This window comes from Alkalibacillus salilacus (assembly GCF_030812915.1).
Classification (GTDB): Bacteria; Bacillota; Bacilli; order Bacillales; family Alkalibacillaceae; genus Alkalibacillus; species Alkalibacillus salilacus.
The window spans coordinates 230,686-288,356 of record NZ_JAUSTQ010000003.1 but is presented as its reverse complement, the minus strand read 5'-3'; the positions used below and the strand labels follow the sequence as shown (position 1 = coordinate 288,356).

Annotated in this window: 54 protein-coding genes and 1 other annotated feature (2 of these 55 only partly in view); of the genes, 52 read left to right on the top strand and 2 right to left on the bottom strand. The window is 38.4% G+C overall.

Features of this window, described 5'->3' with window-relative positions:
* Window positions 1-97, bottom strand: the 5' portion of a protein-coding gene (locus J2S77_RS05700) for an N-acetyltransferase (protein ID WP_306975466.1). Its footprint begins 380 nt before the window's first position; only the first 97 of its 477 coding nucleotides appear in the window; its start codon is at window positions 95-97; the stop codon falls past the left edge of the window.
* Window positions 98-244: 147 nt separating this feature from the next.
* Between J2S77_RS05700 and J2S77_RS05695 the strand changes: the two genes are divergently transcribed.
* The 41 genes from J2S77_RS05695 to J2S77_RS05495 all read left to right on the top strand — a co-directional run bounded on the left by J2S77_RS05695 (window position 245) and on the right by J2S77_RS05495 (window position 43,929).
* Window positions 245-1,114: a ketopantoate reductase family protein gene (locus tag J2S77_RS05695; RefSeq protein WP_306975465.1), complete on the top strand. Its 870-nt coding sequence runs from the start codon at window positions 245-247 to the stop codon at window positions 1,112-1,114.
* Window positions 1,115-1,489 carry a DUF3397 domain-containing protein gene (locus J2S77_RS05690; protein ID WP_306975463.1) on the top strand — a complete coding sequence of 125 codons (375 nt, stop codon included), beginning with the start codon at window positions 1,115-1,117 and terminating at the stop codon, window positions 1,487-1,489. It abuts the gene before it with no gap.
* 40 nt (window positions 1,490-1,529) lie between these two features.
* The gene (bshC, locus tag J2S77_RS05685) at window positions 1,530-3,158 is read left to right on the top strand and encodes a bacillithiol biosynthesis cysteine-adding enzyme BshC (RefSeq protein WP_306975461.1); all 1,629 of its coding nucleotides are present in this window, start codon (window positions 1,530-1,532) and stop codon (window positions 3,156-3,158) included.
* Window positions 3,159-3,330: 172 nt separating this feature from the next.
* Window positions 3,331-3,762, top strand: coding sequence for a division/cell wall cluster transcriptional repressor MraZ (mraZ, locus tag J2S77_RS05680; RefSeq protein WP_306975459.1), 432 nt, complete (start codon window positions 3,331-3,333; stop codon window positions 3,760-3,762).
* A gap of 23 nt (window positions 3,763-3,785) precedes the next feature.
* Window positions 3,786-4,760 carry a 16S rRNA (cytosine(1402)-N(4))-methyltransferase RsmH gene (gene rsmH, locus J2S77_RS05675; RefSeq protein ID WP_306975456.1) on the top strand — a complete coding sequence of 325 codons (975 nt, stop codon included), beginning with the start codon at window positions 3,786-3,788 and terminating at the stop codon, window positions 4,758-4,760.
* Window positions 4,761-4,762: 2 nt separating this feature from the next.
* Window positions 4,763-5,143: a cell division protein FtsL gene (gene ftsL, locus J2S77_RS05670; RefSeq protein ID WP_306975454.1), complete on the top strand. Its 381-nt coding sequence runs from the start codon at window positions 4,763-4,765 to the stop codon at window positions 5,141-5,143.
* Between the two features lie 3 nt (window positions 5,144-5,146).
* Window positions 5,147-7,351 (top strand): penicillin-binding protein, encoded by a 2,205-nt coding sequence (locus J2S77_RS05665; protein WP_370871785.1) that lies wholly within the window; start codon window positions 5,147-5,149, stop codon window positions 7,349-7,351.
* Between the two features lie 207 nt (window positions 7,352-7,558).
* On the top strand, window positions 7,559-9,499 hold the full coding sequence (locus tag J2S77_RS05660; protein WP_306975451.1) for a stage V sporulation protein D: 1,941 nt from the start codon (window positions 7,559-7,561) through the stop codon (window positions 9,497-9,499).
* A gap of 65 nt (window positions 9,500-9,564) precedes the next feature.
* Window positions 9,565-11,046, top strand: coding sequence for a UDP-N-acetylmuramoyl-L-alanyl-D-glutamate--2,6-diaminopimelate ligase (locus J2S77_RS05655; protein ID WP_306975449.1), 1,482 nt, complete (start codon window positions 9,565-9,567; stop codon window positions 11,044-11,046).
* Window positions 11,047-11,058: 12 nt separating this feature from the next.
* Complete coding sequence (locus J2S77_RS05650; RefSeq protein ID WP_306975447.1) at window positions 11,059-12,411, top strand: UDP-N-acetylmuramoyl-tripeptide--D-alanyl-D-alanine ligase; 1,353 nt, start codon at window positions 11,059-11,061, stop codon at window positions 12,409-12,411.
* Window positions 12,412-12,471: 60 nt separating this feature from the next.
* Window positions 12,472-13,428 carry a phospho-N-acetylmuramoyl-pentapeptide-transferase gene (mraY, locus tag J2S77_RS05645; protein ID WP_370871788.1) on the top strand — a complete coding sequence of 319 codons (957 nt, stop codon included), beginning with the start codon at window positions 12,472-12,474 and terminating at the stop codon, window positions 13,426-13,428.
* Window positions 13,428-14,774, top strand: a complete 1,347-nt coding sequence (murD, locus tag J2S77_RS05640; protein WP_306975443.1) for a UDP-N-acetylmuramoyl-L-alanine--D-glutamate ligase — start codon at window positions 13,428-13,430, stop codon at window positions 14,772-14,774. The genes mraY and murD overlap by 1 nt, the downstream gene beginning before the upstream one ends.
* A 58-nt stretch (window positions 14,775-14,832) precedes the next feature.
* Complete coding sequence (gene spoVE / locus J2S77_RS05635; RefSeq protein WP_306975441.1) at window positions 14,833-15,939, top strand: stage V sporulation protein E; 1,107 nt, start codon at window positions 14,833-14,835, stop codon at window positions 15,937-15,939.
* A 228-nt stretch (window positions 15,940-16,167) separates the two neighbouring features.
* On the top strand, window positions 16,168-16,962 hold the full coding sequence (locus J2S77_RS05630) for a cell division protein FtsQ/DivIB (RefSeq protein ID WP_306975439.1): 795 nt from the start codon (window positions 16,168-16,170) through the stop codon (window positions 16,960-16,962).
* A gap of 131 nt (window positions 16,963-17,093) precedes the next feature.
* Window positions 17,094-18,392 carry a cell division protein FtsA gene (ftsA, locus tag J2S77_RS05625; protein WP_306975437.1) on the top strand — a complete coding sequence of 433 codons (1,299 nt, stop codon included), beginning with the start codon at window positions 17,094-17,096 and terminating at the stop codon, window positions 18,390-18,392.
* A gap of 60 nt (window positions 18,393-18,452) precedes the next feature.
* Window positions 18,453-19,580 carry a cell division protein FtsZ gene (gene ftsZ, locus J2S77_RS05620; RefSeq protein WP_306975436.1) on the top strand — a complete coding sequence of 376 codons (1,128 nt, stop codon included), beginning with the start codon at window positions 18,453-18,455 and terminating at the stop codon, window positions 19,578-19,580.
* Window positions 19,581-19,721: 141 nt separating this feature from the next.
* Complete coding sequence (gene spoIIGA, locus J2S77_RS05615; protein WP_306975434.1) at window positions 19,722-20,630, top strand: sigma-E processing peptidase SpoIIGA; 909 nt, start codon at window positions 19,722-19,724, stop codon at window positions 20,628-20,630.
* Between the two features lies 1 nt (window position 20,631).
* Window positions 20,632-21,351 carry an RNA polymerase sporulation sigma factor SigE gene (gene sigE, locus J2S77_RS05610; protein ID WP_306975432.1) on the top strand — a complete coding sequence of 240 codons (720 nt, stop codon included), beginning with the start codon at window positions 20,632-20,634 and terminating at the stop codon, window positions 21,349-21,351.
* A gap of 96 nt (window positions 21,352-21,447) precedes the next feature.
* Window positions 21,448-22,230, top strand: a complete 783-nt coding sequence (sigG, locus tag J2S77_RS05605; protein ID WP_167259897.1) for an RNA polymerase sporulation sigma factor SigG — start codon at window positions 21,448-21,450, stop codon at window positions 22,228-22,230.
* A 419-nt stretch (window positions 22,231-22,649) separates the two neighbouring features.
* A complete protein-coding gene (locus J2S77_RS05600; protein WP_306975430.1) occupies window positions 22,650-22,889 on the top strand; it encodes a YlmC/YmxH family sporulation protein in 240 nt (79 codons plus the stop codon).
* A gap of 67 nt (window positions 22,890-22,956) precedes the next feature.
* A complete protein-coding gene (pgeF, locus tag J2S77_RS05595) occupies window positions 22,957-23,748 on the top strand; it encodes a peptidoglycan editing factor PgeF (RefSeq protein ID WP_306975428.1) in 792 nt (263 codons plus the stop codon).
* 14 nt (window positions 23,749-23,762) lie between these two features.
* Window positions 23,763-24,437, top strand: a complete 675-nt coding sequence (locus tag J2S77_RS05590) for a YggS family pyridoxal phosphate-dependent enzyme (RefSeq protein ID WP_306975426.1) — start codon at window positions 23,763-23,765, stop codon at window positions 24,435-24,437.
* Between the two features lie 15 nt (window positions 24,438-24,452).
* Window positions 24,453-24,890 (top strand): cell division protein SepF, encoded by a 438-nt coding sequence (locus J2S77_RS05585; RefSeq protein ID WP_306975424.1) that lies wholly within the window; start codon window positions 24,453-24,455, stop codon window positions 24,888-24,890.
* A 21-nt stretch (window positions 24,891-24,911) separates the two neighbouring features.
* On the top strand, window positions 24,912-25,178 hold the full coding sequence (locus J2S77_RS05580; protein WP_306975423.1) for a YggT family protein: 267 nt from the start codon (window positions 24,912-24,914) through the stop codon (window positions 25,176-25,178).
* Window positions 25,179-25,204: 26 nt separating this feature from the next.
* A complete protein-coding gene (locus J2S77_RS05575) occupies window positions 25,205-25,978 on the top strand; it encodes a YlmH family RNA-binding protein (RefSeq protein ID WP_306975421.1) in 774 nt (257 codons plus the stop codon).
* An 89-nt stretch (window positions 25,979-26,067) separates the two neighbouring features.
* Window positions 26,068-26,625 (top strand): DivIVA domain-containing protein, encoded by a 558-nt coding sequence (locus J2S77_RS05570; protein WP_306975419.1) that lies wholly within the window; start codon window positions 26,068-26,070, stop codon window positions 26,623-26,625.
* 83 nt (window positions 26,626-26,708) lie between these two features.
* Window positions 26,709-26,921 (top strand) — a binding site (T-box leader).
* A 60-nt stretch (window positions 26,922-26,981) separates the two neighbouring features.
* The gene (ileS, locus tag J2S77_RS05565) at window positions 26,982-29,726 is read left to right on the top strand and encodes an isoleucine--tRNA ligase (RefSeq protein WP_306975417.1); all 2,745 of its coding nucleotides are present in this window, start codon (window positions 26,982-26,984) and stop codon (window positions 29,724-29,726) included.
* Window positions 29,727-30,071: 345 nt separating this feature from the next.
* Window positions 30,072-30,560, top strand: coding sequence for a signal peptidase II (gene lspA / locus J2S77_RS05560; protein ID WP_306975414.1), 489 nt, complete (start codon window positions 30,072-30,074; stop codon window positions 30,558-30,560).
* Window positions 30,538-31,452: an RluA family pseudouridine synthase gene (locus J2S77_RS05555; RefSeq protein WP_306975413.1), complete on the top strand. Its 915-nt coding sequence runs from the start codon at window positions 30,538-30,540 to the stop codon at window positions 31,450-31,452. Before lspA ends, J2S77_RS05555 begins: the two co-directional genes overlap by 23 nt.
* A 183-nt stretch (window positions 31,453-31,635) precedes the next feature.
* Window positions 31,636-32,175, top strand: a complete 540-nt coding sequence (gene pyrR, locus J2S77_RS05550) for a bifunctional pyr operon transcriptional regulator/uracil phosphoribosyltransferase PyrR (protein WP_306975412.1) — start codon at window positions 31,636-31,638, stop codon at window positions 32,173-32,175.
* A gap of 140 nt (window positions 32,176-32,315) precedes the next feature.
* A complete protein-coding gene (locus J2S77_RS05545; RefSeq protein WP_306975410.1) occupies window positions 32,316-33,662 on the top strand; it encodes a uracil-xanthine permease family protein in 1,347 nt (448 codons plus the stop codon).
* A 14-nt stretch (window positions 33,663-33,676) separates the two neighbouring features.
* Entirely contained in the window at window positions 33,677-34,570 is an 894-nt protein-coding gene (locus J2S77_RS05540) for an aspartate carbamoyltransferase catalytic subunit (RefSeq protein ID WP_306975408.1), read from the top strand.
* A complete protein-coding gene (gene pyrC, locus J2S77_RS05535) occupies window positions 34,554-35,825 on the top strand; it encodes a dihydroorotase (RefSeq protein WP_306975407.1) in 1,272 nt (423 codons plus the stop codon). Before J2S77_RS05540 ends, pyrC begins: the two co-directional genes overlap by 17 nt.
* The gene (locus tag J2S77_RS05530; RefSeq protein WP_306975405.1) at window positions 35,818-36,942 is read left to right on the top strand and encodes a carbamoyl phosphate synthase small subunit; all 1,125 of its coding nucleotides are present in this window, start codon (window positions 35,818-35,820) and stop codon (window positions 36,940-36,942) included. The genes pyrC and J2S77_RS05530 overlap by 8 nt, the downstream gene beginning before the upstream one ends.
* Window positions 36,909-40,109 (top strand): carbamoyl-phosphate synthase large subunit, encoded by a 3,201-nt coding sequence (gene carB, locus J2S77_RS05525; protein WP_306975403.1) that lies wholly within the window; start codon window positions 36,909-36,911, stop codon window positions 40,107-40,109. Before J2S77_RS05530 ends, carB begins: the two co-directional genes overlap by 34 nt.
* Window positions 40,106-40,867, top strand: a complete 762-nt coding sequence (locus tag J2S77_RS05520) for a dihydroorotate dehydrogenase electron transfer subunit (protein WP_306975400.1) — start codon at window positions 40,106-40,108, stop codon at window positions 40,865-40,867. Before carB ends, J2S77_RS05520 begins: the two co-directional genes overlap by 4 nt.
* Window positions 40,864-41,790, top strand: a complete 927-nt coding sequence (locus tag J2S77_RS05515) for a dihydroorotate dehydrogenase (protein ID WP_306975399.1) — start codon at window positions 40,864-40,866, stop codon at window positions 41,788-41,790. Before J2S77_RS05520 ends, J2S77_RS05515 begins: the two co-directional genes overlap by 4 nt.
* On the top strand, window positions 41,763-42,476 hold the full coding sequence (gene pyrF, locus J2S77_RS05510) for an orotidine-5'-phosphate decarboxylase (protein ID WP_306975397.1): 714 nt from the start codon (window positions 41,763-41,765) through the stop codon (window positions 42,474-42,476). Before J2S77_RS05515 ends, pyrF begins: the two co-directional genes overlap by 28 nt.
* Window positions 42,454-43,080, top strand: a complete 627-nt coding sequence (gene pyrE, locus J2S77_RS05505; protein WP_306975396.1) for an orotate phosphoribosyltransferase — start codon at window positions 42,454-42,456, stop codon at window positions 43,078-43,080. The genes pyrF and pyrE overlap by 23 nt, the downstream gene beginning before the upstream one ends.
* Window positions 43,081-43,241: 161 nt before the next feature.
* Complete coding sequence (locus tag J2S77_RS05500; RefSeq protein WP_306975395.1) at window positions 43,242-43,499, top strand: hypothetical protein; 258 nt, start codon at window positions 43,242-43,244, stop codon at window positions 43,497-43,499.
* Window positions 43,500-43,662: 163 nt separating this feature from the next.
* Window positions 43,663-43,929: a hypothetical protein gene (locus J2S77_RS05495; protein WP_306975393.1), complete on the top strand. Its 267-nt coding sequence runs from the start codon at window positions 43,663-43,665 to the stop codon at window positions 43,927-43,929.
* Window positions 43,930-44,077: 148 nt separating this feature from the next.
* Here J2S77_RS05495 and J2S77_RS05490 read toward each other — a convergent pair whose 3' ends face one another.
* Window positions 44,078-45,796, bottom strand: coding sequence for an Rqc2 family fibronectin-binding protein (locus J2S77_RS05490; RefSeq protein ID WP_306975391.1), 1,719 nt, complete (start codon window positions 45,794-45,796; stop codon window positions 44,078-44,080).
* A gap of 137 nt (window positions 45,797-45,933) precedes the next feature.
* Between J2S77_RS05490 and J2S77_RS05485 the strand changes: the two genes are divergently transcribed.
* The 11 genes from J2S77_RS05485 to rsgA form a co-directional block, all read left to right on the top strand.
* A complete protein-coding gene (locus J2S77_RS05485; protein WP_306975389.1) occupies window positions 45,934-46,800 on the top strand; it encodes a YicC/YloC family endoribonuclease in 867 nt (288 codons plus the stop codon).
* A gap of 72 nt (window positions 46,801-46,872) precedes the next feature.
* Complete coding sequence (gene remA / locus J2S77_RS05480) at window positions 46,873-47,133, top strand: extracellular matrix/biofilm regulator RemA (protein WP_167259949.1); 261 nt, start codon at window positions 46,873-46,875, stop codon at window positions 47,131-47,133.
* Between the two features lie 11 nt (window positions 47,134-47,144).
* The gene (gene gmk, locus J2S77_RS05475) at window positions 47,145-47,765 is read left to right on the top strand and encodes a guanylate kinase (RefSeq protein WP_306975387.1); all 621 of its coding nucleotides are present in this window, start codon (window positions 47,145-47,147) and stop codon (window positions 47,763-47,765) included.
* Window positions 47,762-47,962: a DNA-directed RNA polymerase subunit omega gene (gene rpoZ, locus J2S77_RS05470; protein WP_167259953.1), complete on the top strand. Its 201-nt coding sequence runs from the start codon at window positions 47,762-47,764 to the stop codon at window positions 47,960-47,962. The genes gmk and rpoZ overlap by 4 nt, the downstream gene beginning before the upstream one ends.
* Before the next feature lie 383 nt (window positions 47,963-48,345).
* Window positions 48,346-49,542, top strand: a complete 1,197-nt coding sequence (coaBC, locus tag J2S77_RS05465; RefSeq protein ID WP_306975384.1) for a bifunctional phosphopantothenoylcysteine decarboxylase/phosphopantothenate--cysteine ligase CoaBC — start codon at window positions 48,346-48,348, stop codon at window positions 49,540-49,542.
* Between the two features lie 9 nt (window positions 49,543-49,551).
* On the top strand, window positions 49,552-51,960 hold the full coding sequence (gene priA, locus J2S77_RS05460) for a primosomal protein N' (protein WP_306975382.1): 2,409 nt from the start codon (window positions 49,552-49,554) through the stop codon (window positions 51,958-51,960).
* A 27-nt stretch (window positions 51,961-51,987) separates the two neighbouring features.
* Window positions 51,988-52,929 (top strand): methionyl-tRNA formyltransferase, encoded by a 942-nt coding sequence (fmt, locus tag J2S77_RS05455; RefSeq protein ID WP_306975380.1) that lies wholly within the window; start codon window positions 51,988-51,990, stop codon window positions 52,927-52,929.
* A gap of 4 nt (window positions 52,930-52,933) precedes the next feature.
* Window positions 52,934-54,289, top strand: a complete 1,356-nt coding sequence (gene rsmB, locus J2S77_RS05450) for a 16S rRNA (cytosine(967)-C(5))-methyltransferase RsmB (protein WP_306975378.1) — start codon at window positions 52,934-52,936, stop codon at window positions 54,287-54,289.
* 19 nt (window positions 54,290-54,308) lie between these two features.
* Window positions 54,309-55,070, top strand: coding sequence for a Stp1/IreP family PP2C-type Ser/Thr phosphatase (locus tag J2S77_RS05445; RefSeq protein WP_306975377.1), 762 nt, complete (start codon window positions 54,309-54,311; stop codon window positions 55,068-55,070).
* Window positions 55,061-57,091: a Stk1 family PASTA domain-containing Ser/Thr kinase gene (gene pknB, locus J2S77_RS05440; protein ID WP_306975376.1), complete on the top strand. Its 2,031-nt coding sequence runs from the start codon at window positions 55,061-55,063 to the stop codon at window positions 57,089-57,091. The genes J2S77_RS05445 and pknB overlap by 10 nt, the downstream gene beginning before the upstream one ends.
* On the top strand, window positions 57,092-57,671 hold the 5' portion of the coding sequence (rsgA, locus tag J2S77_RS05435) for a ribosome small subunit-dependent GTPase A (RefSeq protein WP_306975375.1). Its footprint extends 302 nt past the window's final position; 580 of the gene's 882 nt are visible here — the first part of the coding sequence; the start codon lies at window positions 57,092-57,094; its stop codon lies off the right edge, out of view.

The window sequence follows — 57,671 nt, the reverse complement described above, 5'->3', positions numbered from 1 at the left end:
CTAGCATCGATAATTCTTGAATACCGTATGCTTTGAATTTTTTAAACTCTTCTAACGTTCTAAAATTTATTAATAAGGGTTCTACTTTCGTTGGCATGATTCGGACCTCCTTACGTTTTCTGATACTTATTATAGTACAATCACACACTAATGAAAACGATTGTCCTCAGAAATTCCATCCCTAATCGTTATATTTTTTGCTAAAATAAGAACTAAAGGTATGATAGGGAATAGGTGAATAGTGATGTCAGTTGGTGTAATTGGTATTGGTGCAGTAGGTTTATTTGTCGCACATGAATTAAGTCAAATGCGATATTCGGTCACTTGTTATGTGAAGCGTGAGGACCAAAAGGCTACGTTAGAACGTGAAGGTATACAGAAAGATGATCAAACACCAGTTTATCCGAATGTTCAAATGATTCATTCACTACAAGCACATGATTGGCTATTTGTATGTACGAAACAAACAGATTTAGACAATGTTGTTAAACAGATTGATCAAACGAATGATAAAATCAACCGTGTTGTGTTTTTACAGAATGGCCTTGGACATGTTGAGAAAATCAAAGATTTAAAGGGCTTGCAAAAGTTTATCGGTGTTTTGGAGCATGGTGTTAAGCGTGTGAATGATCACCATGTATTACATACAGGAAGAGGTCTTATAAGACTGGCTCCTCTTAATCATACGAAAACGTCTAGTTTAAATCACCTTAATCATGATCATTTCCCTATCATTATAGAGGATTCATTACAAAAAACATTAGAAGAGAAACTTGTCATCAATAGCGTCATAAACCCATTAACTGCTATTTACGGTGTTAAAAATGGTACAATATTAGAAGTGGATCGTTTACGACGATTAGCCCATCAATTGCTATTAGAAGCAACTGAGATATTAGAGTTAGATGATCGGGTTATGTGGGGTCGAGTTGAGTCAGTATGCCGTAACACAAGTGAAAATACGTCTTCGATGTTAGCCGACATTAATCGTGGCAGACAAACAGAAATAGATTATATGAATGGTTACCTTGTTCGGATAGCTCTTGAAAAATGCCCGACTCATGAATTGATATATCAAATGATAAAGGTGAAAGAATGTTTAAGTGAGGTGTAGATGGTGGCGTATTTTGGAACGATCATTGCAGTGTTGTCTACCGTTCCATTCTTAACCTTTTTTATTCTATTTCTTCTGTTTAGGAAATGGACAGGACAAGCAACACGGTCGACAAAACGAGCTGCCGATTATTCTACTGTGTTATTCCTTATTGCTGTCATTGCTTTATTAGATTACATATTTAATATGATTCCTTTTTGGGAAACATTGTTAGCTTATATCATTACTTTTGCTATTGTCTTAACCATTCAATGGCGGCGAGAAGAGGAAATAGTGATTATTCGAGCGGTTCGTTTTGTTTGGCGCTTAAGTTTTGTTATGTTAACAGTAGCTTATCTTTTGTTAGTGCCTATGGCTATCTTAATAAAATTATAATTGAATCGAAAATATAGATGTGTAATTAAAGGAAGGTATCATGATGGATGTACAATCAATAAATTTAGATCAATCTAAATTAATGCAAGATTATCGAGACAGAAAAGAATCAATTTATCAGCATTTTTACTATGATCCGTTTCAAATTAATCACTTCAAACGTCGTCAAGACTATATAACGAAACAAAAGTATCAGCGTGAGAATTTAGTCGAAATATTAAAGACACAGAACCGAAAATGGGGGATGACGGATCAAGTTGAAAAACACATTGATACCTTATTAAATCCTAATGCTTCTGTTGTGATTGGTGGTCAACAAACAGGGTTGCTATCAGGTCCTTTATATACAATTCACAAGATTGTATCGATTATTATTCAAGCTAAAGAACAACAAGATTATTTAAAACAACCTGTCATTCCTGTTTTTTGGATGGCTGGGGAAGACCATGATTTCTTAGAGGTCGACCATGTTTATACGCTTGCTGAACATGAGTTACATAAAACAAGAATCAATGACCAGACTCCATTCGATGTGAAACTACCACTTTCAAAACGCGAATTACCGAAAGATACACAAGCGTTTGTAGATCGTATCTTTGCATCATTCCAAGAAACTGAGCATACGAAGTCAGTTTATGATTTAGTAAAACAAGCTCTATTATCAAGTGATACCTATGTAGACTTTTTTGCCTGTTTTATTCAGCAGTTATTCCAAGAGGATGGGTTGATCCTGGTTGATGCAGCAGATGACAATTTACGTCGGATGGAAAAAGATTATTTCATCGAAATTGTCGATCATCAACAAGAAATCGCGACTTCTGTTGTTAGTCGTTTGCAAGAATTGTCAAAAGATGATTATCACGTTTCCTTAGATGTAACGGCGTCTGATGCTCATCTATTCTATCATCATGAAGGTGAACGTTTATTGTTAGAAGTTGATAATTCTGGCGATTTCGTGACGAAGGGAGGAGAAATTCGTTTCACCAAAGAATCTCTGAAGGAAATGATCGAATCGTCTCCTGAGAAATTCAGCAACAACGTGGTAACCCGACCACTGATGCAAGAATTTGTATTTCCTGTATTATCATTTGTTGGTGGTCCGGGTGAAATTGCTTATTGGGCAGCTTTAAAAGATGCCTTTGTAGCACTAGATTTGCGGTTGCCAATAGTAACACCACGTTTGTCTTTAACATTAATGAAACGGAATCACCAAACACTTTTAAATGATTATCAAATTGATGTGAAAGATTTGATTAATTATGGGACTTATCAAGACAAGATGAATTGGTTAAAACGTCAAACTCAGTCGCCTATTGACGAAACAGTGAATGAAGTAAAAAAACAGTTCACCCAGGATCATGAGCCACTACAAGATTTGGCGGCATCGATTGGCTCTGATTTACATGATTTAACTAAAACGAATTTAGACCAAATTCAAGAACAAATCAGTTATATAGAAAAACGGTTAGTGCAGGCAGTTAAGGAAAAAAATCAAGTCACGGTTAATCATTTTGATACACTAGATCTATTCTATAGACCAGAGGGTGGTTTGCAAGAGCGAATTTGGAATATAACTTATTGGTTGAATGAAATTGGGTTATCATTACCCCAAGAATTAACCAAGTTGCCAGCTCGTTGGGAACAAGACCATCAACTTGTTTACCTGTAACCACTGAGTCACCACCTGCTACCACTTTTCCACCACACTTAAAAATCCCTGTATAATAAGGATTGAACACGTATAGTTTGAACTATACGTGTATTTTTTTGATAAATTTTTAATATAAGGTGGTGAAAAGTGGAGCGATGTGGTAAACTTGTTGAAAAGGTGGGCGAAGTCTATGTTCATGGGAGAATACCAACACAATATAGACGCAAAGGGACGTATGATTGTTCCGTCCAAGTTTCGTGAAGGACTTGGTCAAACTTTTGTCGTCACGCGCGGGTTAGACAAGTGTTTATTTGCATATCCTATGGACGAGTGGAAGCAATTAGAAGAGAAATTAAAGCAGCTTCCACTAACAAAAAAAGATGCCCGAGCATTCACGCGCTTCTTCTTTTCAGGTGCGGTGGAATGTGAAATTGATAAACAAGGTAGAATTAACATCCCTTCATCACTTCGGTCATATGCCAATTTGGATAAGGAATGTACTGTCATTGGTGTTTCAAACCGGGTTGAGTTATGGGCGAAAGATTCTTGGGATGAATACGTAGAAGGCTCTGAAGATTCATTTAGTGAAATTGCAGAGAATCTACTTGATTTTGATATTTAATGTGACGAAAAGAGGCTAACCCCATGTTTGATCATTATAGTGTGCTAAACGAAGAAACAATCAAAGGACTTAATATTCGTCCTGATGGAATTTATGTGGATTGTACGCTAGGTGGCGCTGGTCATGCCCAACGTATTTGTGAACTTTTAAATAGGGACGGGCGTTTTATAGCTTTTGATCAAGATCAAACTGCTCTAGAGTATGCCCAATCATTATTACAAGGTTATGAAGCTCAAGTGGACTTTATGAATCGAAATTTTGTCACATTAACAGAGACTTTAAATGAATTAGGAATTTCTGAAGTTGATGGTATTTTATTCGATTTAGGCGTATCTTCACCCCAATTGGATGAAGGTGAACGAGGATTTAGTTTTCATAAAGATGCACCATTAGATATGAGAATGGACCAGTCAGAAGACTTAACAGCTTATGAAGTTGTTAATGAGTGGTCTTATGAAAGTCTGGTAAGTATCTTTTTTAAATACGGGGAAGAAAAATTTTCTAAACAAATTGCTAGGCAGATTGAGCGAAAAAGAGAAGAAAAGCCAATCGAAACGACATTAGAATTAGTTGATGTTATCAAAGAAGCAATACCAGCCTTTGCTAGACGTAAAGGTGGTCATCCTGGTAAACGGATATTCCAAGCTATTCGAATTGCTGTGAATGACGAACTAAATGTCTTTCAGGATGCATTGCATCAAGCAGCAAGAAAATTAGCTGTTGGTGGACGTTTAGCTGTTATAACATTTCATTCATTAGAAGATCGGATCTGCAAACAAGCGATGAAGAAATGGAGCTCAGAACCACCGATTCCTAAAGATATTCCGTTGTTACCCGAAGAAGTGCAACCACCGTTTGAAATGGTAACACGTAAACCGATCGTTCCTTCTGAAAGTGAATTGGATGAGAACAGACGCTCTCGATCAGCTAAATTACGTATCGTTGAAAAAGTGACTGAATGGGACGAAAAATATGCACTAGAAGAAAGGAGAAGTTAATCATGGCGCTTGAGGAAGTTAGGTCCTATCACGTTCAAGAACCTGTTCAACCCACAAGAAGACAAGATGATCAACACACCCCACAACAACCACCTGTTAAAAAACCTTGGTTTACAAAAGGTGAGAAAGTCATTTATATTTGTGGCATATTAATAATTGCAGTCATGGCAACGTTTGTTGTGAACTTTTCTTCTTCAGTTGATTCATTGAATCGTGATGTCGAACAATTAGATTCTCAATTAACTGAGGTAAGAACTCAAAATGATTCATTACATGCTGATGTCCAAGAACTTAGTAACCCTAATCGGATCTTAACAATTGCTGAAGAGAATGGATTGAACATTCGTCATGCAGAAGTGAAACAAGCGTCGAGTATGCCATAAGGTGTGATCATCTTGAAGAAGAAACAAATGAATTTAATGTTACTCGGTGTTGTTGTTATTTTTTCATTTTTATTTCTCGTTATTATAGGTCGCTTTTTATACATACAAGCGACGGGAGAAGTTCATAATGTTGATTTGGTTAAATACGGAGAGAATATGCGTGAAACGGAAGAAGTTGTGCCGGCAGAACGTGGTTTGATTTATGATCGTTCGGGCATGGTTTTGGCCGACAATCAACCAGTCTATAATATGTATGCGATCTTAGATGAGTCCTATACCGGGGATTCTTCATCGCCTCTCCATGTTAAAGATGTAGATCGTACGGCTTCTGAACTAGCATCTGTATTAGAAGCAAAAGAGGCTGAAATAAAAGAAATCCTTTCAAAAGGTGTAGAGGAAGACCGGTATCAAATGGAATTCGGTCAAATAGGGAAAGGATTGTCAGAAGATACGTATGAAGAAATAAAATCACTTGATTTACCAGGGATTTATTTCAATGAATCACTCGATCGTTACTATCCAAATGGATTATATGCATCTCAGGTGATTGGCTATACAGGGTATGGCGGAGAAAGTGATGACCAAATTACCGGTGTGTATGGCATTGAAAGGCGATATAATGAAGAATTGACAGGTCAAAACGGTTATGTCAATTATCAACAAGATAGTTATGGTGACCCTATTCGAAATGCTGAGAAAAATGTTCAGGCGCCAGAAGATGGTAATGATTTGCATTTAACAATTGATCAAAAAATCCAGTCCTTTTTAGAAGATGCGATGACAACTGTTGAATCTGAATATAACCCTGAGCGAATTATGGCAGGAGTAATGGATCCTGATACAGGTGAAGTTTTAGCCATGTCAAATCGACCGACTTTTAATCCTAATAATCGAGAAAATATAGAGAATTGGTATAATGATATGATATCTTCTCCATTTGAACCAGGTTCAACAATGAAGATTTTTACAGTTGCATCTGCAATTGAAGAAGGTGTATATAATGGACAAGAAACATATGAGTCTGGTGAATTTAAAATTAATGAACACGGTCGATCTATCCACGATCATGACGTAGATGGTTGGGGGACGATTACTTTTGACGAGGGTGTCCTAAGATCCTCCAACGTGGCTATGGCTGAGCTATTGTGGAATTATATGGGACCAGACGCTTATATGGATTATCTAGAAGCGTTTCACTTCGATCGTAAGACAGGAATCGATATTAATGGTGAACGTATTGGTCGGATTTCATATGGTGGCCCTTGGGAACAAATCACAACAGCATATGGTCAGGGTTCAACCTTTACGCCAATGCAGATTATGAAAGCTGCTACGTCACTGGCCAATGGTGGGGAAATGGTGAAGCCTTATGTTGTTTCCCATATCACAGATTCTGAAACTGGCAAAATGGTTGAGGAGACAGAACGTGAAGTTGTGGGTCAACCGATTAGTCAAGACACAACCGAACAAATGAAAGACTTATTAGGTCGAGTTGTGACAGCAGAAGAAGGAACTGCTGGTGCATTTGAACTTGACCAGTACTCATCATTCGGTAAGACAGGAACTGCTTCTATACCTGACCCGGAAACAGGTCTATATATGAATGGAGGAGGCGATTATGTCTTTTCCTATGTAGGAATGGCTCCTAAGGATGACCCTGAACTGTTAATGTATGTAGCGGTTAAACAACCAGATGTTGAATATCGTTACCAAGGCAGTGAAACGACGTCTTTTATCTATAATACTGTCATGGAAAATAGTTTGAATTACCTTGATGTAACACCTGATCAAAAGAATGTTGATCAAACTAAAAAACAAAGCCTTAACGATGTAATAGGCCAATCAACGGATGAAGCTGTTACAACATTAGAAGAAAAAGGTTTGAATGTTGAAGTTATAGGATCAGGTGAACAAATCGAATCCATGTGGCCAACAGGTAATACAGAGGTCGTAGCTAGTCAAAGAGTGCTGCTTCAAACAAATGGTGAATTAACAATGCCTGATATGACTGGCTGGACTTTACGTGATGCATTAGCCTTCGGAAGGTTAAATGATTTAGAGTTAGATTATTTAGGGACAGGTTTTGTTCAAAAACAAAATATTAAACCAGGAGCATCCTTTGAATCTAATCAAAAATTAGTATTAGAACTATCTGAATCAAACGAGGAAACCGATCAAGGTAATCAAGGTAGTGAAGAAGAAGAATAGATGGTAATCGTAATTCTATACGTTTTGAAATTTTCATTCTAAAACCCAGATGATTTCTATAATAGAAATCATCTGGGTTTTTTAGTAGTAATAAATTAAACTTTTAATTCACAACAGAATTAAGATGATAACAGGAATAAGTGATATATTAATCGTTTCATACATATCATGAGTACAAGCTCATTATTAGATAAAAGGGGTATGAAGATGAAACGAATTTCTTTTGTGACTGTTCGTAAACGACTCGTCATATTGCTGTGTTTGTTAGCTGTCTATTTTTTGATTATGATTGTTAAATTAGCTTATGTTCAATTGGTTTCTAGCCCTGAAATACTAGCAAAGGCAGAAGATTTGTGGAGTCGAGATATACCTTTTCAAGCAGAACGGGGACAGATTATTGACCGTGAGGGTGATGTTCTTGTCGAAAATGAAGTAGCGCCCAGTCTAGTTATTGTACCCCGACAAGTGGAAAATGTGGATGAAGTGGTAAATGAAATATCTCAGATTATTGATATTGAACAAGATAAATTAAGAGACCATGTGACGAAAGATGTATCAGTTGAAGCAATTCACCCTGAAGGCCGTCAATTATCGGATGATCAAGCCGATAAAATTCGTTCTTTAAACTTACCAGGTTTATATTTAGCTGAGGATTCAATTCGCCATTATCCAAATGGTGATGACTTAGCACATGTTTTAGGTTTTACAGGGATCGATAACCAAGGATTAATGGGGCTTGAGGCAAGTTATGATGATGTTTTAAGTGGTGAAACGGGTGCTTTATCATTTTTCTCTGATGCTAAAGGTCGCAGGTTGGAAAATCGATCTAATCGTTATACACCACCGCGCGATGGTGATCACCTTGCCTTAACGATTGATGCAGATGTACAGTCGATTATAGAACGAGAGTTAGATCAAGTGGTAGCTGAATATAATCCAGATGGTGCGATGGCTGTTGTTATGGATCCTTCAAATGGAGAGGTGTTAGCCATGTCAAGTCGTCCTACATTTCATCCGAATAACTATCAATCTGTAGAACCTAGTGTTTATAATCGGAATCTTCCTGTTTTCAGTACATATGAGCCAGGTTCAACATTTAAAATTGTGACTTTGGCAGCTGCATTAGAAGAAAGTGTAGTTGACTTGGAAGAGGACAGTTATCATGATCATGGTCATACTAAAGTGGGGGGAGCTCGTCTTCGTTGTTGGAAAAGTGGAGGTCATGGTGATCAAACATATCTAGAAGTGGTTCAAAATTCGTGTAACCCCGGCTTTGTGAATTTAGGTCAAAAACTGGGTGAAGAGCGTCTGTTTTCATATATTGATACATTCGGATTTGGTGAAAAAACAGGCATTGATTTAGAAGGTGAGAGTAAAGGAATTATATTTGATGAGAGTCAAGTTGGCCCAGTTGAATTAGCGACGACAGCATTTGGGCAAGGTGTTTCTGTTACTCCTATACAACAATTATCTGCGGTATCTGCTGCGATTAATGGAGGATATCTGTATGAACCTCATGTTGTAAAAGGCGTTGTTGATGGTCAAACTGGAGATATGAAAGAAAGTAAAGAACCCACTTTAAAAGATAAAGTCATTTCAGATTCAACTTCTGAAGAGGTGCGAAATGCTTTAGAGCATGTGGTGGCGAAAGGGACAGGTAGAGGTGCTTATGTTAATGGTTACCGAGTAGGAGGTAAAACAGGAACGGCTCAGAAGGTTGGACCAGATGGAAATTACTTAGATAATAATCATATTGTATCTTTTATAGGTTTTGCACCAGCAGATGATCCTGAATTACTTGTTTATATTGCAGTTGATAATCCTAAAGATGTTATTCAATTTGGTGGCGTCGTAGCAAGTCCAATTGCAGGTCGAGTAATTGAAGATTCTTTACGAGAGTTAGACGTTCCAAAAAGAGATGACGGTTTAGCGAAAGATTTCCAATGGCCAGAACAACCTACAGTAGAAGTGCCAGAGCTTATTGGGGAGTCGGTTGATGATCTCTCACGTTATTTAACAAATGTGACACTTGATGTACAAGGTGATGGGGATATTGTCGTTTCACAATCACCAGCTGCAGGTGAAGTGGTTGAATCAGGGTCAACCATACGTGTATTTCTGGGTGAAACAGAAAAAGGCGAAAATTGAGTTCCTCGACTTAGACAGAATTTGTTATAATAGTATAGGTAAACTGTATTAAAGGTAGTGATTATATGAACTTATACGAATTAATTCAATCAACACAAACGATAAATGCTATAGATCGAGAAACCATTCAGAAAATAGATGTTTCAGCTATTGAGATGGACTCTAGACAGGTAAGCAATGGGTCATTATTCATTTGTATGGAAGGTTTGACAGTAGATGGTCACGATTATGCTGGAGTAGCTGTCGAACAAGGTGCTAAAGCGATCGTTGCTGAAAAACAGGTGGATGTCGATGTGCCAGTTATATTAGTACCGAGTGCTGTTCATGCCTTAGCGGATTTAGCTAATGCGTTTTATGGCTATCCTAGTGAAGGCATGAACGTTATTGGAATTACTGGGACAAATGGCAAAACAACATTAACGTATTTACTTGATGCGATCTTTTCAGAAGTAGGACAAAAGACTGCTGTAATTGGCACAATAGATATGAAAATAGGAGATAAACGAATACCTGTTGAAAACACAACACCTGATGCCTTATTTTTACATAGACACTTACATTTAATGCGTGAAGAAAATGTTGATACCGTGGTCATGGAAGTATCCTCACATGCTTTAAAACAAGGAAGAGTGTTAGGTATTGACTTCGATGACGCTGTTTTTACGAACTTATCACAAGATCATCTTGACTATCATCCGCATATGGATGATTATGCTTATGCAAAGTCCTTATTATTTGCTCAATTAGGACAGCCGTTACAAGGTAAAACTAAATCAGCCGTCATCAATATTGATGACACATACAGTGATGTCATGGTGAGGTCAACGGCTCAATCAATTATTTCATATAGTTTAGAACAATCAGCTGTTATTCAAGTAGAGGACTATGAGTTATCCCCAAATGGATTATCATTTGTCGTGAAGACGCCACTTGGTGACATTCCAATCACCACGAAAATGTCTGGTAAGTTTAATATATATAATATATTGGCTGCGATTGGCGTGGCTTATCAACATGGAGTATCATTAGAAATAATTAAAAGTGCCATCGAACAACTACAAGGTGTTCCAGGTCGATTTGAATTGATAGATGCAAATCAAGATTACACGGTTGTTGTTGATTTTGCACATACTCCTGATTCTCTCTTGAATGTGTTACAAACAATTGAAGAGTTGAAACATGGACGTGTTATTACAATTGTTGGTTGTGGTGGAGATCGTGATCGTTCAAAACGACCAAAAATGGCTGATGCCGCTATTGCTTATAGTGATGAAGTTATATTCACTTCCGATAATCCACGAACAGAAGACCCACATGCCATTTTAAAAGATATGACTAAACACTTAGATGATAATAGTAACCATTTTAAGGTGATTGAAAGCAGACGTGACGCGATCAAAACGGCCATTGACAACGCGGGTGAGCGTGATATGATTTTAATTGCTGGTAAGGGTCATGAAACGTATCAAGACATTGCTGGTGAGCGTCATCATTTCGATGATCGAGAAGTAGCGCGTGAACTAATTTTAGCGCGGCAAAAGTCATAAAGGAGCATGGCAATGACTAAATTTACTGTTAATTTTCTAAATCAACTCTTTCCAGAATTTTCAGGGGATATACGAGAAGAATTAAAAATACAAGAAATTTATACTGATAGTCGAGTATCGGTAACTCAAGGGTTATTCGTGCCAATCATTGGTGAACGTTTCAATGGGCACGATTTTGTTTTGCAGGCCATAGATAAGGGAGCTGTCGCTGTTATTTGGCAGAAAGACCAACCACTTCCTGAAAACAAACCTAACAATATTCCGTTTTTCCTTGTTAATGATTCATTAATGGCTTTGCAGGAACTGGCACAAGCTTACCGAAACAAAATTAACCCAACAGTAATTGGTATAACAGGGTCAAATGGGAAAACAACGACTAAAGAAATTATAAGTTCCAGTCTAAAGCCATTCTATCAGGTTTCTAAAACAGAAGGTAATTTAAATAATTTAATTGGTATGCCTTTGTCCATCTTAGCAATGCCTCAAAATACGGAAGTTCTGGTATTAGAAATGGGGATGAATCAATTCGGTGAAATAGCCCGCTTATCAGAAATAGCACAACCAGATATAGCTGTAATCACTAATATTGGTGAATCCCATATTGAATACTTAGGTAGTCGCAAAGGTATTTCACAGGCAAAATTAGAAATTATCGAAGGAATGAAGACATCTGGGTTAGTCATATTAGATGGAGATGAACCATTGTTAGATGTTAGTTTAACACAGCAGATGATCACGTGTGGCTTTGGCTACGAATTGGATTACGTCGTATCTCAAGTTGAACAACATGATGATCAAACGACGTTCATGATCAATGAGATGCCTGTATCGATCCCATTACTAGGTCGCCACCAAGCGAAAAACAGCGCATATGCACTTGCGGTTGGCCGTGCTTTTGAAGTTCCAGAAGGAGAAATGGTTCAAACATTGGCGGACTTAACCTTGCCTGGTATGAGGTTTGAGCAGATTGAAACGGAGTCAGGTGCTGTCATGATCAATGATGCCTACAATGCTTCAGCTACATCTATGAAAGCATCAATTGATGTTATCAAAAATATGAAGCAACAAAGCAAAGTGCTTGTATTAGGGGATATTTTTGAGCTGGGTGATCATCTTGAAACTGAACACCGAAAAGTAGGAACATCAATTGATTCTGATATTACAGCATTAATTACAATAGGTGAGGCGAGCCGTCATATTCATGAAGGATTATCTGACGACTTCACAGGGTATAAGACTCATGTTGAATCCAATGCAGATGCTAATTCTTTGATTAAGCCGTACTTAAAAAGTGATAGTGTTATTTTATTCAAAGCATCTAGAGGTATGCAGTTGGAAAAAATTATTGATGAGTTAATGAATTAATTTTATATATGTAGAAGAAAGGAAGTTCTAATTGTGTCACAGTCGACTATCTTGATTACTATGGCGGTTGGCTTTTTAATAACCGTCATGTGTTCACCAATATTTATTCCGTTTCTAAAACGATTGAAATTCGGTCAAAGTATTCGTGAAGAAGGACCGGAATCACATCAAGTTAAATCAGGCACACCAACTATGGGCGGCTTAATGATTATATTCGCTACTGTTATAGCTAGTTTGGCTCTTACATGGTTTGAGACAAGCTTATTAATGACAAAAGAATTGGCGATTGCACTCATCGTATTAGTTGGTTATGGGTTAATTGGGTTTTTAGACGATTTTATTATTATTGCTAAAAAACGTAATCTAGGTTTAACTTCAAAACAAAAAATGCTTGCTCAGATCGTGATCGCAGTTGTTGTTTATTGGATTTTACATAATAGTGATTTCTCAACGGCTGTTACATTACCTGGGACAGATTTATCGCTAGAGTTCGGTTGGCTATATAGTGTACTCATTTTACTAATGCTTGTCGGTACATCGAATGCCGTTAATTTAACAGATGGACTAGATGGTTTAGTTTCAGGAACAGCATCGATTGCATTCGCAGCTTTTGGTATTATTGGTTGGGCTTACGGTTTACCGTCAGAAATTGTTATTTTCACATTTGCTATGGTAGGTGCGCTATTAGGTTTTCTTGTCTTTAATAGTCATCCAGCTAAAGTCTTTATGGGCGATACAGGATCACTTGCAGTAGGTGCATCATTAGCGATTATTGCGATTTTAATGAAATTAGAATTATTATTGATTCTAATCGGCGGTGTATTTGTTGTTGAGACGTTATCGGTTATGTTACAAGTTATTGTGTTTAAAGCTACTGGTCAAAGAGTGCTGAAAATGAGCCCACTACATCACCATTATGAGTTAAGTGGTTGGTCTGAATGGCGAGTTGTAGCTACTTTCTGGACCGTAGGGTTTATTTGTGCTGCATTAGGTGTTTACATCGAGGTGTTTATTTAGTGAAAACGTTAAAGAATTTCCCATATCAGCATGTTCTTGTATTAGGTTTAGCTAAGAGCGGACAAGCAGCTGCTCAATTACTATATGATAGCCATATTTCATTTGCGATTAATGATAAGCAACCATTTGAACATAACGAAACGGCACAATACTTCGCAGAATTGGGTGTTGAAGTAGTCACAGGTGATCATCCTTTATCAGTGTTAGATGGTGTAGATCTAGTAGTTAAAAATCCGGGAATCCCTCATCAACATGTCATTGTTGCTGAAGCTGAAAAACAAGGTGTGCCCGTTGTGACAGAAGTAGAATTAGCTTACCTTTTAATCGATGGGCCGCTTGTCGCCATTACTGGAACAAATGGAAAAACGACAACCACAACACTCGTCCATCGTATTTTAGATGAAGCGGGTTTGAATCCACTTCTAGCTGGAAATATTGGTGTAGTTGCTTCAGAAGTAGTACGTGAACAGAAGCCAAGTCAGCCAGTAGTGATGGAATTATCATCTTTTCAACTAAAAGCTATTCATCAGTTCAAACCAGACATTGCAGTGTTGCTAAATATAACAGAGGCGCATCTTGATTATCATCAAACCCTTGAGGACTATGTAAATTCCAAGTTTCGTTTAGTTGAACGGCAAACAGCAGATGATTTTGTTGTATATAATCATGACGACTCCACAATTGCATCAAAACAGGAATGGTTGCAGGCGACCCCTGTTCCTTTCTCTGTGACACATTCTATGGATTATGGTGTTACATGCTTTGATGGTGATATTTATATTGGTCAAGAGCGGTTGATGGCTGAACGTGATGTCGCTTTACCTGGCGACCACAATTTAGAAAATGTATTAGCTAGTATTGCTGTAGCTTCTCAGTTTAATGTTCCTCACTCAGTTATTGAATCGGTGTTAAAGCAATTTACAGGGGTTAAACATCGATTGCAATTTGTGAAATCTGTTGATGGTCGATTGGTTTATAATGATTCAAAAGCGACCAATATCTTAGCGACGACAAAAGCTATTCAGTCTTTTTCTAATCCAATTGTTTTAATTGCAGGCGGGTTAGACCGTGGAGTCGCATTCGATGAGCTTATTGCACAATTTGATGGTGTTAAATATTGTGTAGTATATGGTGAGTCGGCGCAGAAGATTGCTCATTCAGCGTATGAGCATGATTATCATAACGTAACAATTTGTGACAACATTGATGACGCAACGAATGAAGCCTATCTTCAAAGTGAAGTAGGTGACGTTATTTTATTATCCCCAGCGTGCGCTAGTTGGGATCAGTTCAAAACATTTGAAGATCGCGGTGACATGTTTATCGATGTCGTGCATAAGCTCTAGTAAGGGGCTTGTCCATGACGTAAGCCCCAACTTCCTCTTTGAAGTTAGGGGTGTTTTTTTGTTCAAATCATTTCATTCTATTGATCGAGTTTTATTATTTGCAATTTTTTCATTATTAGTGATTGGCTTGGTTATGGTTTATAGTGCGTCTTCAGTCTGGTCAGAATATAAGTTCGATGATTCAACATTTTATTTGAAGCGACAAGCGTTGTTTGCCTTTCTTGGTCTATTAGGTATTATTTTTATGATTAAAACGCCGTATGAGCAGTTTTTGAAATTCGCTATTATTATTTATAGTGCGTGTTTCATATTTTTAATCGTTGTTTTAATTCCAGGTATTGGCATGGTGCGTGGTGGCGCTCAGAGTTGGGTAGGTGTTGGTGCGTTTAGTATTCAACCGAGTGAATTTATGAAAGTGGGCGTGATCCTGCTATTCGCAGCTTGGTTACCTAAGTGGCAAGATCGTTTGTATCAATTTAAAAAGGGATTTTTTCCACTATTATTGTTATTGATTATTCCTTTTGGTCTTATAATGTTACAGCCTGATCTTGGGACAGGCGTTGTATTAGTCGGTACAGGAATGTTGATGCTTTATATAGCAGGTGCAAAAATAAGTCATTTTGTATCGTTAGCAATAGTTGGTTTGGCTGGATTCGTGGCACTTATCGCATCTGCTCCTTATCGAATTAATCGAATAACAGCATTTTTAAATCCTTGGGAAGACCCTTTGGGTGATGGGTTTCAAATCATTCAGTCTTTATATGCCATTGGTCCAGGTGGTTTATTGGGGCTCGGGTTTGGTGAGAGTATGCAGAAATATTTTTACCTTCCTGAACCACAAACAGACTTTATATTTGCGATCATTGCTGAAGAGTTAGGCTTGATTGGTGGCAGTGTGATTATTGGGCTGTTCTTTATTATTATTTGGCGTGGTATTATCACAGCGTTAAACGTTGAGGATTTAAGCGCTTCATTATTAGCGTTTGGCATTACGGCCATGTTTTCAATTCAAGTCATGATCAATATTAGTGTCGTGATTGGATTAATTCCTGTAACTGGCATAACATTACCACTACTGAGTTATGGTGGCTCATCATTAACTATTACATTAATCTCGCTAGGCTTATTGTTAAATATTAGTCAATATGCGAAAATAAAAACGTAAATAAAGATTTAACTTTGGCTCGCTAACATAGCGAGCTTGTTTTTATGTTTGGTTCTTTTATATAATTAATGTTTAAATAGTAAAGCCAAAATTTTGAGAAAATCTTCAATTTAGCCCCAAATACCTTATTATTATTACGAAAATCTATGCTATAATGGGTTAATAGATTGATAAGATAGGATGACTGTCACTTTTTAAAGTGATAAGTCTGTAAGGAGCCGCTTAACGATGGCTGATGATCGAGAAAAAGTTGTTTCGTTAGAAGAACGCATGCCGCAATTAAAACAAACACGAAAAAGACGGGCAAACCGGCGTTTTTATATGGTAATGATCATGATTATATTATTAATTCTAATTATTGTGTACATACAATCGCCACTTAGCCATGTCAAGTCGATTGAAACGACTGGCAATTCAACTTTAGATACTGAAAAAGTAGTGGAACTATCATCTGTTCAAACAGATGATTCCTTTTGGCAACTGAAATTAAATGAAATAAAAGAGCAAGTAGAACAACATCCTGAAATTGAACAAGTTGAAATATCACGAGAATGGTATAATACAGTTCTTATCTCGGTGTCTGAATTTGAACGTATTGCTTATCAACAGTCAGGTGATTATTTCTATCCAATTTTGCAAAATGGTGAACGATTAGAGCGTGTAGAATTAAATTTGCCACGTGAAGATGCGCCATTACTTCATAACTTTGAAGATGAGTTTTTACAAGATGTTGCAGAACAAATGGCTAGTATGCCTGAGGCAATATCACGGTTAATTTCTGAAATATATTACGAACCAAATGATCAGGACCAAAGGCGCATTCGTTTATTCACAATAGATGGACAAGAGATTATAGCAACGATTGATCAATTAGCTGATAAGATGGAATCCTATCCATCCATTGCAGCCCAGATTGAAGAAGAATCAATGGAGGGTGTGCTTCACCTTGATGTCGGTGCTTATTTTGTCCCTTATGAATCAAGCAATGATGAGGAACGGGTCGAGATTGAAAATGGTTCGTAAAAAATGTAGAAAGTTGTAAGATTATGCAGGGATTCAGCCTTCTTTAGTTGAATTATTATACATTAGAAGTTTAAGCGCATGGGATGCGTTGAATCGATATAGAAAACGGAGCAGTTACTGGAGGTGCAATCATGAACCGAAGTGAAATTTTGGTTAGTTTGGATATAGGGACATCCAAAGTGAAGGTCATCATTGGAGAAGTTTCAAATGACACGATTAATGTAATCGGAGTTGGAACAGCAGAATCATCAGGAATGAAGAAAGGTGCCATTGTTGATATTGATCAAACCGTTCATGCTATTCAAAGCGCCGTAGATCAAGCGGAAAGAATGGTTGATATGACAATCCAACGTGTCGTCGTGTCGATTAACGGCGATCATATTCAATTACAAGATTGTCATGGAGTTGTCGCTGTATCTAGTGAGACGCGAGAAATTGAACAAGAAGATATTGCAAGAGTTATAGAAGCATCACAAGTTATGCAAATCCCTCCTGAGCGTGAAATTGTCGATGTTATACCACGACAATTTATTGTTGATGGCCAGGATGAGATCTCTGATCCTCGTGGCATGATTGGTGTTCGTTTAGAAATGCAAGGAACATTGATTACTTGTGGTAAAACGAACTTACATAACATATTAAAATGTGTAGAACGAGCAGGTCTGTATGTAGAAGATATTAGTTTACAACCGCTTGCTGCTGGCGAAGTCGCTTTATCACAAGATGAAAAGACTTTAGGTGTTGGGTTAGTGAATGTTGGAGCTGGAAGTACAACAGTATCTTTCTTTGCGGATGGACATCTAATTAATACATCCGTCATACCACTTGGCGGAGACAATGTTACAAAAGATATTTCAATCGTATTAAAGACTTCAACTGAAGAGGCTGACCAGATTAAATTAAATCATGGTCATGCTCAACTCGAAACAGCAAGTGAAGATCATACTTTTCAAGTGACTTCAATAGGAAACGATGAAACGAAAACAGTTAGTCAAGTTGAAATTGCTGAAATTATTGAAGCTCGTTTGGATGAGATATTCCAATTTGTTTTACAAGAATTTCGACGCATGGGTTATCCAGACTTACCTGGTGGGTATGTATTAACTGGTGGTCTTATGCAATTACCAGGTGTTGTTGATTTAGCACGTGATACATTCAGAACCAATGTTCGTTTGTCTGTGCCAAAGCATATTGGAGTACGTGAGCCACAATTCTCAGTTGGCTTAGGTACCTTGCAATTCGCCTATCGAAATGCGAAAATACAGGGTAAAGAGTTTGGCAGTGGCATTAAGACACAACAGTCAAATCAAGAACCTAGTACGAAACCAAAACAACAACCAAAACAAGAACAACCTAAACGTAAGGAAAAGGAACAAACGAAAGATAAAGAAGGTTTCATGAAGAAAATACAAAACTACTTCTTTGATTAATTGCACGTTTCCTTCAAAGGTAGTATGAGTTGGGAATAATGAAAGTAGGAGGAACGAGACATGTTAGATTTTGAAGCGAATATGGAACAATTAGCAACAATCAAAGTAATTGGTGTCGGTGGCGGCGGTTCTAATGCTGTCAACCGAATGATTGAGCATGGTGTACAAAATGTCGAGTTTATTGCTGTTAATACAGATGCACAAGCGTTAAATTTATCAAAAGCTGATACTAAGTTACAAATTGGTGAAAAACTTACAAGAGGCTTAGGTGCCGGAGCAAACCCAGAAGTTGGTAAGAAAGCGGCAGAAGAAAGCAAAGATGTATTAGAAGAAGCATTACAAGGTGCAGATATGGTGTTCGTTACTGCAGGAATGGGTGGCGGTACTGGTACTGGTGCTGCGCCTGTCATTGCACAAGTAGCTAAAGAAGTAGGCGCTTTAACTGTTGGTGTGGTTACAAGACCATTTATGTTTGAAGGTCGTAAGCGTTCTACTCATGCAACAACAGGTGTTGATACATTAAAAGAAAGTGTAGACACATTAATTGTGATCCCAAATGACCGCTTACTTGAATTAGTTGATAAGAACACACCAATGCTAGAAGCTTTCCGCGAAGCAGATAATGTATTACGTCAAGGTGTTCAAGGTATCTCAGATTTAATTGCCGTTCCTGGTTTAATTAACGTGGACTTTGCAGACGTTAAAACAATTATGTCAGATAAAGGCTCAGCATTAATGGGAATTGGAATTGCAACAGGTGAGAATCGTGCATCTGAAGCTGCCAAGAAGGCCATTTCATCACCATTGCTTGAGACATCAATTGATGGTGCTCATGGTGTGCTAATGAATATTTCCGGCGGCCAAAACTTAAGTTTGTTTGAAGTACAAGAAGCAGCGGAAATCGTAACCTCTGCAGCTGATCAAGAAGTTAACGTGATTTTTGGTTCAGTCATTAATGAAACATTAAAAGAAGAAATTGTTGTAACTGTTATTGCAACTGGTTTTGATGAAAACAATGATGAACAAATCACTCAGCATACTCGTCCGGCACAGTCCAACACTCAGTCGACATCACAGCAACAACAACCGCGTCGCGAGCGTCCAGTACAACAACAACGACCTGCGTACGAAGAGGATACATTAGATATTCCAACGTTCCTTCGTAATCGTAATCGCGATCAGTCATAAAAATGATCGAACCGAAATAAGACAAAAGTTTGCAAAATAAGTAACGATAGAAGCCGAGAAACTGACATGTTTCTGCGGCTTCTTTTTTTATACTCAAATTACATAGTCAAGCTTACAGTTTTGAATTAAAGGATGTGTTACGTGCCATTATATGTTGATTTAATCTGGCTATTAAACTTGTTATTTGATTGGATGGTGTTATTACTTGTTTGTTGGGCCACTAAAAGCATTTACCAACCGAAACGAATTGTTTTAGCTGCTCTATTTGCATCAATGATTATTCCACTTCAATTATCATTTTCAATTGAATGGGTAACGTTACCTCTCGTGAAATTGGTTTATTCTATTTTAATCATATTAATCGCATTTAAATATCAACGATTGACGCAATTAATACTTCAATGGTTATCCTTTTATTTTATTAATTTTACAATCGGTGGCGCTATGTTCGGCTTACATTTTTTTATGATGAGCCATGATGTCTTATTAGATGAAGGCGCTACACCATTTGGTAATTGGTTAAGCTGGGGTGTCGTTTTGGTATTATTTCCTGTTGCTTATTTCTTAACGAAACATCAATTACAGCAACTGACTGTTAATCAAATGAAACATGATCAATACTATCAGATCACGATACATGCATTTCGTAAAAGCATTTCAATTAAAGGATTTTTAGATACAGGGAATCAATTAAAACATCCACTATCGAAGAAACCCGTTATTTTAGTCGATGAGGAAACATTTCGAAACTGGTTCAATGAAGAAACATTGATTTTGATGAAACAACAAGATGAGTCAGTCTTTCAACATACTGATGGTTTACATTGGATCCCGTTCCGGAAAGCTGGTGGTGAACGCGGATTATTACCTGTCTTTTTGGCTGATGAGGTTTTGGTTCATACAGATTCTACACAGATAAAAACACCACATGTATATGTTGGATTTCATGAAGGTAAGTTGTCCCAACAAATGGACGTCCATTGTTTACTACATCCAATGTTGTGGCAATCCAAACAGATGCAAATCAAACACTATAAGGGGGTATCTTAGGATGAAAAATCTATGGTTACGTATAAAAGAAAAGTGGATGAATCTATGGCTAAAGATTTCAGGAAGATCAGATGAAATATATTATATTGGTGGTCACGAAGCATTACCACCCCCTTTATCAAAGGATGAAGAAAGACATGTATTGGAACGTTTGATGAACGGAGATCAGGCCGCTAAGTCATTATTAATTGAACATAACTTACGTTTAGTTGTTTATATTGCTAAAAAATTTGAAAATACGGGGATTCACATAGAAGATTTAATAAGTATTGGCTCAATTGGTCTGATTAAAGCAGTTAACACGTTTAATCCAGAAAAGAAAATAAAGTTAGCAACATATGCTTCACGATGTATAGAGAATGAGATTTTAATGTATTTAAGACGAAACAATAAACGAAAAACAGAAGTTTCGTTTGATGAACCGTTGAATGTCGATTGGGATGGTAATGAATTATTACTATCAGACGTATTAGGAACGGATGATGACTTAATCACGAAGGATATCGAATTTTCAGTCGATAAAACCCTGCTTAAGTCGGCTATGGAATCATTAAACGGCAGAGAAAAACAGATTATGGAGATGCGGTTTGGATTAAGTGGTTATGATGAACAAACGCAGAAAGACGTTGCGGACCGTTTAGGCATTTCTCAATCCTATATATCTCGCTTAGAGAAAAAAATTATTAAACGATTAAAGCGTGAATTTAACAAAATGGCTTAAACGCATGTTCTATGTTCATTGTTATTAAGTCCGCATAAATTTTCCCATTCTGGAAACAATGATTAATGACATCAACTCCAGGTGGGAGGGGCAACAATGACGAAAAGTAAAGTGGAAATATGCGGCGTTGATACATCTAAATTACCAGTGTTAACAAATGAAGAAATGCGATTTTTGTTTAAACGATTACAAGCAGGGCATGAGTCAGCAAGGGAAGAGCTGGTTAATGGCAACTTACGTTTAGTATTGAGTGTTATTAAACGTTTTAATCATCGTGGTGAAAACGTAGATGATTTATTTCAAGTAGGTTGTATTGGTTTAATGAAATCGATTGATAATTTTGACTTAAGTCAGAATGTTAAATTTTCAACTTATGCTGTTCCGATGATTATTGGTGAAATAAGACGTTATTTAAGAGATAACAATCCAATTCGTGTTTCTCGCTCATTACGTGATGTGGCTTATAAAGCTTTACAAGTTAGGGAAAACTTGATGAGTAAACGGTCTATAGAACCTACAACACAAGAGATAGCAAAAGAGATGGATTTACCTCAAGAGGATGTCATTTTTGCATTAGATGCTATTCAAGACCCTGTCTCATTATTTGAACCTATTTATAATGATGGAAGTGATCCTATTTTTGTCATGGATCAATTAAAAGATGATAAACAAAAAGACTCTTCTTGGCTTAATGAGCTAGCGATTCGTGAAGGAATTAAAAAGTTGAATGAACGAGAAAAATTAATTATTAACCAACGTTTCTTTGAAGGTAAGACACAAATGGAAGTAGCAGATGAAATCGGAATTTCACAAGCACAAGTGTCTCGATTAGAAAAATCGGCAATAAAGGAAATGAACAAAACAGTTCTTGATTCATAATAATGGACAAGTAATAGAAGTATTATTGCTACAGCATTGTTAAGGCCCGTTGTTGATATTGTGATCCGCTCTCGGTGGACGCTTTCCCTGGGCACGGCTCGAGCCTCCTCGGCCACTAAAGGAACTTCGGCTAAGTTCCGGACGTCAATCACAAACGCCGAAGTGACCCACATCCTGTGGCCCTCTGGGGGTCTCGAGACACGTGCTGTTCCCACAGGAGTCGCCACCTTCGCTACTCACAATTCAACAACTTTTGCTTTGCCATTGAAAGTCAACACAAATTCTAACAGTATCATCAATACAAAGATCCTGAGCTTAAAATTTTTCAAGGCTCAGGATCTTTATTATTTAGCTATTAGCGTTGAGCAAGATTTTAAATCATATAACATAGGATAAACTATAAAGGGGGGGACGGCATCATGTTGTTGTCAGAACTTCAAACAAAAGATATTATAGATGTGGAGAGTGGAGAAAGACTCGGTGTCATAACGGATTTAGAAATTGATGTCACCATTGGGCTGATTCAATCAATCATTATTTCAACCAAAGGAAAATGGTTGGGCCTTTTTGGAGAGCAAGAAGAACTTTGGATTGATTGGGCTCAAATTCAAATGATTGGCCATGATGTGATTTTAATCAGCCGATCGAAATATTCATAAGAAAAGGCGCGTTACGTACGCACTAACCTTTGAAATATGATAAAATGTTATGAAAAGGAGTCTTATTATGAACGAACCATTTATAGATCAAGGAACTTCACTTATGCCCCTTTCAAATTGGGATGAATTTCATGTAAAATCGGGTTTTACAACGAGACGAAATGGGTATAGTGAAAAACCATATGATCAATTAAATATGGCTCTACATGTAGATGATCGTTTGGAGGATGTATTAGCAAATCGTCAATACATAAGTGAACAGTTGGAAGAACCACTTGAACATTGGCGAACGCTCAATCAAGTGCATAGTACGGTTGTAAAAGATTTAACTGAGCTTGATGACTCAGTTACTAAACATGACGAGACAGTTATAGATGCTGATGGCATGATTACCAATGATAAAAAACATGTTCTAACCACGTTTTATGCCGACTGTGTACCTTTATATTTCGTCGCACCTCATGAACGGTGGATTGGTTTAGCTCATGCAGGTTGGCGTGGGACTGTTAATGGTATCGCAGATAAAATGGTTGAGGCATTTAACCAACAAGGTATTTCATCTGATGCGTTATTTGTTACGATTGGACCGTGTATTTCTCAACCATATTATGAAGTTGATGAGAAAGTTTCTAGTCAGATTCCAACTCAATTTAAACAAGTTCTGAAACAGTCTCAGCAAGGTCGTTATTTATTAGATTTAAAAGAACTTAATCGTTTATATTTGCAATTAGCTGGAGTTAAACCCGACCAAATTGCAATCACACAATATTGTACATATGAGTCGAGTGATTTGTTTTATTCATTCAGGCGTGATCATGGTCAAACAGGTCGTATGATGGCCTATCTAACACTAATGTAATAAGGATGAATGATATGTCAGTTAAACAAAACTACAAGACGATCAAACAAGACATTGTTGATACATGCCGACGAGTGGGTCGTGACCCTGATGAAGTGACTACCATTGCTGTAACAAAATATGTGACTATCGATAGAGCAAATGAAGCGATCAATGCAGGTATAACAGAATTAGGTGAAAATCGGTCGGATGAATTTTTAAATAAATATCAAGCGATTGGACAAGCGGCTAATTGGCATTTTATTGGAACGTTACAATCTCGAAAGGTGAAAGACGTGATTGATAACGTAACAATGGTTCATTCTTTAGACCGCCATTCTTTGGCTAAAGAAATTAATAAACGCACCAATCGTACCATTCCTTGTTTCGTACAAGTCAATACGAGTGGTGAAGATTCTAAACATGGTTTAGAACCTGAAGAAGTTAAACTTTTTATTGAGCAACTTTCTAGCTACTCAAATATAAAAGTAGTAGGGCTTATGACGATGGCGCCATTAGTTGAAGATGAATCGATGATCCGTAAAAGTTTCCGTTCATTAAAAGAATTACGTGACGATATTCAACAACTAAACCTCTCGTTTGCTCCGTGTCAACATTTATCTATGGGAATGAGTCATGACTTTCAAATAGCGATTGAAGAAGGAGCAACCCACATACGGATTGGATCAAAGTTAGTAGGACAAGATTAATAGGAGAGGATTGCTATGAGCTTTAAAGACAAATTCAAATCATTTTTTGATCTTGATGAACAACCTTCTTTTGAAGAAGAATCCAAAGGTTATAGAAAACAACCAGCAACTCATCAACAAGAGGCAGAACAACCTGTGAAACCTCAATCACATGATAATGTGGTCAGTTTAACCTCAATTCAAAACGATGCGAAAATGGTTTTATTTGAACCAACTGACTTTGATGATGTTCAAGAGATTGCTGAACACGTCAAGAAGAAGAAATCAGTTGTGATTAATTTACAACGTGTAGAACACCCAACAGGATTAAGGATTGTCGATTTTCTCAGTGGTACCGTTAATGCCTTGAATGGTGATATTCAAAAATTAGGGCAAAAAACATTCTTGTGCACCCCGGAAAATGTTAATATATCAGGTAGTATTTCAGAAATTTTTAATGATGACGAACAGTAGTTTTGAGAGGATGAAGAGATTTTGGGTCAAATATTAAGTCTGCTTTTAACAGCAGTACAAATTTATTCATTTATGATTATTGGGTATATTTTAATGTCATGGTTTCCAGGTGCTCGGGATTCTGGAATCGGACAGTTTTTGGAGAAGGCGGTAGAGCCTTATTTAGAGCCATTTCGTAAAATTGTCCCTTCACTTGGAATGATTGACATATCTCCAATTGTTGCGATTATTGCTTTAAATTTAGCAACGAATGGTTTGGTATTTATTTTCTCAAGTTTTTTAATGTAAGCTATACATGATAGAAAGAGGAAGCTATGGACTTATATCAACACTTTAGAACAGAAGAACAGCCGTTTATTGATCAAGTAGTTGATTGGCGTGAACAAGTAGAACGACAATACATCCCTGTTTTGAGTGACTTCCTTGACCCACGAGAACAATTAATCTATCGGTCAATTATTGGTCATGATGAGCAATTCAACCTAACCTTTTTTGGTGGATCTGATCGCTCAGAGCGAAAACGAGCTATACTGGCACCCTTTTATGAAGTTGTGGAAGAAGAGAATTATAAGCTTACAATCTTACAAGGGCAGTACAATGCAAAATTTGTTTCGCTTAGTCATCGCGATTTACTTGGCACGGTCATGTCGTTGGGCTTACATCGAAAAAAATTAGGGGATTTGATTGTAGAAGACGGTCAATTTCAAATCATTTGTGATCGTGATTTGGCCATGTATTTACAAATGAATATTGATAAGATCAAAAACACTCGAATTAACTTACATGAAGCATCTCAAGAAGACATTTTAACGCCTAGCTATGAGTGGAAGGCGAAAGATGGAACGGTTTCATCAACTCGACTAGATGCTATTTTAAAAGAAATTTATCAAATCTCCCGTCAAAAAGCACAACATTTGATTGAAAAAGAAGCCGTTAAAATTAATCATCGCACAGTCAATAATTCATCCTTTTCATTACAACCTGGTGATCTGATATCCTTAAAATCATATGGTCGTAGTCAAGTGGTTGATATCCTTGGGGAAACAAAGAAACAAAAGATTCGTATTAAAACGGCAAAATTGAAATAATATCGTATTTTATTGCAGGAATACAGATGGTTTTGTCGAATTAATGATATACAGAGAACTGGATCGAAAACAGAAGGGGGTTCAAATCAATGGGTCTTACGCCGTTAGACATTCATAATAAAGAGTTTACAAGAGGATTTCGTGGTTATGATGAAGATGAGGTTAACGAATTTCTAGATCAAGTGATTAAAGATTTTGAGAAAGTCGTTCGTGAAAAGAAGCAATTAGAAGAGCGTGTCAATGAAGCTGAAGAAAAATTGAATCATTTTAGTGATATTGAGGAGACATTAAACCGTTCCATACTTGTTGCGCAAGAAACGGCTGATGAAGTAAAAAATAATGCCAATAAAGAAGCTAAATTAATTATTAAAGAAGCCGAAAAAAATGCTGATCGCATTGTAAATGATGCTTTATCTAAATCACGACAAGTTTCAATGGAAATTGAAGAGCTGAAAAAGCAAGCTAAAGTCTTCAGAACCCGTTTGAAGATGCTAGTAGAAGCACAGCTTGATATTATTGATAATAGTGATTGGGAAGACTTATTTGAAATTGATACTTCTGAAGAAGATGATCAACAACATTTATATGAAGCAACATCACAGAGTCATAGTTATTCCGATGATTCTACATCTGATTCTTCTTACTAGTGTTTCATGACGTTAAGTCTTGACTTGTTATGGGAAATTATCTATAATTTTTTTATCATGAATCATAATGAAACGATTTATAATCGATTGCATTGAAAGGAACAGTACTTCAAGAAAGTTATCAAAGCGAGCTAGGGTTGGTGTGAGCCTGGTGATAACACTTGTGGGAAGATCATCCTGGAGCACCTTTTTTGAAATAGTAGTAGAAAAGGGCGGTTCATTCACGTTACGAATGTTGAGTGGAATGATTATGGTCATTCAACTAGGGTGGTAACGCGAGCTTTCTCGTCCCTTATTAGGGATGGGGAAGCTTTTTTTGTGAACACAATTAAGAAGGAGATATAAGGAGGATTCTCATGAGTTATAAAGATACGTTATTAATGCCGAAAACGGAATTTCCGATGCGCGGCAATTTGCCAAACCGTGAGCCAGAAATGCAACAGAAATGGGAAAATGAAGCCATTTACGAAAAAGTGCAAGAACGGACGAAAGGACGCCCGCTTTTCGTTTTACATGATGGCCCCCCATATGCAAACGGCGACCTTCACATGGGGCACGCCTTAAACAAAATCTTAAAAGACTTTATCGTGCGGTATAAATCGATGGCAGGATTCCACGCGCCATATGTTCCGGGCTGGGATACCCATGGTTTACCGATTGAAGTGGCTTTAACGAAGAAAAAGAAAATTAATCGTAAAGATATCCCTGTACCTGAGTTTCGTGAAATGTGTAAGCAGTATGCGTTAGAACAGCTAGATAATCAGCGGACACAATTTAAGCAACTAGGTGTGCGAGGCGATTGGGATAATCCATACATTACGCTTAATCCATCATTCGAGGCTCAACAAATCCGTGTGTTCGGCGAAATGGCTAAAGCAGGTTATATCTATAAAGGTAAGAAACCAGTCTATTGGTCACCGTCATCTGAATCAGCTTTAGCAGAGGCGGAAATTGAGTATCATGATAAAAAATCTCCATCTATCTACGTTGCATTCGATGTGACGAATGGAAATGGTGTTCTAAATGGTGATGAGAAATTCGTCATTTGGACGACAACGCCTTGGACAATTCCAGCTAACCTAGCAATTGCCGTCCATCCTGAGCTGGATTATGTCGTTGTATCCACGGATCAAGGTAACTTTGTAATTGCCGAAGATCTATTAGAAGAAGTCGCGGAAAAAGCAGAATGGCATGAGTATTCCATTCGTTCTCGTCATAAAGGAAAAGACTTAGAATATGCGAAAGCACAGCACCCACTTTATGACCGTGAATCACTCATTATCCTAGGAGATCATGTGACTACTGAATCTGGTACAGGGTGTGTTCACACAGCACCTGGTCATGGTGAAGAAGACTACTGGATTGGTAAAGCGTATGGTTTAGATGCGTTGTGTCCTGTGGATGAGAAAGGTGTTTTCACTGAAGAGGCGCCTGGTTTTGCTGGCGAATTCTATGATAAGGCAAACAAATCAATTACGGAACAATTAAATGAAAATGGTGCTCTATTAAAACTCGAATTCATGACTCACTCTTACCCACATGACTGGCGTACGAAAAAGCCGACTATTTTCCGTGCGACATCACAGTGGTTTGCTTCTGTTAGTGACTTCCGTAATGATTTATTAGATGCGATTGAAAATGTTAGCTGGCACCCACATTGGGGTGAAACACGCATGTACAATATGGTACGTGACCGTGAGGATTGGTGTATTTCTCGTCAGCGTGTATGGGGCGTCCCAATTCCAGTGTTCTATGCGGAAAATGGAGAAGCGATCATTACTGACGAAACGATTGAACACGTTTCCGACTTGTTCCGTGAACATGGTTCAAATATTTGGTTCGAACGAGAAGCTAACGATTTACTACCTGAAAGCTTTACTCATCCAGGAAGTCCAAATGGTAATTTTACAAAAGAGACCGACATTATGGACGTATGGTTCGATTCAGGTTCGACCCATCAAGGTGTCCTGCAAGAACGAGAAGATTTAGATCGCCCAGCAGATCTTTATTTAGAGGGCTCTGATCAATACCGTGGTTGGTTTAATTCCTCATTAACGACTGCTGTCGCAATTACTGGTAAATCACCATATAAAGGAATCTTAAGCCATGGATTCACTCTAGATGGTGATGGAAGAAAGATGAGTAAGTCACTTGGAAATGTGATGGTTCCGTCTAAAATCATGAAACAGCTTGGTGCAGACATTTTACGCCTATGGGTGGCAAGTTCAGATTATGGTGCTGACGTCCGTGTTTCCAATGAGATTCTAAAACAAGTTTCAGAGGTTTATCGTAAAATTCGTAATACGATGCGTTTCGTGTTAGGTAATTTACATGACTTTGATCCGAGCGTCCATCGTGTTGCTGAAAAAGATTTAGAAGAAGTTGACCGTTACATGCTAATTCGTTTGCAAGAAACGGTAGCTAAAGTACGAAAAGCGTATGATAACTATGAGTTCTCTACAATTTATCATACGATCAATAATTTCTGTACAGTCGATTTAAGTTCATTCTATCTTGATTTTGCGAAAGACGTTTTATATATCGAAAAACAAGATAGCCATCGTCGTCGCAGTATTCAAACGGTTTATCATGAAATTGTGGTAAGTTTAACTCAGTTACTCTCACCAATCTTAGCTCATACTGCAGATGAATTATGGCAACATGTTCCTGGTGTTGAAGCTGAAAATGTTCAGTTAACTGATATGCCAGATGCGCGTCATGTCGTTGGAGAAGAAGAAACAAAAGCGAAGTGGCAACAATTAATGGCCATACGTGAAGATGTCTTAAAGGCATTAGAAGCAGCGCGTGATGATAAGGTGATTGGTAAATCCTTAGAAGCACATGTCACGATTGTGCCTAAAGATGAACAAACACGTGATTTATTAGAGTCTATTGATCATCTACATCAGTATTTAATTGTCTCAGAAGCTTCTGTTGTCGACCATTATGATGCAGCTAAAGCTTATGACCATGTATCAGTTGCGGTTGATCGACATGAGGGTGAAACATGTAAACGTTGTTGGGTATCATCCCATTCTGTAGGTCAACACAGTGACTACCCTGATTTATGTGACCGTTGCGCAGACGTTTTATCATCATAATATGCTCATTCAACGAGCTAACCCTATAGAATCAGGGTTAGCTCGTTTTTGATTGGTTATGTATTATTTAAGTGTGAGATTTGTAAGGTTGAGCACTGAGTTGTTGAATTGTGAGAAGCGAAGGTGGCGACTCCTGCGGGAATAGCACGAGTCTCGAGACCCCGTAGGCCAAGCCTTTGGGCCGAGGAGGCTCGAGCCGTGCCCGCGGAAAGCGTCCACCGATAGCGGATCACAATTCAATAACGGCCATTGACGGAGTGTTTTGATTAACAACATTTATCGTGTTTTTAGTCGTTTTATGGTAAAATGCAAGAGGAAAAAAGTGAATATGGAGGTCATGATGCGTTGATTTATTATATATTAGCTTTATTTTTAATAGCCCTAGACCAAGTTACAAAATGGGTTGTCGTTGAAACAATGAATGTTCGTGATTCAATCGAAGTCATACCAGGTTTTTTTCACATCACATCCCATCGTAATAGTGGAGCCGCTTGGGGTATGCTAGAAGACCAAATGTGGTTATTCTATATCGTAACGTTATTCGTTGTTGGTGTCATCGTCTATTACATGATTCAGTATCGTCATGGATACAGACTACTGAATATTGGATTAGCCTTCATATTAGGCGGTGCAATAGGTAATTTTATCGACCGACTCCGAATTCAAGAAGTGATCGATTTCTTTGATTTTATGATATTTAACTATAACTTCCCGATATTTAACGTTGCGGATAGTGCATTAACAGTTGGTGTTATTCTGATTATTATCTTGATGCTTTATGATGAATGGCAGAATAAGAAAGGTGAAAAACATGACGGAAAAACAACAAATTAAAGTGGATCATACTTATCAAGGAAAGCGTATTGATCATGTTTTAGCACAATTAAATCCAGAAGCTTCTCGTTCACAAGTTCAGTCGTGGGTCAAAGATGGACATGTGGCTGTTAACGGGAAACCAGTTAAGAATAATTATAAGTGTCAATTGGATGATCTTGTGGAGTGGCAAGAGCCAGAACCAGAAGATATGTCACTCGAGCCTGAAAATATCCCATTAGACATTCGGTTTGAAGATGAACATTTGCTTGTCGTGAACAAACCTAAAGGAATGGTTGTTCATCCTGCGTTTGGACACGAAAAAGGGACGCTAGTTAATGCATTATTGTATCATTGTGATGATTTGTCTGGCATTAATGGCGTTAATCGTCCAGGTATTGTTCACCGCATTGATAAAGATACGAGCGGTCTATTAGTCGTCGCTAAACATGACAAAGCGCATGAGCGACTATCAGAACAATTAATGAATAAGGAGATTAAGCGTCAATATGAAGCAATCGTACATGGCGTTATATCGCATGAATTAGGTACGATTGATGCTCCTATTGGACGTGATCCTAATGACCGTCAAAAAATGGCGATTGTCGATGAAGGAAAACCAGCTATTACCCATTTTTCCGTAGTTGAAAAGTTCAATGATTATACACATGTCAGTTGTGAATTAGAGACGGGCCGAACTCATCAAATTCGTATACACTTTAAGTATATTAATCATCCATTAGTAGGAGATCCGAAATATGGTTATCGTAAAACATTAGATACTGATGGTCAGGCGCTCCATGCGAAAACATTATCCTTCACACATCCGATAAATGATGAGGATATGATGATCACCGCAGAGCCACCCAAAATCTTTTTAGATTCGATTGAAAAAATTAAGAGAATGACTTGACTTTTTTCTACAACACGTTAAAATATGTGATAGTGAAGTTAAATTAGAACCTTTAAACGTAGTCCCGTGAGGCTAGTAAGGTAACGTTATAAACATAGTTAGGGATTCGTGTATCTATAACCCCTTTCTCGTTACCTGGAGTAGCGGGGAAGGGGTTTTTTAGTGACAATCGGAGGTGATCATGTGGAAGAAAAAACACAGTTATTAGATGAAGCAGCGATTGGACGTGCGATTAAACGCATATCGCATGAGATTATTGAGCGTAACAAAGGAACTGAAGACTTGGTATTAGTAGGCATTAAAACAAGAGGAACACCTATTGCTAATCGGATTCAACAAACGATCGAGCAAATTGAATCGGTCACCGTTCCAACTGGCGAGTTGGACATTTCGCTCTACCGTGATGATTTAACTGAAATTGATAACCATGATGAAGCCCAGTTAAATCAAACGAACATTAGCGAAACACTAGAAGGAAAAACAGTCATTTTAGTTGATGATGTGTTATACACAGGACGAACAGTTCGCGCAGCAATGGACGCGATTGTTGATATTGATAGACCTAAACAAATTCAACTCGCTGTCTTAGTTGATCGTGGTCACCGTGAATTGCCAATTCGGGCTGATTACGTAGGGAAGAATATCCCGACCTCTCAAGAAGAAGTCATCAAAGTACATTTAAATGAAACAGATGAGCAAGAACAAGTCAGCATATACGAATAATTAAATAGAGGACCTTTAAGGAAGTCCAGCGAGGCTTATAAGGTCGTGAAGTTGCGTGCATGGAGAAAAGTGTACGTATGCCTCTTTGCGATCTTATCGTAAAGAGGCTTTTTTTATAGCACAAAAAGGAGTGGGAGCAAATGAGTGAACAAGAAAAAGTATTAGACGTAAGAGATGTACCGAATAAAGCAAAATGGTTTTGGCTCAGTTTACAACATTTATTCGCCATGTTTGGAGCGACGATTTTAGTACCGTTTTTAGTTGAAATGCCAGCAAATGTAGCGCTTGTGACAAGTGGTATCGGGACATTAGCTTATCTAGTCATTACACGAGGTCAAATACCGGCTTATCTCGGATCAAGTTTTGCATTTATTGCACCAATTCAAGCTGCAAGTGTAGCTGACGGTTTGCCTGGTGCAATGGTAGGTGCATTCTTAGCTGGACTCGTTTATGGTCTGGTTGCGATGCTGATTAAAGTAAGTGGTGTCAATTGGTTACTGAAATTACTACCACCTGTCGTAGTTGGCCCTGTGATTATGGTGATTGGTTTAGGTTTAGCACCAACAGCGATTGATATGGCGATGTATAACAGTGATGGGAATATTCATTTTACATACATGCTCGTAGCACTGATTACATTACTCATCACGGTGATTGGGTCTGTTTATTTCAAAGGATTCTTTAATGTCATTCCAATCTTACTTGGAATTGTGGGTGGTTATCTTACAGCTTTAATTGTAGGCATTGTTCAAACAGATGGCATTCAATCAAGCTTTCAAGCGTTAACGTCCAGTAGTTCATTCGGGGAAATGCTGAATGCAGTGTTTGTGGTGCCAGATTTCATCATCCCATTTGTCGATTATCAACCGCTCGATGTGCTAAGTTTATCAGTTGTCTTTATCATGGTACCTGTCGCTCTAGTGACGATCACAGAGCATATTGGCGATCAAATGGTGTTATCGAAAGTGGCCGAACGTAATTTTCTCAAATCACCTGGTTTAGGTAGTTCGATCTTAGGTGACGGTGTTGCGACGATGATTGCATCAGTTTTAGGTGGACCTCCGAATACGACATATGGCGAAAATATTGGGGTACTTGCGATTACGAGAGTTTTCAGCGTGTTTGTCATAGCTGGTGCAGCTGTCCTAGCGATTTTATTTGGATTTATCGACATCATAGCCGTCCTAATTGAATCTATACCTGAAGCGGTAATGGGTGGTGTTTCCATTCTATTATTCGGTGTGATCGCATCAAGTGGTATGCGGATGTTAATTGATAATCATGTCGACCTCGGGGTTAAAAGAAATCTAATCATTACTTCGGTTATTCTAGTCATCGGAATTGGTGGAGTTGCCATTCCAGTTAGCGAACAAGTAGAGATTCCTGGACTGGCGGTTGCTACGATTGTCGGAATTATATTGAACTCGATTTTACCAGGAGGAGAAAACGCTAGAGGAAACGGTCAGTTATTTGAGGATGAATCATAAAGGGGGAGTATACCATGAATTTATATCAAATGGATGATTTATCAAATGAAGATATTCATAACGTTCTTCAGGTAGCTGAACAGTACAAACGAGGGGAGCGGAATCAATCATTCGACGGGAGAACAGGCACATTATTGTTTTATGAACCATCGACACGAACGAAGATGAGCTTTGATATGGCTTGTCAAAAACTTAATATACCAGTCTTGCCATTCTCCGAGGCAACTTCGAGTGTCACAAAAGGTGAGTCTTTGTACGATACGGTGAAAACGATAGAAGCGATTGGCGCTGACTTTGTTGTCATTCGCCATCCTGATGCAAATTATTTCGCTCAATTAACTGACATAAACATCCCGGTTATAAATGGGGGTGATGGGACAGGCGAGCATCCGACTCAATGTTTGCTTGACTTAATGACGATCAAAGAACAGTTCCAAGAATTCGCAGGGTTAACAGTGACGATATGCGGTGATATTCGTCATAGTCGTGTTGCTAGGTCGAATGCGTTTACGTTAAATAGACTTGGCGTTCACGTAAAGCTATCTGCTCCAGAGGCGTGGCAAGATGATACATTGCCATTTCCGTATCTATCAATCGATGACGCTGTAAGAGATTCTGATGTGATCATGCTTCTGCGTGTTCAAACTGAACGTCATGACAGTCCAGTCAGTTTAGAACACTATTTAACATCATATGGTTTAACGATTGAGCGTGCTAAGCGTATGCGAACTAATAGCATGGTTATGCATCCAGCCCCAGTTAATCGAGGAGTTGAAATTGATTCTAATTTAATTGAAAGTGAAAAGTCATTCATTTTTAAACAAATGGAAAACGGTGTTTATGTGAGGCAAGCAGTGATCGATTTATTACTTAATCAAGGAGGAATACATAATGAGAAAACTGATTAAAGATGTGATTTATCAAGGGGAACTGACGCATGTTTTAATTGATCAAGGTCAAATCGCAAGTATTGGCAATATGGATCCTAATGAAGCCGATTATGTGATTGACGGGCAGGGCCAACAAGTTGCACCTGGGTTCGTCGATTTACATGTGCATTTACGTGAACCGGGTGGAGAACAAAAAGAAACGATTGCTACGGGGACACAAGCTGCTGCGCGTGGTGGTTTTACAACAATTTGTGCAATGCCGAATACGAATCCTATGCCGGACGAGGAAGTTAATCTTGCCTTTATTCAAGATTTGATTAAACGTGATGCTTTTGTACGTGTGCTACCTTACGCAGCCATTACATCTGGGCAATCTGGTGAATCTTTAGTAGACATGAAGCAATTAACTAAACAAGGTGCTGTTGCCTTCACAGATGATGGAGTAGGTGTACAATCAGCTGGCACCATGTTTGAAGCCATGCAACAGGCGGCACAAGTTGGGCAGCCAGTCGTCGCTCATTGTGAGGATAATTCCCTTGTATATGGTGGTGTTATGCATGATGGTGAACGAAACAAGTCATTAAATTTACCGGGGATTCCATCGCTTAGTGAATCCGTTCAAATTGCACGTGATGTCCTTTTAGCAGAAGCTGCACATTGCCATTACCACGTTTGTCATGTCAGTACGAAAGAATCCGTTCGCGTCATCCGCGATGCAAAACAAGCTGGCATCCATGTGACAGCCGAAGTCACCCCCCACCATTTACTACTATCAGAAGATGATATTCCATCAGACGATGCTCATTACAAAATGAACCCACCTCTTCGAAGCGAAGTAGACCGTCAAGCGTTAATTGAGGGCCTAGAAGATGGAACAATCGATTGCATCGCAACCGATCACGCCCCTCACACCAAAGATGAAAAAACGAACGGATTTTTAACTTCACCGTTTGGAATAGTCGGGTTAGAAACGGCTTTTCCTCTTTTATACACTCACTTTGTTGAAACAGGTCATTGGTCAATTGAACAACTGATCGATTGGCTAGCCGTTAAACCAGCCACAATATTTCACTTACCGTATGGTCGATTAAAAATGGGCGCTCCTGCTGACTTAGTGCTTATTAACATAACAAATGAAACCGCCATTGATTCAGGTGAGTTTTTATCAAAAGGACGTAATACACCGTTCAACGGTTATCAAGTTAAAGGTATTCCAACGTTAACGATGATTAATGGAGAGATTGTTTGGCAAAAGGAGGAGGCATATGCATAAACGTTATTTGTTATTAGAAGATGGCTCGATATTTAAAGGGCAAGCGTTTGGAGCCGAATTAAATCATCGAATCGGAGAAGTTGTGTTTCAAACAGGAATGACAGGTTATCAAGAAACTTTGTCTGATCCATCTTATTGCGATCAACTAATCGTCATGACGTATCCTCTGATCGGTAATTACGGGATTAACCGAGATGACTTTGAAACGGTAAGACCTGCGTTATCAGCGTTAATCGTCAAAGAAGTCGCAACCCACCCTTCACATTTTAGAAGCACGATGTCATTAGATGAGTATTTAACACAAAAAGAAATTCCAGGGTTAAAAGGGATTGATACAAGACGACTTGTTAAAAAAATTCGGCAAAAAGGGACGATGAAAGGTGTTTTACTAGATAACTTAGATGAAATGGACTCCTTTTTAGAAACAATAAACGAAACATCTCTGTCAAATGACCAAGTCAAACGTGTGTCAGCCGCTAAACCATATGTGGTCCCAGGTAGAGGTTATCGTGTCGTCTTAGTCGACTACGGGATGAAACACGGAATGTTACGCGAATTAACAGAAAGAGGCTGTCATGTGACGGTTGTACCATATGATGTCACGGCCCAAGAGGTGCTCCAGCTTGAGCCAGATGGTGTGATGCTATCAAACGGACCAGGCGACCCGAAAGACGTTCAAGAAGGAATTGACCTTGTGCAAGGGTTAATGGGTTATGTTCCGATCTTCGGTATTTGTCTCGGTCATCAACTAGTCGCATTAGCAGCAGGTTCTGACACTGAACCGCTGAACTTTGGGCACCGTGGTGCGAATCATCCAGTAAAAGTCGTTGATACAGGTGAGGCTTGGATGACTTCACAAAATCATGGGTATACAGTGTCAGAATCATCACTATTAAATACGTCGCTCCGTGTGACTTATCGCGCGATAAATGACGGGACGATCGAGGGATTAAGTCATCAAGAGTATCCGGTCTTTTCTGTGCAATTTCATCCAGAAAGCGCACCAGGACCACATGATGCGAACGGGTTATTTGATCAATTCTTAGCCATGATGCAACAGACTAAAGAAGGAGGCGTTACCTTATGCCAAAACGAACTGATCTTAAACGAATCCTAGTGATTGGCTCAGGACCGATTATCATTGGGCAAGCCGCGGAATTTGACTATTCAGGGACACAAGCTTGTCAGGCCTTAAAAGAAGAAGGCTATGAAGTTATATTAGCCAATTCAAACCCAGCAACGATTATGACCGATGAAACGGTAGCAGATGTCGTTTATATGGAACCATTAACGGGTGATTTTTTAGCTAAAATAATTCGCCAGGAACGACCAGATGCCTTGCTTCCGACCTTAGGTGGTCAAACAGGTCTGAATATGGCGACTGAATTACATCAACGTGGTGTTTTAGAGGCTTATGATATTGAATTATTAGGAACGAATTTAGAAGCGATTGAAAAGGCTGAAGATCGTGATCTCTTTCGGCAATTAATGCTCGAGCTTAACGAACCGATTCCTGAAAGTACAATTGTCAGTTCAGTAGATGAAGCGGTTAAGTTTGCTGGTCAAATTGGTTATCCGACGATAGTACGACCAGCCTATACATTAGGTGGCACAGGTGGTGGCATGTGTGAAGATGAAGCGACGTTAATCGAAACCGTTCAAAATGGTTTAGCTGTCTCACCTGTGAGTCAATGTTTGATCGAGCGTAATATCGCAGGGTTTAAAGAAATCGAATATGAAGTCATGCGTGATGGCGAAGATCATGCCATTGTCGTTTGTAATATGGAAAATATTGATCCAGTTGGGGTGCATACGGGAGACTCGATTGTTGTGGCCCCTTCCCAAACATTAAGTGACCGTGAGTATCAACTGCTACGTGATGTGTCGCTAAAATTAATTCGCGAGTTAAATATTGAAGGAGGCTGTAATGTCCAGCTGGCGTTAGATCCTAATAGTTTTCAGTATTATGTCATAGAAGTTAATCCACGCGTCAGTCGTTCAAGTGCGCTCGCGTCGAAAGCAACGGGATATCCGATTGCAAAATTAGCCGCTAAGATTGCTGTCGGGTTAACGTTAGATGAGATGCAAAACCCTGTCACAGGTCGAACGTATTCGCATTTTGAACCTGCTTTAGATTATGTGGTCACGAAAATTCCACGTTGGCCGTTTGATAAGTTTCAGGCTGCTAATCGTCAGCTTGGAACGCAAATGAAAGCAACTGGTGAAGTGATGGCGATTGGGCGCAATTTCGAAGAGTCGCTACATAAAGCGGTTCGCTCACTTGAAATCGGGACAGAAGAATGGCATTTACCCGCTTTAAAACAGGTAGAAAAAACTGAATTAGAAAGACGTTTAGCGAAACCAGATGATGAACGGTTATTCGTGTTAGGTGAAGCATTTCGTCGTGGGTATTCAGTAGATACCATTCACGCCATAACCCAAATTGATCCGTGGTTTTTACACAAATTTAATCATCTCATCACAATAGAACTACAATTAGCTAATCAACCCTGGCAAGTTGACCCTTTAATTGAGGCTAAAGAGTTAGGCTTTTCTGATCAAGCCATAGCTCGTTTTTGGGAAACTAGAGAACAAACAGTATATGAATGGCGTCGTGCTCATGACGTTATCCCTGTATATAAAATGGTGGATACGTGTGCAGCAGAATTTGCATCAGAAACACCGTATTTTTATAGCACGTATGAAGAAGAGACCGAATCAATTCGCACAACTCGGCCAAAAGTTGTCGTTCTTGGCTCAGGACCCATTCGAATAGGGCAGGGGATTGAGTTCGACTATGCTACGGTTCATTCTGTATTAGCACTTAAAGAAGCGGGATATGAAGCGATTGTGATTAATAATAACCCTGAGACAGTATCAACTGATTTTCAAATATCCGATAAATTATATTTTGAACCGTTAACGATTGAAGATGTCATGCACGTCATTGATCATGAACAACCTGAAGGCGTGATTGTCCAGTTCGGGGGCCAAACTGCGATATCACTCGTCGATGAGTTAGAGAAGCGAGGGGTAGCGATTTTAGGGACGTCGAAATCATCAATCGATCGAGCAGAAGACCGAGACCAGTTCGATCAGTTATTAGAAGACAGCCAAATTGCAAGACCTAAAGCAGGTATGGCAACAACAGAAGAAGAGGCGAAAGAACTCGCACGAGAAATCGGATACCCAGTTTTAGTACGGCCATCTTATGTCTTAGGCGGACGGGCGATGGAGATTGTTCATGAAGAATTTGAATTGATGAGATATATGAGTGAAGCAGTCAGTGTCCATCCTGAACGGCCTGTTTTAATCGATCGATATTTAATTGGTCAGGAGTTAGAAGTTGACGCTATTAGTGACGGAGAGACGGTGGTCATTCCAGGTATCATGGAACATATTGAACGGGCAGGTGTTCATTCTGGTGATTCTATGGCTGTTTATCCAACTCAACATATTCCGGATTCAGTCAAAGCACAGTGTACCGAGATCACGACTGCAATTGCTAGGGCGTTAAATGTAAAAGGATTACTCAATATTCAATTTGTTTATCATGATGGCGATGTTTATGTGTTAGAAGTCAATCCACGCTCAAGTCGTACTGTACCGTTTTTAAGCAAAGTGACTAGCGTTAAGATGGCTAATATTGCAACCCGCATCATGTTAGGCGAAACGTTAAATGAGCTCGGATATGAGGGTGGTTTATGTGAAGAAGACAATACGATATCAGTTAAAGTCCCTGTCTTTTCATTTGAGAAACTACGTCAGGTCGAGATTACACTTGGCCCAGAAATGAAATCTACGGGTGAAGTGATTGGTCGTGATCAGACATTGGAAAAAGCGCTGTATAAAGGGATATTAGCGTCAGGTTTAAAAGTTCCAACAGGAGGCAGTGTCTTATTAACGGTAGCAGACCAAGACAAATCAGAAATGGTTGAATTGGCCAGAAGATTGACTGCTTTAGGTTTTCAATTGTATGCAACAACTGGTTCGGCACAAGCGATTCGAGAGGCTGGGTTAGCGGTTGAAGAAGTGAACAAGATTAAGGATGATCAGTGTCACATCTTACATGTCATCGAAGAAGGCTATGTTCATTTAGTCGTCAATACTTTATCAAGAGGCAAACAGACAGAAACAGATGGCTTTCGTATTCGCCGTAGTGCCGTGGAACACGGGATTGCGTGTTTAACATCATTAGATACAGCTGAGGCGATGGTAAGCGTGATTGAGTCAATGAGTTTTGCAGCGAGTCCAATGCCAAAGCAAGAGGTTGTGAATGTATGATCGTTGAAGATATGACGATACAGAAAAATGAATGCATTGCGTTAAACACTTTTGAAATGGTGATATCAGGTGAAGAGATTCCGCTTCATATTCAATCTGGGCAGTTTGTTCATATACAAATTGGTGACGGAAAGTTAAATATGCTTCGTCGACCATTATCGATTGCAGATATTAACCGTATCTCACAAACTATTACGCTCATCTATCATGTGACAGGTGATGGGACTAAATGGTTATCTACTCTTACAGAAGGAACCATCTTAAATGTACTTGGCCCACTCGGTAATGGTTTTGAAATTAAACATTCAGAAGGTAATCAAATTTTAGTTGTTGGAGGTGGCGTTGGCGTTCCACCGCTCTATCATTTAACAAAACAATTAGTGAGACACTATCAAGTGACAGTCGTGTTAGGATTTGCGACACGTGAAGCCGTTTTCTATGAAGATGAATTTCGAGAATTAACTAAAACATATATTTCTACTGATGACGGGACTTATGGGCATAAAGGTTTTGTGACGGACGTTGTTAGTCAACTAGACCTGAATTTTCAACATTATTACGCTTGTGGACCAATGCCGATGTTACAAGCTGTACAAGAACAAATGATAGATACACCTGGTCAATTATCGTTTGAAGAACGCATGGGATGTGGAATCGGTGCTTGTTTTGCATGTGTTTGTGAAGCTAAGAATGACAATGGCTATGTGAAAATTTGTCAAGATGGCCCTGTATTACAAGCAAGTGAGGTGATTCTATGAGTTTAGAAGTCACATTAGGTGATTTACATTTAAACAATCCTATCATGCCAGCATCAGGGTGTTTCGGCTTTGGTCGTGAATTTAGCGCGTTTTACGATTTGAACCAATTAGGAGCGATTGCGATTAAAGCAGCTACGGGAGAAGCGAGATTCGGTAATCAAACACCTCGAGTCGCTGAGACATCATCAGGGATGCTAAATGCGATTGGATTACAGAATCCTGGTGTTGATGGAATTATTGAACAAGAGCTCCCATTCTTAAGACAGTATGATGTACCTGTGATCGCCAATATTGCAGGAAGTACACTTGAGGAATACGTCGATGTTGCTAGAAAAATGTCTGAACAGGCCGCGGTTAAAGCATTAGAATTAAATATTTCATGTCCCAATGTAAAAGAAGGTGGCGTGCAGTTCGGGACGGATGCAACCTTAGCTTATCGCGTCACGGAAGCTGTTAAATCCGTTTCTTCAAAGCCAGTCTTTGTTAAACTTTCGCCTAACGTAACAGATATTACGGATATTGCAACGGCTGTCGAAAAAGCTGGAGCAGACGGCCTATCTATGGTTAATACCTTAACCGGAAGACGTATTGATTTACATCAACAAGCGCCGATTATTGCCAATGGGTCAGGTGGTCTATCAGGACCTGCGATTAAACCAATTGCAATCCATATGATTCATCAAGTTCGACAAAAAACAGATCTGCCTATTATTGGAATGGGAGGCATTCAATCAACGGAAGATGTACTCGAATTCTTACTAGCTGGTGCTGATGCAGTCGCGGTTGGAACAGCAAATTTTCAAAATCCGTTTATTTGCGAACGTTTAGTTCAAGACTTACCTGAAACATTACAAGCTTATGGATTTAATTCTGTAAAAGAAGTGAGGGACGCACGATGCAGCCATCAATCTACCTCGCTTTAGATGTTCGAAGCGTTGAGGAAGCAAGATATTTTTTAGAAAACCATCATTTAGAAGGCGTTCCAGTCAAAGTTGGCATGCAACTCTTTTATAGTGAAGGGCATCGTATTATCGATTATTTAAAAAGGAAGCATCATCCGATCTTTTTAGATTTAAAGTTACATGATATTCCTAATACCGTCTATGAAGCGATGCGACAATTAGCACTATATGAGCCATCCATCGTAAACATTCATGCAGCAGGTGGAAGTCGTATGATTGAAGCGGCTAAAGAAGCTTTGATTGCAGAAAACAGTCAATCTCAATTATTAGCCGTCACTCAATTAACATCAACAGATGAGACAATGCTTGAATCGGAGTTATTAATTCAAAAAAGTATGGCAGAAACAGTGCAACATTACGCACATATCAGTCAAGAAAGCGGGGCTGATGGAGTTGTCTGCTCGGTTCATGAAGTACCTTTGATCAAACAATATTGTGGTTTAGATTTTAAAACATTAACCCCAGGGATTCGTCTTGCAAATGGTGCACATCACGATCAAACCCGTGTAGCGACACCTCGTAAGGCAAATGAAGTAGGAAGTGACATGATTGTGGTTGGTCGTGCTGTCACACAAGCTGACGAGCCAAAACAAATCTATCAATCAATCGTAAAGGAGTGGTCCTATGCATCAGCAAACAATAGCTGAACAATTAATTGAGATCGAAGCATTAAAAATTAATATGAACGAACCGTTTACTTGGTCATCAGGTATTACGTCACCTGTTTATTGTGATAATCGTTTAACGATGTCTTATCCAGAAGTTCGCCGACAAATTGCGAGAAAGTTAGCTAACCAAATCGATAGATCACAAGTTGATGTAATTGCTGGATGTGCCACAGCAGGGATTCCTCATGCGGCATTTACGGCGGAGTTGCTAGATTTACCAATGATTTATGTTCGTAGTAAACCGAAAGGGCACGGGTTAGAAAACATGATCGAAGGCCGCGTCGATTTAGGTGATCGTGTTGTTGTGATTGAAGATTTGATTTCGACAGGACAAAGTGCAACAAAGGTCGTCGAAGCCTTGAGGGAAAAGGGTTGTGAAGTGTTATATGTGTTATCGATCTTCACTTATGGATTAGACGTGGCAGAAGAACAGTTCAATCAAAAGGGGATTATTAATACTAGCCTAGTGACATTTGATCAGATCGCCAACTTATTGGTTGATAAAGGTGAAATAAACCAAAATGACTATCATGCATTACTAGAGTGGCGTTATAATCTTATATTAACAAGCTCTGAATCTTAAAGTTTAATTAGGTTAACCAACTTATAAGAACTATTCAGTTAAATCTCTTACAATTCACTATTTTTTCTCTGATAAAGTTTTCCATAATATTCTCAATAAAGGTTTTTTATGGTATAGTGACGTTTATATCATTTATTAGATTTAATTTAGGAGTATATGAGATGAAAAAGATTGGTACAGTCAGTTGGGTATCTTTAGCTTTAAGTATGTTACCTGCTTTTGCTATATTCATGCTAATAAGAGGTTATGAAATTTCGCTATTAGTAATAGGTTTCTTTTTATTTGTATCTATAGGATTTTCAATCATAGCCCTCTATAAGCAGAATGAAAAGAATATCATTCCTTTAATAGCCTTTATTATAAGTTCTGGAATTTTAGCATACCCGATTTTAATTATAGTTCGTTTAGCAGTGGGGTAACTAATAGTATATCGATCAGTTGATTAAGAGTTGTTGGAGTATAATAAACGGAGAAGGTATAAATAGTTACTAGCTATTAGGGGTAACATAAATCTTTTTACATAAAATGAACCACATTGAAGATGGCTTTAAACTAAAGAACGTTCAATGAAGGGGGTTAGAGATGAAAAAGACGACTATAGTAAGTTGGTTGTCATTAGTATTTAGTATCATACCTATTTTCATTTTTATAGCTATGCTGGGAGGTAGAGACATTTCTGAAGTAATGTTATTTTTACCTTTAGTAATCGCTATAACTTTGGCCCTAATTGGGATCACGCGTAAAAATGAGAAAAATATAATCCCAATTATGTCGTTAATTGTAAGCATCGGTGTTGGAGCATTTATATTTTTAATTATAGTTGTTTCTGGTATGAGCCAACCTACTTAAGAAAACTGCTAGCATCATTTATATACTTTATATGACATGAAATTCTCTATATAATTATTGTACTTCATTTAAAAGGAAACACCCGTAAGATTGATAAAATCAATCTTTCGGGTGTTATTTTGATTAATTATTATTTAATGAAACGGTATTATGTCGGCTTGTTTTCCGTTACTTTCATCTGCTCAATCTGTCTTTCATCAGGTGTCACATAGACAGTCTGTTGGTTGTCATATGTTACATAGCCTGGTTTCGCGCCGTTTGGCTTACGGACATGCTTAATCGCTGTATAATCGACTGGCACAGAAGATGAATGTTTCGCTTTACTGTAGTAGGCTGCGATCATTGCCGCTTCTAAAATAGTTTCATCACTTGGATCGCTATGACGAATGATGACGTGTGAGCCTGGAATATCTTTAGTGTGCAACCAGATATCATTCTTATTTGCCATCCGATTCGTCACGAATTCGTTTTGTTTATTGTTACGACCCACAATGAGTTCTGTTCCATCAGAAGCTTGGTAATGGTCAGGTTGTAACCATTTTTGCTTTTTCTTCTTCGACTTTTGTTGCTTTGCTTTCAAATAACCTTCTTCTTCTAATTCATCGCGAATATCTTGCACATCATCTTGTCTTGCTTGTTCAAGTTGTTGAATTAAGCGTTCGAAATAGTCGATTTCTTGTTTGGCTTTCTCGATTTCTACGAGGACGACTTCTTTTGATTTCTTCAACTTTTGATACTGTTTAAAATAATATTGTGCATTATCACTTGGCGACTTGTTTGGATCCAACTCAAGCGTGATCGTTTTTTGTTCTGGGTCATAATAATCCATAACATCGACCGTCTCATCACCTAATTTCACAAGGTGTAAGTGAGCCGTTAATAGTTCGCCGTATTTTTGATAGTCTTCAGCCTGCTCAGCTTTGGCTAACGTTTTTTCTTGTTTTTTGATTTTGCGTTCATTTTTCGCTTTTTCGTTTTTTAAGAAGCGCATTAAATCATGTGTTTGATTCTTTATTCGGTCACGTTCAGCTTTGCCTGCATAATAATTGTCTAGCATGCCACTGACCGAATCGAACGTTTTAGTCTCTTGATCAAATGTGACTTCTGGTAAGACATGAAAATCTTCCTGTTGTCCGATCGCACGTTTAGGTTCATAGTGATGATTAATCAAATGATCCTTAAATGTTTCAAACACGTCGGCATATGCTTGATTATCGCCCAAGTAAGCCTTGCTAGCTAATGCTTTCGTAACAAGTGGTGAACATCCCATTAACAGATTCAACATTTGTCGATCGATTTTTCCTTGGAGGAAATCGAGCTTACGGACAAATGTGTCACCGTCTAGTTGAAGCGGGTTAAGTTTGCCTTGTTCGGGCGGAGCAATATACGTCTGACCAGGTAAAATCGTTCTGTGACGGTTTTGTGCTGGACTGATATGTTTTAGACTGTCTAAAATGACGTTTCGCTCAGGATCGACGACCATAACGTTGCTGTGTTTGCCCATTAATTCGATGATTAAGGTTTTGGATTGTTCATCTCCGATTTCGTCTTTGCTACGAACCTTAATATGAATAATGCGTTCTAATTCAACTTGTTCAACCGATTCGATAAACCCAGCACCTAAGTATTTGCGTAAGACCATACAGAACATAGGTGGTTCTTTCGGGTTTGTATATTTTTCATTCGTTAAATGAATGCGTGCATAGCTCGAATGCGTTGAGATCAGTAGGCTATGATTCTTCCCACCGCTTCGAACAGTTAAAATGAGCTCGCTATCAGTTGGTTGGTATATTTTTTGAATGCGACCACCTTGTAAATTAGATAATTCGTTTGTGATCGCACGGGTTACAATTCCATCAAATGGCATATTTATCACCTCATAGGTTTTCAGTATAGCATGAACAATTACGGATTTTATACCATTAATTAGTTGAAATGTTATTAGTAATAATGCGAGAATATGTTACAACTAAATAAAAGTTGGTGATTAAAGTGATAAAAAGTATGACGGGATATGGTCAAGCTGTTGATACATATCATGATCGACAAGTTTCTGTAGAAATTAAAACAGTGAACCATCGCTTTTTAGATTTTTCTTTTAAATTGCCAAGAGAATTAACGGCTTTAGAGGATCAGATGAAAACACAATGTCGAAGTTGGTTTAATCGTGGCCGAATAGACATATGGATTCAAATGAATGGAGAACCATTGAGTGAGCCTACAATAAATGTTAATTGGCCTTTATTGAACCAATATTTAGCTAAAGTACATGAAATTAAAGACGAAACAGGGATACCGGGCGATATAACGATTAATCACTTACTGCAACTTGAAGGTCTACTTGAAAAAGATGAATCCAACCAAGTAGACGAAGCGTTAGAACAAGTGATAAGGTCTACTTTGGAAAAAGCGCTCGCCAATGCTTATCAAATGAGAATCGATGAAGGTGAGACATTAAGGCAAGATGTGTTACAGTATAATGAAGAGATTAAAAAGCTAGCAAATGAATTAAACGATAACCGTGAGACGCTTAAACAACATTACTATGATCGTGTGTTAGTCCGACTGCAGGATACATTGAAGGAAGTAGACATTGATCATCAGCGCTTAGTTCAAGAAGTGGCAATGTTGGCCGATAAGGGAGATATAACGGAAGAAGTGACACGTCTTTTGTCGCACACTGAACAAATAGATGAATTGCTGTCTTCTAATCAAGCCGTTGGACGACAGTTGGACTTTTTGTCTCAAGAATTGCATCGTGAAGCGAATACAATTGGATCGAAAGCGAATGATATTGCCTTAAGTAAGCAAGCGATCGCATTAAAGAGTGTTATTGAGAAAATCAAAGAACAAGTCCAAAATATAGAATAATATTTGAGTTTTTGCTTTTATTTAGTCTATAATAGAAGTAATCTATAAAGAAATAAGTTAGGGGAGACAAGAATGAATTTGAAATTAATTAATATCGGGTTTGGTAATGTTGTGTCTGCCAATCGCATTATCTCGATTGTATCACCCGAATCAGCCCCGATTAAACGAATTATTACTGTTGCGCGTGATAGTAATAAGTTAGTAGATGCTACATATGGAAGACGTACACGTGCTGTAATCGTAACTGATAGTGACCACGTTATTTTATCTGCTGTACAACCGGAAACAGTTGGACAACGTGTCGTTAATGAAGATATGAACATCGACAACTAGGAGGAAGTTTTGTGAAAGATGAAAAAGGAATTCTGTTTATCCTTTCTGGACCCTCAGGTGTCGGGAAAGGAACCGTTCGAAAAGCTCTTTTCGATCAAGATCCAGCATTAGCTTACTCAATTTCTGTTACGACACGTCATCCTCGCGAAGGCGAAGAAGACGGCGTCGATTACTTCTTTAAAACTAAAGAAGAAGTGAAAAAGATGATTGAACATAATGAATTAATTGAGTATGCTGAGTATGTAGGGAATTATTATGGAACACCTAAGACATATGTTGAAGAGACATTAGCACAAGGACGTGATGTGTTTTTAGAGATAGAAGTCCAAGGTGCTTTGCAAGTTAAAGAAAACTTCCCAGAAGGTGTGTTTATCTTTTTATTCCCACCAAGTTTAGAAGAATTGAAAAATCGCATCATAAATCGAGGCACTGAAGATCAATCGATTGTTCGTAATCGATTATATGAAGCGAAAAAAGAAATTGAAATGATGGATGCATACGATTATGTTGTCGTAAATGATGATATCAATTCAGCAGTCAGACGTATTGAATCCATTGTTGAAAGTGAACACTGTAAGCGAGAGCGTATCGCTTCACAATATAAAAAAGCTTTAGGGAGTGTTGATCTATGATTTTAGAGCCGTCAGTAGACAATTTGCTAGAAAAGATTGACTCAAAATATGCAATCGTGATTGCAGCTTCAAGTCGTGCACGTGAATTGCATGATGAACAGAATTATATGCTTGATGACCATAAGTCACCGAAGTATGTTGGTCAGGCATTAGAAGAAATCATCGAAGATAAGCTAACGATCGAAGACTATAAATAATAGGTATCTTAGCGTATGCAGGTTGGTGATGAGATGGCATTAAGCTATGCACCACCTAGCGCAAAACATGATGGCCCAATCAAGGAACAACCTGCTTATAATCAGGTTGTTCTTTTTTAGTAGTGAGCTTTGTTAAAGTCCATTGTTGATATTGTGATCCGCTTTCGGTGGACGCTTTCCGCGGGCACGGCTCGAGCCTCCTCGGAAGAAAAGCGCTTCCTGCGGGGTCTCGAGACTCGTGCTTTTCCCGCAGGAGTCGCCACCTTCGCTCCTCACAATTCAACAACTCAGTGCTACATCAATTGAAAATCAACACTAAGATTTAACAGATTTTAGTAGAAAGTAATGAATTAAACGTCATGTTAAAGATGGAGGCGAAACCCATGGAACAACAAAAACATGTATTACTAGGAGTATCAGGGGGCATTGCTGCATATAAAGCATGTGCACTAACAAGCAAGTTAGTTCAACGGGGTTATGATGTCAAGGTAATCATGACAGAAGGAGCTACGGAATTTGTTAACCCATTAACATTCCAAGCTCTATCTCGAAATCCCGTTTACACAGATGCCTTTGATGAAAAAAATCCAGAAAAAATCGCTCATATCGATTTAGCTGACTGGGCAGATCTAACTATTTTAGCTCCAGCAACAGCACACCTATTAGGGCGAGTTGCCAACGGTCTAGCAGATGATATGTTAACAACAACATTACTTGCAACGACAAGTCCTGTTTATGTGGCCCCGGCAATGAATGTTCATATGTATGACCATCCAGCCGTCAAACATAATTTAACGACACTTGAGGCATACGGCTACCGCTTTATTGAACCAGGTGATGGTTATTTAGCTTGCGGTTACGTAGGTAAAGGTCGATTAGAAGAGCCGGAGCGAATAATTGATGTGGTAGAACAAACTGAAAAACAAAACTCTTATCAACCTTTAGCTGGAAAACAAGTACTAGTCACAGCAGGGCCGACAATTGAAGCAGTTGACGTTGTTCGTTATTTTACCAATCATTCTTCAGGTAAGATGGGTTTTGCCATTGCTAAAGTAGCATGTGACTTAGGTGCAAATGTCACATTAGTCAGTGGTCCAGTCGAACTGGAAACGCCTCCTAATATTGAGCGAGTGGATGTGACAACTGCAGAAGACATGTATGATGCGGTCATGTCTCGTTTTAATGATCAAGATATTGTGGTAAGTGCCGCAGCTGTTGCTGATTATAAGCCAACCAATCAGTATGACCGTAAGATGAAAAAACAGTCAGGTGACTTAACACTTGAATTAACAAGAACACGAGATATTTTACAAGCTCTAGGTAAAGCGAAATCAACTCAATACCTCGTTGGGTTTGCAGCAGAAACAGATGATGCGATCAAGAACGGTCGTGATAAGATGGCCCGTAAAAATTTAGATGCGATTGTCGTTAATGATATTAGCCAAGATGAACAAGGGTTTAAGACGGACACGAACGCTGTTGAAGTCCTAACAAATAAAGGTGAGCATCAATCAATTCCGCTTCAATCTAAAGAAAAAGTTGCACAACAATTGTGGTCGACCTTAACGAAAGAAATGTAGGTGAAAAGGGTGAACATCGCAAAAGTAGTTGTTGACGTCCCAGTCTCTGCAACTGACGCTCTGTTTGATTATCAAATTCCAGATGACTTACAAACAATCGTAGAACCTGGAATTCGTGTCATTGTGCCATTTGGGCCAAGGCAAATTATGGGGTTTGTTGTAGATTTAACAAGTGAGAGTGAGTTTGAAAACTTGAAAGTTATCCAACAAGTGATGGATTACAAACCGATTCTGACATCTGAGTTAATCCAATTATCGAGATGGTTACAACATGAAACGCTTTGTTTTCGAATTTCTGCTTTACAAGCTATGTTGCCGGCCGTTTTTAAAGCAAAATATAGTAAGGAAGTTTGGTTACAGACTGAAGAAACATTATTGCCAGAAAATTGGCGAGCTATTTCCCAAGGGCGTGAAGTATTTCCATTTCAAGACTTAATTGATGCTAAAATTCCCGATTCTCAGATTCGACGCCAAATCGAAGAAGGCCTTATTGAAATTAATTATGTCGTTAAAGGGAAAAATCGAGTAAAAAAGGATACATATGTTGAACTAGCTTTAAGTGAACCTGACACTCTAGAAAAATTAACTGAATTCACCAATCAGGCTAAGAAACAACACGATATACTAGAATGGTTACTGGATCAAGAGCAACCTGTACGATTAAAACAATTACAAGAAACATTAAGTGTTACAAGAAGTCCAGTAAAATCACTAGAACAAAAAGGGTTATTAAATCTTGTTCAAAAGGAGATTTATCGAAATCCTCATTCACGGTCATTTGAGGCGACAGAATCTTTGCCTTTAACCGATCAACAACAAAATGTCATAGATCCTGTGCTAAATAATATTCACGAAACCAAACATGATGTTTTTCTATTACACGGTATTACGGGTAGTGGGAAGACAGAGGTGTACTTACAATCAATAGAAGCAGTATTAAATAAAGGGGAAGAAGCGATTGTGCTTGTACCGGAAATTTCTTTAACGCCTCAAATGGTTGAACGGTTCAAGTCTAGATTCGGTGATGACGTTGCAGTGCTCCATAGTGGCTTATCAACTGGTGAGAAATATGATGAATGGCGAAAAATTCATCGGAGAGAAGTTAAAGTAGTAGTAGGAGCACGATCTGCTATTTTTGCGCCTTTTGATAACCTAGGAATCATTATTATTGATGAGGAGCATGAAAACACTTATAAGCAAGAGGACTATCCAAAGTATCATGCACGTGAAGTAGCTAAATACCGTGGTGAATTTCATCAATGCCCAGTCGTTTTGGGAAGTGCAACGCCAACATTAGAAAGTTATGCGAGGGCTCAAAAAGGTGTGTACCGTCTGCTTGAGTTGACAGAACGCGTGAATCAGCAGGCTATGCCAGAAATGGATATAGTAGATATGCGCGAAGAACTAGCAAAAGGGAACCGCACGATGTTTTCTGATACGTTAGTTGATAAAATCAATGCGAGAATTGAACGCCGTGAACAAGTCGTTTTATTACTCAACCGACGAGGGTATGCCACGTTTGTGATGTGCCGAGAATGTGGTGAGACGATCCAATGTGAGCATTGTGATATTTCCATGACTTATCACAGAACTCAAAATAAGTTGAAATGTCATTATTGTAGCGATGAACGGCCGATGCCAAATATTTGTCCGAGTTGTGAAAGTGATGCCATTCGTTTTTTTGGTACGGGAACCCAAAAAGTCGAAGAGGCCTTGCAAGAACAGTTTCAAAACGCCAGTATCATTCGTATGGATGTTGATACAACAAGTCGCAAAGGTGCACATGAGCGCTTGTTAAATCAATTTGCTAACAGGGAAGCAGATATATTGCTTGGGACGCAGATGATTGCAAAAGGCTTGGATTTTGAAAATGTAACACTTGTTGGTGTGATTGCAGCTGATGCATTACTTCATTTGCCAGATTTCCGTGCTGCCGAAAAGTCATTTCAATTATTAACTCAAGTAAGTGGTCGTGCAGGGAGACATGAATTAACAGGTGAAGTTGTGGTACAAACTTATACACCAGAGCATTATACAGTTGAAATGGCGGCGGATTATGATTATCAATCATTTTATTTACGCGAGATGCAAGTGCGTAAACGGTTTGGATATCCACCATATTATTATCTAGTTTTAATTAATTTATCTCATACTAACCATGTGAAAGCAGTCGATGCTTCAAAACGAGTGGCTCAAATCCTTGGTCGTGATTTAGGTGATACGACAGAAATGTTAGGACCAACACAATCACCGATGTTAAGGATTAAAGATCGCTATCGATACCAATGCATGATAAAATATAGAGAAAGAGAAGATGTAGAGGCAGCGTTATCAAATGTTCTCAACCATTTTCAAAAAGAAATGAACCAAGATGATTTACAATTAACGGTTGATTTTGAACCTTATAATTTTATGTAATCAATAGCATATATAAAGGAGTTTGCTATGACGAAACGAATTGTATTTATGGGGACACCTGATTTCAGTGTTCCAGTATTAGAACAACTAATCGAATCTAGTTATGATGTGGTAGCTGTAGTCACACAACCTGACCGTCCTAAAGGAAGAAAGAAAAAGTTAACGCCATCACCAGTTAAAGCGTTTGCTCAATCACATGAAATTCCAGTACTACAACCTGAAAAAATTAAACATGATTATCAAACGATTCTTGACTATCATCCTGATTTAATCGTTACAGCTGCTTATGGGCAAATCCTACCCGAACCATTATTAGAAAGCCCTCCATATGGCTGTATAAATGTCCATGCGTCACTATTACCAAAATTACGAGGTGGTGCCCCTATTCATTATGCCATTTTAAATGGCGAAAAAGAGACAGGCATTACCATTATGTATATGGTGAAAGCATTGGATGCAGGTGCAATGTTATCGCAAGAAAAAGTTTCTATTCACGATCATGATACTGTCGGTGATTTACATGATCGATTGGCTGAAGTAGGTAGCCAATTATTGATGCGAACGATTCCACAATTATTTGAAGGATCTCTTGAACCGACCGAACAAAATCACGAAGACGCAACTTATGCACCGAACATCACACGTGAAGTTGAACGTATCGATTTCGCAGATACACAACAGAATATATACAATCAAGTACGAGGTTTGAATCCTTGGCCTGTTGCTTTTACGACATACCATGACCAAACAATTAAAATATGGTCTGCTGAAAAAATAAACGATAAATCGAATCAAAAACCAGGCACCATAGTTGCTGTAGACGTTGATAAAGGTGTCGATATTGCAACGGGTGATGGTGGCATACTTAGATTAACTGAAATTCAACCAGCAGGTAAGAAACGCATGAAAACTGTCGACTTTCTAAGAGGTTCAGCAGACTTCTTTACTGTTGGCGATCAATTAGGGTGATAGGATGGCAGAGACGAAAACAGTACGCGAAATCGCATTAAATTTACTAGAAAGAGTGAATCAAGACGGAAGTTTTAGCCATATTTTAATTAATCAAACAATCTCAAAGCATGATTTAAAACGAGAAGACCGTGGATTATTAACTGAAATTGTTTATGGCACCTTACAACGTCAAATGACACTAGATTATTACTTAAAACACTTCGTTGGTAAGAAAAAACTTGATTCTTGGGTCAGAATCTTACTCAGATTATCTCTTTATCAAACGATTTATTTATCTCGAATTCCTGATCATGCAGTCATCAATGAAGCTGTAACCATTGCCAAAAAAAGAGGCCATAAAGGGATTAGCGGATTCGTTAATGGTGTTTTGCGTCAAGTTCAACGAGAAGGAATCCCGTCACTCGATACAATTGACGACCCTATCAAAAAACTTGCGGTCAGTACCAGCCACCCAACATGGATGGTGAAGCGCTGGGTTGAACAATATGGTTTTGAGACAACGAGAAAAATGTGTGAATCCAATATTGAATCAAAACGTGTATCAGTGCGAGTTCAACCATTAAGAATCGAGCGAGATGAAGCCATATCACATTTAGAACAAGAAGGAATCAAAACCATGCCATCTCGTTTATCGTCACAAGGATTAATCGTAATAGAAGGAAATGTGTTAGAAAGCAGTCTCTTTCCTGATCAGTTAACTATTCAGGATGAAACCTCAATGCTTGTTTCAGAAATGGTTGATCCGTCCTCTGAAATGACTGTGCTTGATGCTTGTAGTGCACCTGGCGGAAAAGTAACGCATATGGCTGAAAAAATGGCTGGAGAAGGAACGCTATATGCTTATGACTTACATGAATCTAAAATTAAACTCATAAAAGACAAGGCTGAAACATTAGGGTTAAATAACATCATTACAAATCCTTCTGATAGCCGACATTTGCATAAACAGCACGAAAATGGATCGTTTGATCGCATTTTACTTGATGCACCATGTACAGGCTTAGGTGTTTTAAGAAGTAAGCCAGATATTAAGTATCAAAAGTCTGAACAAAATATTTCAGAACTAGCTGATGTACAACGACAACTTCTTGATGCACTTATTCCGTTACTAAAAGAAGATGGTAAATTCGTTTATAGTACTTGTACGGTAGACCAAGAAGAAAATGAGCATCAGATCAAGGCATTATTAGAACGAGTGCCTCAGTTAGAAGTGGACCCGAGTTTCTTCGATGAACTTCCTGAGTCTTGTCAGTCATTATCAGGCTTGAGTGAGTTTGGATTACAATTGTTTCCGCATGACTTTGCGGCAGACGGATTTTTTATAACGCGTTTACAATTAAAAAGTAATTTGAAGTGAAATGAGGTGCAATACACCTATGCATGCAGTGTTTAAATCAGATCAAGGCAAAGTGAGACAAGCTAATGAAGATAGTGGTGGTTTATTTTATAACCATGGAAATCAACTGTTAGCTGTTGTTGCTGATGGAATGGGAGGACATCAAGCAGGTGATGTTGCCAGTAGTATGGCTACTAAATATATGCAATCTTACTGGGAAGATACAGAACCATTCTATGATGTTCAAGAGTTAGAGGTATGGCTTGATGCAGTCGTACAGGAGGTTAATGATGTGTTAGTCGATCATGCTGCTAGCGATTTAAAATGCTCTGGAATGGGGACTACTCTTGTCGCTGTCGCCTTCATTGGTCAAACAGTTGTGGCCGCTAATGTTGGTGATAGCCGTTTATATCAAATCACGCCTAACACGATTGAGCAAAAGACTCAAGACCATTCCTTTGTTAATGAGTTAGTGCATCAAGGTCATATTACTGAAGAAGAGGCCGAAAGTCATCCTAAAAAGAATATCTTAACACGTGCCTTAGGAACAGCAGAAGAAATTGTCGTGGACATTATAAGCTATTCTGTACAGAGCCCTGCTTATTCTTTACTTTGTACAGATGGCTTAACAAATAAGCTCTCAAATGATGAATTGTTACACATCGTTCAGACTAACGAAACGATTGATACTAGTGTTGAACAATTAATTGTACGAGCAAATGAACTCGGTGGCGAAGATAATATTACAGCAATATTAGTGGAGCTATCGTTTAATGAGTCGGGTGATTCTTCGTGGTCTTAGGTAATGTATTAAATGATCGTTATCAAATTATTCAATACATAGGCGGCGGGGGTATGGCTAATGTTTACTTAGGCCAAGATTTAATTTTAAACCGTGAAGTCGCCATAAAGATCTTAAGACTTGAATATGCCGACAATCAAGAATTTATCGAACGCTTTAATCGTGAAGCTGAAGCGGCTATTAGTTTATCTAATGAACACATTGTTAGCATATATGATGTAGGGCAAGAAGATGATATTCATTATATGGTGATGGAATATATTGATGGCATGACATTAAAACAATATATTCAATCACAAGGCCATGTCTCAATGGAAGAATCTGTGCATATCATGCTTCAACTTACAAATGCGGTGGAACATGCCCACCAAAATGGCATTGTCCATCGAGATATCAAGCCACAGAATATACTGATTGATCAGTCTGGACATATAAAAATTACTGATTTCGGAATTGCCCGCGCTTTAAGCACAACGTCATTAACTAAAACCAATGATGTTATGGGCTCTGTTCATTACTTATCACCTGAACAAGCAAGAGGTGGTTTAGCTACAAATAAGTCTGATATATATTCATTGGGTATTGTTTTATATGAATTGTTAACAGGAAGGCTTCCGTTTTCAGGAGAATCTGCCGTATCAATTGCTTTAAAACATATGCAAACTGAACCACCTTTTGTTCGAAGTTTTAATCCAAACATTCCTCAAAGTTTAGAAAATGTAGTATTAAAAGCAACGGTCAAAAATCCATTAGAGCGATATGAAACGGTTGAAGAGTTAAGACAAAGTTTAGAAACTGTTTTTGATCCGTCAAGGCTTAATGAAGCAAGGTATGTTCCGCCTGTAGAAGAAGGTGAAGATACTAAGGCTATTCCGGCTATTAATGAGGAACAGAATTCCCATTCAGTAGCAAATAGTAATCAATCAGAAACTATTGTACCTGGCAATCAAAATAGCTCTGATAAACGTTCGAAAAAATGGGGTATATGGATAACAGTAGGACTATTCATTGTGATTGCAGCCATTGTCATCGCGTTATTTGTTTTACCGGGTATTTTTATGCCCAAAGATGTTACAATTCCGGACGTTCGAGAAGAGACCTATGAAGATGCAGTCACAGAACTATCAAACTTAGATCTGGATGTCGAACGAGAATCAGTCTTTTCAGAAGAAATAGATGAAGGTTTAGTTGTTCGGTCTGAGCCTAATGCGAACTCAACGGTTAAGGAAGGTTCGACTGTAACGCTTTACACAAGTTTAGGTCAAGAAAAGCTAGAATTCCCTGATTATGTGGGGGATGAATTTGATGATGTAAAACGTTATTTAGAAGCGAATGGTTATCAAGAAGTTATTTACTATGAACAAGCTTCGGAACAACCAGAAGGCGAAATCATCAATCAAATTCAACCCGAACCAGGGCAAGAAATCATTCCAGAAGAGACGCGTGTCATTTTTGATGTTAGTCAAGGACCGCCATCGACAGAAATTCCATCGTTTACGAATTGGACGTTAGAAGAAGTTCAAGATTATGCAGGCGAACATAATTTAACATTATTGACTGAAGAAGAACACTCAGAAGAGTTTTCTGAAGGACGGGTTATTCGTCAAGAGCCAAGTCCTGAAAGCGAGCTAGAAGAAGGCGATGAGGTGAAGGTTTTCGTCTCGGAAGGTCCAGAACCAAAACCTATTACTGAAACCGTATCATTCACAGTTGAATATGATGGTTCGCAATCTGAGAATAATCAAGGTAATAACGGTGGAGATTCATCTAATAATGATGAACAAGCTAATCAGCCAAATCAAGAAAATGAAGAGCCCCAAGGTCAAGAAGTCAGTATTTATATCGAAGACCAAGATAATAGTATTGAAGATGTTTATGAAGAAGATGTCATCCATGAAGATACAACGTATGAAGTGGATTTAACGATTGCGCCAGATTCAACAGGTGAAGTGTTGGTTATTAAAGAGGGAGAGCAAGTTTATCAAGAAACGATCCCATATGATTCAGGAGAGAGTGAGTAAATGGTTCAAGGTAAAATAATGAGAGCATTAAGCGGTTTTTATGATGTGATGGTGGACGATCATGTGTATCGTTGTAAAGGTCGCGGTTTATTTCGCAAACAAAAAATAACACCTTTAGTTGGTGATGATGTTGATATCACATTGGAAGAGGACGGAACAGGCACCATTATCGATATAGAGAAACGCCAACATGAGTTAGTTCGTCCGCCTATCGCAAATGTCGACCAAGCTATTGTTGTAACGTCAACGGTAGATCCCGATTTTAACCCCTTGTTACTGGATCGATTTTTAGTGTTAATTGAACATAAACAGCTTGATGCCGTGGTCGTTTTCACAAAAGATGATTTGTTAACAGACGAGGATCGTCAAACAATCGAATACTACCGTCAAGCTTATGAACAAATTGGTTATCCGATTGTACAAACATCTAATAAACCGACTAAATTAACAAACCAACTTAAGCCTTATCTAAGCAATAAAACGTCTGTTATTGCTGGTCAATCTGGTGTAGGAAAATCAACTTTATTAAATCAAATGGATGAGTCCTTAAACATCGAAACAAACGATATCTCTCAAAGTC

What these genes read in the sequence shown, in the direction of transcription:
- J2S77_RS05695 (WP_306975465.1), top strand. Translation starts at nt 245, where the DNA reads ATGTCAGTTGGTGTAATTGGTATTGGTGCAGTAGGTTTATTTGTCGCA.
- J2S77_RS05690 (WP_306975463.1), top strand. Translation starts at nt 1,115, where the DNA reads ATGGTGGCGTATTTTGGAACGATCATTGCAGTGTTGTCTACCGTTCCA.
- bshC (WP_306975461.1), top strand. Translation starts at nt 1,530, where the DNA reads ATGATGGATGTACAATCAATAAATTTAGATCAATCTAAATTAATGCAA.
- mraZ (WP_306975459.1), top strand. Translation starts at nt 3,331, where the DNA reads ATGTTCATGGGAGAATACCAACACAATATAGACGCAAAGGGACGTATG.
- rsmH (WP_306975456.1), top strand. Translation starts at nt 3,786, where the DNA reads ATGTTTGATCATTATAGTGTGCTAAACGAAGAAACAATCAAAGGACTT.
- ftsL (WP_306975454.1), top strand. Translation starts at nt 4,763, where the DNA reads ATGGCGCTTGAGGAAGTTAGGTCCTATCACGTTCAAGAACCTGTTCAA.
- J2S77_RS05660 (WP_306975451.1), top strand. Translation starts at nt 7,559, where the DNA reads ATGAAACGAATTTCTTTTGTGACTGTTCGTAAACGACTCGTCATATTG.
- J2S77_RS05655 (WP_306975449.1), top strand. Translation starts at nt 9,565, where the DNA reads ATGAACTTATACGAATTAATTCAATCAACACAAACGATAAATGCTATA.
- J2S77_RS05650 (WP_306975447.1), top strand. Translation starts at nt 11,059, where the DNA reads ATGACTAAATTTACTGTTAATTTTCTAAATCAACTCTTTCCAGAATTT.
- mraY (WP_370871788.1), top strand. Translation starts at nt 12,472, where the DNA reads ATGGCGGTTGGCTTTTTAATAACCGTCATGTGTTCACCAATATTTATT.
- J2S77_RS05630 (WP_306975439.1), top strand. Translation starts at nt 16,168, where the DNA reads ATGGCTGATGATCGAGAAAAAGTTGTTTCGTTAGAAGAACGCATGCCG.
- ftsA (WP_306975437.1), top strand. Translation starts at nt 17,094, where the DNA reads ATGAACCGAAGTGAAATTTTGGTTAGTTTGGATATAGGGACATCCAAA.
- ftsZ (WP_306975436.1), top strand. Translation starts at nt 18,453, where the DNA reads ATGTTAGATTTTGAAGCGAATATGGAACAATTAGCAACAATCAAAGTA.
- sigE (WP_306975432.1), top strand. Translation starts at nt 20,632, where the DNA reads ATGAAAAATCTATGGTTACGTATAAAAGAAAAGTGGATGAATCTATGG.
- sigG (WP_167259897.1), top strand. Translation starts at nt 21,448, where the DNA reads ATGACGAAAAGTAAAGTGGAAATATGCGGCGTTGATACATCTAAATTA.
- J2S77_RS05600 (WP_306975430.1), top strand. Translation starts at nt 22,650, where the DNA reads ATGTTGTTGTCAGAACTTCAAACAAAAGATATTATAGATGTGGAGAGT.
- pgeF (WP_306975428.1), top strand. Translation starts at nt 22,957, where the DNA reads ATGAACGAACCATTTATAGATCAAGGAACTTCACTTATGCCCCTTTCA.
- J2S77_RS05590 (WP_306975426.1), top strand. Translation starts at nt 23,763, where the DNA reads ATGTCAGTTAAACAAAACTACAAGACGATCAAACAAGACATTGTTGAT.
- J2S77_RS05585 (WP_306975424.1), top strand. Translation starts at nt 24,453, where the DNA reads ATGAGCTTTAAAGACAAATTCAAATCATTTTTTGATCTTGATGAACAA.
- J2S77_RS05575 (WP_306975421.1), top strand. Translation starts at nt 25,205, where the DNA reads ATGGACTTATATCAACACTTTAGAACAGAAGAACAGCCGTTTATTGAT.
- J2S77_RS05570 (WP_306975419.1), top strand. Translation starts at nt 26,068, where the DNA reads ATGGGTCTTACGCCGTTAGACATTCATAATAAAGAGTTTACAAGAGGA.
- ileS (WP_306975417.1), top strand. Translation starts at nt 26,982, where the DNA reads ATGAGTTATAAAGATACGTTATTAATGCCGAAAACGGAATTTCCGATG.
- J2S77_RS05555 (WP_306975413.1), top strand. Translation starts at nt 30,538, where the DNA reads ATGACGGAAAAACAACAAATTAAAGTGGATCATACTTATCAAGGAAAG.
- J2S77_RS05545 (WP_306975410.1), top strand. Translation starts at nt 32,316, where the DNA reads ATGAGTGAACAAGAAAAAGTATTAGACGTAAGAGATGTACCGAATAAA.
- J2S77_RS05540 (WP_306975408.1), top strand. Translation starts at nt 33,677, where the DNA reads ATGAATTTATATCAAATGGATGATTTATCAAATGAAGATATTCATAAC.
- pyrC (WP_306975407.1), top strand. Translation starts at nt 34,554, where the DNA reads ATGAGAAAACTGATTAAAGATGTGATTTATCAAGGGGAACTGACGCAT.
- J2S77_RS05530 (WP_306975405.1), top strand. Translation starts at nt 35,818, where the DNA reads ATGCATAAACGTTATTTGTTATTAGAAGATGGCTCGATATTTAAAGGG.
- carB (WP_306975403.1), top strand. Translation starts at nt 36,909, where the DNA reads ATGCCAAAACGAACTGATCTTAAACGAATCCTAGTGATTGGCTCAGGA.
- J2S77_RS05520 (WP_306975400.1), top strand. Translation starts at nt 40,106, where the DNA reads ATGATCGTTGAAGATATGACGATACAGAAAAATGAATGCATTGCGTTA.
- J2S77_RS05515 (WP_306975399.1), top strand. Translation starts at nt 40,864, where the DNA reads ATGAGTTTAGAAGTCACATTAGGTGATTTACATTTAAACAATCCTATC.
- pyrF (WP_306975397.1), top strand. Translation starts at nt 41,763, where the DNA reads ATGCAGCCATCAATCTACCTCGCTTTAGATGTTCGAAGCGTTGAGGAA.
- pyrE (WP_306975396.1), top strand. Translation starts at nt 42,454, where the DNA reads ATGCATCAGCAAACAATAGCTGAACAATTAATTGAGATCGAAGCATTA.
- J2S77_RS05500 (WP_306975395.1), top strand. Translation starts at nt 43,242, where the DNA reads ATGAAAAAGATTGGTACAGTCAGTTGGGTATCTTTAGCTTTAAGTATG.
- J2S77_RS05495 (WP_306975393.1), top strand. Translation starts at nt 43,663, where the DNA reads ATGAAAAAGACGACTATAGTAAGTTGGTTGTCATTAGTATTTAGTATC.
- J2S77_RS05490 (WP_306975391.1), bottom strand. Translation starts at nt 45,796, where the DNA reads ATGCCATTTGATGGAATTGTAACCCGTGCGATCACAAACGAATTATCT.
- J2S77_RS05485 (WP_306975389.1), top strand. Translation starts at nt 45,934, where the DNA reads ATGACGGGATATGGTCAAGCTGTTGATACATATCATGATCGACAAGTT.
- remA (WP_167259949.1), top strand. Translation starts at nt 46,873, where the DNA reads ATGAATTTGAAATTAATTAATATCGGGTTTGGTAATGTTGTGTCTGCC.
- rpoZ (WP_167259953.1), top strand. Translation starts at nt 47,762, where the DNA reads ATGATTTTAGAGCCGTCAGTAGACAATTTGCTAGAAAAGATTGACTCA.
- coaBC (WP_306975384.1), top strand. Translation starts at nt 48,346, where the DNA reads ATGGAACAACAAAAACATGTATTACTAGGAGTATCAGGGGGCATTGCT.
- fmt (WP_306975380.1), top strand. Translation starts at nt 51,988, where the DNA reads ATGACGAAACGAATTGTATTTATGGGGACACCTGATTTCAGTGTTCCA.
- rsmB (WP_306975378.1), top strand. Translation starts at nt 52,934, where the DNA reads ATGGCAGAGACGAAAACAGTACGCGAAATCGCATTAAATTTACTAGAA.
- J2S77_RS05445 (WP_306975377.1), top strand. Translation starts at nt 54,309, where the DNA reads ATGCATGCAGTGTTTAAATCAGATCAAGGCAAAGTGAGACAAGCTAAT.